The 57671-nt window shown below is 63.4% G+C and carries 48 protein-coding genes (1 of these 48 running past the window's edge); 30 read left to right on the forward strand and 18 right to left on the reverse strand.

Annotated elements, in window-relative coordinates:
- Window positions 1-394: the 5' portion of a BaiN/RdsA family NAD(P)/FAD-dependent oxidoreductase gene (locus tag ACT9T4_RS09220; protein ID WP_499116605.1), read on the reverse strand. The gene continues 791 nt to the left of window position 1, outside the view; only the first 394 of its 1185 coding nucleotides appear in the window; its start codon is at window positions 392-394; its stop codon lies beyond the left edge, outside the window.
- A gap of 355 nt (window positions 395-749) precedes the next feature.
- Here ACT9T4_RS09220 and ACT9T4_RS09225 point away from each other — a divergent pair, with 355 nt between their 5' ends.
- A complete protein-coding gene (locus ACT9T4_RS09225) occupies window positions 750-1481 on the forward strand; it encodes a substrate-binding periplasmic protein (RefSeq protein WP_499116607.1) in 732 nt (243 codons plus the stop codon).
- A 10-nt stretch (window positions 1482-1491) separates the two neighbouring features.
- Here the strand turns inward: ACT9T4_RS09225 and ACT9T4_RS09230 are convergent, their stop codons facing one another.
- The 3 genes from ACT9T4_RS09230 to mdtD form a co-directional block, all read right to left on the reverse strand.
- A complete protein-coding gene (locus ACT9T4_RS09230) occupies window positions 1492-2727 on the reverse strand; it encodes a diguanylate cyclase domain-containing protein (protein WP_499116609.1) in 1236 nt (411 codons plus the stop codon).
- Between the two features lie 36 nt (window positions 2728-2763).
- Entirely contained in the window at window positions 2764-4143 is a 1380-nt protein-coding gene (gene dbpA, locus ACT9T4_RS09235; RefSeq protein WP_082045807.1) for an ATP-dependent RNA helicase DbpA, read from the reverse strand.
- 77 nt (window positions 4144-4220) lie between these two features.
- Window positions 4221-5636: a multidrug transporter subunit MdtD gene (mdtD, locus tag ACT9T4_RS09240; RefSeq protein WP_042554428.1), complete on the reverse strand. Its 1416-nt coding sequence runs from the start codon at window positions 5634-5636 to the stop codon at window positions 4221-4223.
- A gap of 148 nt (window positions 5637-5784) precedes the next feature.
- On the opposite strand from mdtD, the gene torT reads away from it, so the two are divergent.
- Window positions 5785-6801, forward strand: a complete 1017-nt coding sequence (gene torT, locus ACT9T4_RS09245) for a TMAO reductase system periplasmic protein TorT (protein WP_042554429.1) — start codon at window positions 5785-5787, stop codon at window positions 6799-6801.
- On the opposite strand, the gene betA is transcribed toward torT, so the two are convergent.
- The 5 genes from betA to ACT9T4_RS09270 all read right to left on the reverse strand — a co-directional run bounded on the left by betA (window position 6798) and on the right by ACT9T4_RS09270 (window position 13771).
- On the reverse strand, window positions 6798-8507 hold the full coding sequence (gene betA, locus ACT9T4_RS09250; RefSeq protein WP_042554430.1) for a choline dehydrogenase: 1710 nt from the start codon (window positions 8505-8507) through the stop codon (window positions 6798-6800). The two genes, torT and betA, sit on opposite strands and share 4 nt — an antisense overlap.
- Window positions 8508-8626: 119 nt before the next feature.
- A complete protein-coding gene (gene betB / locus ACT9T4_RS09255) occupies window positions 8627-10099 on the reverse strand; it encodes a betaine-aldehyde dehydrogenase (protein ID WP_042554431.1) in 1473 nt (490 codons plus the stop codon).
- A 399-nt stretch (window positions 10100-10498) separates the two neighbouring features.
- Window positions 10499-11101 (reverse strand): transcriptional regulator BetI, encoded by a 603-nt coding sequence (gene betI / locus ACT9T4_RS09260; protein ID WP_042554432.1) that lies wholly within the window; start codon window positions 11099-11101, stop codon window positions 10499-10501.
- A gap of 59 nt (window positions 11102-11160) precedes the next feature.
- Window positions 11161-11853, reverse strand: a complete 693-nt coding sequence (locus ACT9T4_RS09265) for a response regulator (protein ID WP_042554433.1) — start codon at window positions 11851-11853, stop codon at window positions 11161-11163.
- The gene (locus ACT9T4_RS09270; RefSeq protein ID WP_499116612.1) at window positions 11846-13771 is read right to left on the reverse strand and encodes an ATP-binding protein; all 1926 of its coding nucleotides are present in this window, start codon (window positions 13769-13771) and stop codon (window positions 11846-11848) included. Before ACT9T4_RS09270 ends, ACT9T4_RS09265 begins: the two co-directional genes overlap by 8 nt.
- A 164-nt stretch (window positions 13772-13935) precedes the next feature.
- Between ACT9T4_RS09270 and ACT9T4_RS09275 the strand changes: the two genes are divergently transcribed.
- Window positions 13936-15813 (forward strand): potassium transporter Kup, encoded by a 1878-nt coding sequence (locus ACT9T4_RS09275; protein WP_156152719.1) that lies wholly within the window; start codon window positions 13936-13938, stop codon window positions 15811-15813.
- A 143-nt stretch (window positions 15814-15956) separates the two neighbouring features.
- Here the strand turns inward: ACT9T4_RS09275 and ACT9T4_RS09280 are convergent, their stop codons facing one another.
- Window positions 15957-16589: a class I SAM-dependent methyltransferase gene (locus tag ACT9T4_RS09280; RefSeq protein ID WP_499116614.1), complete on the reverse strand. Its 633-nt coding sequence runs from the start codon at window positions 16587-16589 to the stop codon at window positions 15957-15959.
- Window positions 16590-16691: 102 nt separating this feature from the next.
- Between ACT9T4_RS09280 and ACT9T4_RS09285 the strand changes: the two genes are divergently transcribed.
- From ACT9T4_RS09285 to ACT9T4_RS09335, 11 genes are all read left to right on the forward strand, one after another.
- Complete coding sequence (locus tag ACT9T4_RS09285) at window positions 16692-19049, forward strand: DNA polymerase II (RefSeq protein ID WP_499116616.1); 2358 nt, start codon at window positions 16692-16694, stop codon at window positions 19047-19049.
- 263 nt (window positions 19050-19312) lie between these two features.
- A complete protein-coding gene (locus ACT9T4_RS09290) occupies window positions 19313-20659 on the forward strand; it encodes an OprD family porin (RefSeq protein ID WP_499116619.1) in 1347 nt (448 codons plus the stop codon).
- 280 nt (window positions 20660-20939) lie between these two features.
- Window positions 20940-21584 carry a DMP19 family protein gene (locus ACT9T4_RS09295; RefSeq protein ID WP_179539282.1) on the forward strand — a complete coding sequence of 215 codons (645 nt, stop codon included), beginning with the start codon at window positions 20940-20942 and terminating at the stop codon, window positions 21582-21584.
- 63 nt (window positions 21585-21647) lie between these two features.
- Window positions 21648-22199: a sugar O-acetyltransferase gene (locus ACT9T4_RS09300; RefSeq protein WP_042554439.1), complete on the forward strand. Its 552-nt coding sequence runs from the start codon at window positions 21648-21650 to the stop codon at window positions 22197-22199.
- Window positions 22200-22360: 161 nt separating this feature from the next.
- Window positions 22361-22999 carry a peroxiredoxin gene (locus tag ACT9T4_RS09305; RefSeq protein WP_042554440.1) on the forward strand — a complete coding sequence of 213 codons (639 nt, stop codon included), beginning with the start codon at window positions 22361-22363 and terminating at the stop codon, window positions 22997-22999.
- Window positions 23000-23008: 9 nt separating this feature from the next.
- Complete coding sequence (gene ssuE / locus ACT9T4_RS09310) at window positions 23009-23596, forward strand: NADPH-dependent FMN reductase (RefSeq protein ID WP_042554441.1); 588 nt, start codon at window positions 23009-23011, stop codon at window positions 23594-23596.
- 112 nt (window positions 23597-23708) lie between these two features.
- Complete coding sequence (locus tag ACT9T4_RS09315; protein ID WP_042554442.1) at window positions 23709-24686, forward strand: sulfonate ABC transporter substrate-binding protein; 978 nt, start codon at window positions 23709-23711, stop codon at window positions 24684-24686.
- A 58-nt stretch (window positions 24687-24744) separates the two neighbouring features.
- Window positions 24745-25893, forward strand: coding sequence for an FMNH2-dependent alkanesulfonate monooxygenase (gene ssuD / locus ACT9T4_RS09320; RefSeq protein WP_042554443.1), 1149 nt, complete (start codon window positions 24745-24747; stop codon window positions 25891-25893).
- Between the two features lie 54 nt (window positions 25894-25947).
- Entirely contained in the window at window positions 25948-26742 is a 795-nt protein-coding gene (ssuC, locus tag ACT9T4_RS09325) for an aliphatic sulfonate ABC transporter permease SsuC (protein ID WP_042554444.1), read from the forward strand.
- Complete coding sequence (gene ssuB / locus ACT9T4_RS09330) at window positions 26739-27539, forward strand: aliphatic sulfonates ABC transporter ATP-binding protein (RefSeq protein ID WP_042554445.1); 801 nt, start codon at window positions 26739-26741, stop codon at window positions 27537-27539. The genes ssuC and ssuB overlap by 4 nt, the downstream gene beginning before the upstream one ends.
- A 108-nt stretch (window positions 27540-27647) precedes the next feature.
- Window positions 27648-27863, forward strand: coding sequence for a TOBE domain-containing protein (locus ACT9T4_RS09335; RefSeq protein WP_013793202.1), 216 nt, complete (start codon window positions 27648-27650; stop codon window positions 27861-27863).
- Window positions 27864-28070: 207 nt separating this feature from the next.
- Here ACT9T4_RS09335 and ACT9T4_RS09340 read toward each other — a convergent pair whose 3' ends face one another.
- A complete protein-coding gene (locus ACT9T4_RS09340) occupies window positions 28071-29603 on the reverse strand; it encodes an AhpA/YtjB family protein (RefSeq protein ID WP_042554446.1) in 1533 nt (510 codons plus the stop codon).
- 180 nt (window positions 29604-29783) lie between these two features.
- Here ACT9T4_RS09340 and serB point away from each other — a divergent pair, with 180 nt between their 5' ends.
- On the forward strand, window positions 29784-30998 hold the full coding sequence (serB, locus tag ACT9T4_RS09345) for a phosphoserine phosphatase SerB (RefSeq protein ID WP_042554447.1): 1215 nt from the start codon (window positions 29784-29786) through the stop codon (window positions 30996-30998).
- 43 nt (window positions 30999-31041) lie between these two features.
- Here the strand turns inward: serB and ACT9T4_RS09350 are convergent, their stop codons facing one another.
- The 5 genes from ACT9T4_RS09350 to ACT9T4_RS09370 form a co-directional block, all read right to left on the reverse strand.
- Window positions 31042-33105 (reverse strand): EAL domain-containing response regulator, encoded by a 2064-nt coding sequence (locus tag ACT9T4_RS09350; protein WP_042554448.1) that lies wholly within the window; start codon window positions 33103-33105, stop codon window positions 31042-31044.
- Window positions 33106-33162: 57 nt separating this feature from the next.
- Window positions 33163-34965, reverse strand: a complete 1803-nt coding sequence (locus ACT9T4_RS09355) for a cyclic-di-GMP receptor FimW-related protein (protein ID WP_042554449.1) — start codon at window positions 34963-34965, stop codon at window positions 33163-33165.
- A gap of 130 nt (window positions 34966-35095) precedes the next feature.
- Window positions 35096-35953, reverse strand: coding sequence for an archaetidylserine decarboxylase (asd, locus tag ACT9T4_RS09360; RefSeq protein ID WP_179540120.1), 858 nt, complete (start codon window positions 35951-35953; stop codon window positions 35096-35098).
- A 58-nt stretch (window positions 35954-36011) separates the two neighbouring features.
- Window positions 36012-36827: a rhodanese-like domain-containing protein gene (locus ACT9T4_RS09365; RefSeq protein WP_042554451.1), complete on the reverse strand. Its 816-nt coding sequence runs from the start codon at window positions 36825-36827 to the stop codon at window positions 36012-36014.
- Window positions 36828-36895: 68 nt separating this feature from the next.
- Window positions 36896-38407, reverse strand: coding sequence for an HDOD domain-containing protein (locus tag ACT9T4_RS09370; protein ID WP_042554452.1), 1512 nt, complete (start codon window positions 38405-38407; stop codon window positions 36896-36898).
- Window positions 38408-38527: 120 nt separating this feature from the next.
- On the opposite strand from ACT9T4_RS09370, the gene motA reads away from it, so the two are divergent.
- Window positions 38528-39379 carry a flagellar motor stator protein MotA gene (gene motA / locus ACT9T4_RS09375; RefSeq protein WP_042554453.1) on the forward strand — a complete coding sequence of 284 codons (852 nt, stop codon included), beginning with the start codon at window positions 38528-38530 and terminating at the stop codon, window positions 39377-39379.
- 5 nt (window positions 39380-39384) lie between these two features.
- A complete protein-coding gene (gene motB, locus ACT9T4_RS09380; protein WP_042554454.1) occupies window positions 39385-40413 on the forward strand; it encodes a flagellar motor protein MotB in 1029 nt (342 codons plus the stop codon).
- Between the two features lie 71 nt (window positions 40414-40484).
- Here motB and rsgA read toward each other — a convergent pair whose 3' ends face one another.
- Window positions 40485-41516 (reverse strand): small ribosomal subunit biogenesis GTPase RsgA, encoded by a 1032-nt coding sequence (gene rsgA / locus ACT9T4_RS09385; RefSeq protein WP_042554455.1) that lies wholly within the window; start codon window positions 41514-41516, stop codon window positions 40485-40487.
- A gap of 117 nt (window positions 41517-41633) precedes the next feature.
- On the opposite strand from rsgA, the gene ACT9T4_RS09390 reads away from it, so the two are divergent.
- Window positions 41634-42449, forward strand: coding sequence for a class I SAM-dependent methyltransferase (locus ACT9T4_RS09390; RefSeq protein ID WP_042554456.1), 816 nt, complete (start codon window positions 41634-41636; stop codon window positions 42447-42449).
- A 27-nt stretch (window positions 42450-42476) separates the two neighbouring features.
- Window positions 42477-43019, forward strand: coding sequence for an oligoribonuclease (gene orn, locus ACT9T4_RS09395; RefSeq protein ID WP_042554457.1), 543 nt, complete (start codon window positions 42477-42479; stop codon window positions 43017-43019).
- Window positions 43020-43081: 62 nt separating this feature from the next.
- Here the strand turns inward: orn and queG are convergent, their stop codons facing one another.
- A complete protein-coding gene (gene queG, locus ACT9T4_RS09400; RefSeq protein WP_179539279.1) occupies window positions 43082-44149 on the reverse strand; it encodes a tRNA epoxyqueuosine(34) reductase QueG in 1068 nt (355 codons plus the stop codon).
- Window positions 44150-44206: 57 nt separating this feature from the next.
- On the opposite strand from queG, the gene ACT9T4_RS09405 reads away from it, so the two are divergent.
- The 11 genes from ACT9T4_RS09405 to ACT9T4_RS09455 all read left to right on the forward strand — a co-directional run bounded on the left by ACT9T4_RS09405 (window position 44207) and on the right by ACT9T4_RS09455 (window position 57242).
- Window positions 44207-45697, forward strand: coding sequence for an NAD(P)H-hydrate dehydratase (locus ACT9T4_RS09405; RefSeq protein ID WP_499116627.1), 1491 nt, complete (start codon window positions 44207-44209; stop codon window positions 45695-45697).
- A complete protein-coding gene (gene tsaE, locus ACT9T4_RS09410) occupies window positions 45685-46152 on the forward strand; it encodes a tRNA (adenosine(37)-N6)-threonylcarbamoyltransferase complex ATPase subunit type 1 TsaE (RefSeq protein ID WP_042554460.1) in 468 nt (155 codons plus the stop codon). Before ACT9T4_RS09405 ends, tsaE begins: the two co-directional genes overlap by 13 nt.
- A gap of 8 nt (window positions 46153-46160) precedes the next feature.
- Entirely contained in the window at window positions 46161-47591 is a 1431-nt protein-coding gene (locus tag ACT9T4_RS09415; RefSeq protein ID WP_373565162.1) for an N-acetylmuramoyl-L-alanine amidase, read from the forward strand.
- Window positions 47588-49462, forward strand: a complete 1875-nt coding sequence (gene mutL, locus ACT9T4_RS09420; RefSeq protein WP_042554462.1) for a DNA mismatch repair endonuclease MutL — start codon at window positions 47588-47590, stop codon at window positions 49460-49462. The genes ACT9T4_RS09415 and mutL overlap by 4 nt, the downstream gene beginning before the upstream one ends.
- Before the next feature lie 70 nt (window positions 49463-49532).
- Window positions 49533-50489 (forward strand): tRNA (adenosine(37)-N6)-dimethylallyltransferase MiaA, encoded by a 957-nt coding sequence (gene miaA / locus ACT9T4_RS09425; RefSeq protein WP_042554463.1) that lies wholly within the window; start codon window positions 49533-49535, stop codon window positions 50487-50489.
- A 113-nt stretch (window positions 50490-50602) separates the two neighbouring features.
- Window positions 50603-50863, forward strand: a complete 261-nt coding sequence (hfq, locus tag ACT9T4_RS09430; protein WP_042554464.1) for an RNA chaperone Hfq — start codon at window positions 50603-50605, stop codon at window positions 50861-50863.
- 14 nt (window positions 50864-50877) lie between these two features.
- Window positions 50878-52179 carry a ribosome rescue GTPase HflX gene (gene hflX / locus ACT9T4_RS09435; RefSeq protein WP_179539276.1) on the forward strand — a complete coding sequence of 434 codons (1302 nt, stop codon included), beginning with the start codon at window positions 50878-50880 and terminating at the stop codon, window positions 52177-52179.
- 97 nt (window positions 52180-52276) lie between these two features.
- The gene (gene hflK / locus ACT9T4_RS09440) at window positions 52277-53470 is read left to right on the forward strand and encodes an FtsH protease activity modulator HflK (RefSeq protein WP_042554466.1); all 1194 of its coding nucleotides are present in this window, start codon (window positions 52277-52279) and stop codon (window positions 53468-53470) included.
- Window positions 53470-54339 (forward strand): protease modulator HflC, encoded by an 870-nt coding sequence (gene hflC / locus ACT9T4_RS09445; RefSeq protein WP_042554467.1) that lies wholly within the window; start codon window positions 53470-53472, stop codon window positions 54337-54339. The genes hflK and hflC overlap by 1 nt, the downstream gene beginning before the upstream one ends.
- A 346-nt stretch (window positions 54340-54685) precedes the next feature.
- A complete protein-coding gene (locus tag ACT9T4_RS09450) occupies window positions 54686-55870 on the forward strand; it encodes an ATP phosphoribosyltransferase regulatory subunit (protein ID WP_042554468.1) in 1185 nt (394 codons plus the stop codon).
- A 79-nt stretch (window positions 55871-55949) separates the two neighbouring features.
- A complete protein-coding gene (locus ACT9T4_RS09455; protein WP_042554469.1) occupies window positions 55950-57242 on the forward strand; it encodes an adenylosuccinate synthase in 1293 nt (430 codons plus the stop codon).
- The last annotated feature ends 429 nt before the right edge of the window (window positions 57243-57671 follow it).

The following is a 57671-nucleotide window of genomic DNA, read 5'->3' on the forward strand; positions in this document are numbered from 1 at the left end:
TCACCGAGGTATCCAGGCGCAGGTCGACGCCAGCCTGTTCGCATTCGTCCAGCAGCATGCCGAGGATGTCGCTGGACTTGTGGTCGCAGAACAGTTGGCCGAGTTTCTTCTCGTGGTAGGGCACGCCGTGCTTGGCCACCAGGGCGATGAAATCCCACTGGGTGAAGCGCGCCAGCGCGGATTTGCAGAAATGCGGGTTGTGCGACAGAAAGTTGCCCGGCTCGCAGTACAGGTTGGTGAAGTTGCAGCGCCCGCCGCCGGACATGAGGATCTTCTTGCCTGCCTTGTTGGCGTGGTCGAGCAACAGCACGCTGCGGCCACGCGCGGCGGCGCTCATGGCGCACATCAATCCGGCCGCACCGGCACCGATGATGACAACCTGGGGTGAAAGCACGGCAATGTCCTCGCATACGCTAGGCGTCAGGCATCGCTGCGGGCTGACGCGAAACGGCGCAGTTTACCTGAAGGCCGGGTTCCGCTGTCGCCCACGCAGGGTGATCGCATCAGGTTTGTCCGGCGCGGCGCGGGAGGGCCACAAGCGCGTGTTTGCGGATGGACGCGGGCAGCCCCGCCGGGTGCCATTCGGACTTTTTTGCGAACCGCGCATTGCCAGGGCTGGTCTAGCGATTATGCTCAATGGATAAAACGGGAATAGCTATTTGCCACTATCTTGTCTGCCGTTACCTCTGGCGCGCCGTCGGCATGTTTCATGCGGCGGGTTCACTCTTGGCTTTCGGGGCACATGAGCATTGAAAAGCTGGCGAGCGTGGTTGCTGTCGCTGTTCCTGCTGCCCGGCGCTGTGGCCGCCGAGCAGTTGCGCCTGGTCGCCGATACCTGGCCGCCGTTCACCGACCAGCGCCTACCGGGAAATGGAGTGGCAGCGGAGCTGGTCGCGACTGCGCTTGAGCGTGCCGGCTACACCAGCTATTACCGCGAAGTGCCTTGGGAACGAGCCATCCTGGGGTTGCAGCGGGGGGATTACGATGTGCTGATCAATGCCTGGTACAGCGACGAACGTGCCGGGTTCGGTCACTTTTCCGAGCCCTATCTGATCAACCGAATCCGTTTCGTACAGCGCAAGGGCGATGGCATCGCTTTCGCTCAACTCTCCGACCTGTACCCCTACCGAATCGCCGTGCTACGTGGCTATGCGTACTCCGCGCAGTTCGGTGCCGACAAGAATCTGCGCAAGGTCGGCGTCAGCAGTTTCGAAAGCGCCGCACACATGGTGCAGCACGGCCGGGTGAGCCTGGCGCTGGAGGATGAATACGTTGCGCGCTTTCAGTTCAACCACCAGCTCAAGGGCATTGCCGATCAGCTGGAATTCCTGCCGACGCCCCTGAGCGAAAACGGCCTGCACATTCTCATCCGTCTGACCCATGGCAACCACCTCGAGATTGCCAGGCGTTTCGACGCCGCGATTGCGGCCATGCGCGCCGATGGCAGCTATGCGGCGATCATGCAGCGTCATGGCCTGTAGGTCGCGAACGTCACTGCCAGAGCGTGCGTGCGCGACCCTGCCGCTTGGCCTGATAGAGCTGCTGGTCGGCGAGGTGCAGGAGGCTTTCCAGGTCATCCGGGGCGCCGTGATAGACGCCGGCACTGAATGACAGCGGCGGCGCGCCAATCGCGTACTTGAGCTGTGCGCACTGCTCACGCAGGCGGTCGAGAGCCTGGCTCAACTGCTCGGCGTTCTGCTGGCTGACCATGGCGAATTCTTCACCACCCAGGCGGCCGAGCAGGGCATCGGGAAACGCTGCGCTCAACGCCCGGGTAAAGGCGACCAGCGCCGCGTCGCCGCTGGCATGGCCATGTTCGTCGTTGATCTGCTTGAAGAAGTCCATGTCGAGCATCGCCACGCTGAGATCGCGACCACTGCGCTGGGCCAGCTGGAATTGCTGGATTCCCTGCTCGTAGAACGCCCGCCGGTTGTTCAACCCCGTCAGTGCGTCGAATTGCGCGGCCTGCTTGAGTGCGCGCATCAGATCACGGCGCTCCAGAGTGGAAATCACCCGACAGTTCAGTTCTTCCGGGCAGAACGGTTTGCGCAGGAAGTCGTCAGCGCCGTGCTTGATGAACATGGCGCTGAGCGAGCCCTTGGTATCGGCGGACAGGCCAAGGATGATCAGCTCGTTGCGCTTCATCTTCTGGCGCAGCAGCTTGACCAGTTCGAAGCCGCTGATGCCGGGCATGCTGTGGTCGACCACCAGCAGGTCGATATCCGGTTGTTCCTTGAGAATGCGCAGGGCTTCCTCGCCGTCGCTGGCGTCGATGATCTGGTAGCGATGCGGCGCCAGCACATGACGAATGAAGTGGCGCGTGGCCTCCGAGTCCTCGGCGACGAGAATCTTCACCTGGCTGTTGCTTTCCAGCCGGTGCAGCAGGCGGAAAGCGTACTCGTAGGAGTGCTGGCTTTCCTTGAGCACGTAATCGACCACGCCCTTGAGCAGCAGGTCATCGCGACGTTTTTCGTTGTACGAGCCGCTGAGCACGATGCACGGCAGGGCGTAGCGCATGACCAGATCGACGCTTTCGCCATCCGGCGCATCCGGCAGGTGCAGATCGACGATGGCAGCGAAGAACAGCTCCGCCGAGGTGTCCAGCATGACCTCGGCTTCAGCCAGAGAAGCGCAGAATACCGGTTGCAGATCCGTTTCCTGGCGGAACAGATGCTCGAGGATTTTCAGGACCAGCGGGCTGTCTTCGATAACCAGAATATTGCGCACGAAACCCCCTGTAGCGGATCTGCAATTTCCTTGAGTTTACAACGTGCGCACGCGTAATGAGCGGCCTTTGATCTTGCCTTCGCTGAGGCACTTGAGTGCTTGCACGGCCAGGCTGCGCTCGACGGCTACATAGGCCTGGAAGTCGAAAATGGCGATCTTGCCGACCTGCGCGCCAGGGATGCCGCCCTCGCCCGTGAGTGCACCGAGAATATCGCCGGGGCGCAGTTTGTCTTTGCGCCCAGCACCGATGCACAGCGTCATCATGAGCGGCTGCAGCGGCGCGCCCCCTTGGTGTTTCAAGCTGCTCAGCGGGTGCCAGTTGAGTGGCGACTTTTGCAGGTTTTCGATGGCTTGGGCACGATGACCTTCGGCCGGGGCAACCAGGCTCATGGCCAGGCCTTTCTCGCCTGCACGACCGGTGCGGCCAACACGGTGAATGTGAATTTCCGAGTCGCGCGCCAGTTCGACGTTGATCACCATGTCCAGTGCGTCGATGTCCAGGCCACGCGCCGCCACATCGGTGGCGACCAGAACGGACAGGCTGCGGTTGGCAAAGGTCGCCAATACCTGATCGCGGTCGCGTTGTTCGAGGTCTCCGTGCAGGGCGGCGGCCGAGATGCCCTTGGCGGTGAGGTGGTCGACGACTTCCTGGCATTGTTGCTTGGTGAAGCAGAAGGCCACGCAGGATGTCGGGCGGTAGCTGTTGAGCAGCTTGACCACGGCGTCCAGGCGCTCCTCAGGCGTGATCTCATAGAAACGCTGTTCGATCTGGCTGTCGTCATGCAGCGCTTCGACCTTGACCTGCTGCGGGTTGCGCATGAAGGTCGCGGACAACTGTTTGATGCCGGCCGGGTAGGTGGCCGAGAACAGCAGCGTCTGGCGGCGCTCCGGGGTCTGCCCGATGATCTCGGCGATGCTGTCGTAGAAGCCCATGTCGAGCATGCGATCGGCTTCGTCGAGCACCAGGGTATTGAGGCCGTCGAGTTTCAGCGTGCCTTTGGCCAGGTGCTGCTGCACCCGGCCGGGGGTGCCGACGATGATCTGCGCGCCATGCTCCAGAGAGCCGATTTGCGGGCCGAAGGGCACGCCACCGCACAGGGTGAGGATCTTGATGTTGTCTTCGCCCCGGGCCAGGCGGCGCAGTTCCTTGGCGACCTGATCGGCCAGCTCGCGAGTCGGGCACAGCACCAGCGCCTGGCAGCCGAAGTAGCGCGGGTTGAGGGGGGCCAGCAGGCCGATGCCAAAGGCGGCGGTCTTGCCACTGCCGGTCTTGGCCTGGGCGATCAGGTCCATGCCCTTGAGCATGACCGGCAGGCTCTGGGCCTGGATAGGCGTCATCTGCGCGTAACCGAGGGACTCGAGGTTCGCCAGCATGGCGGGCGACAGGGCAAGCGAGGAGAAAGCGGTGGCGGTCACGGTACAGGGCCTAGGGAGAGCGTTTAGAGGCGCCTAGTGTAGCAGGCGCCGTGCCCGGTTCCGTGGCGATCGCTGCGTTACTCGTCGACGTCCACCTCCACGCGTCGTGCGCTGCGCCCGTCTTCCGGCGACAGCTGCAGGAAGATGCCTGCCGCCAGTATCGACAGCAGGCCGACGCACAGGTAAGTGGCCTGGAAGGCGCCCAGTACGCCATCTGCAGCACCCTGATTGTCCAGGTTGAAACCGCCAAGCAGTGCCGCGGCGGCGGCGATCCCCATGCTCATCGACAGTTGCACCACCACGGACAGCAGGCCGTTGCCGCTGCTGGCCTCGCTATCGCGCAGGTCGATCAGGGTCACGGTGTTCATGGCGGTGAACTGCAAGGAGTTGATGGCGCCGATCAGCGTCAGCTGAATGGCCAGTTGCACGTGGGAGGTCTGCCCGTCGACCAGGGCCATGCTGGCGATCAGCAGGCCTAGCAGCACGGTGTTGCTGGTCAGGATGCGGCGGTAGCCGAGGCGGTCGATCAATGGCTTGGCCAGCGGCTTCATGGCCATGGCGGCCAGGGCCAGGGGAATCATGCTCATGCCCGCCTGGGCCGGTGAGTAACCCATGCCCAATTGCAGCAGCAGTGGCGTGAGGAACGGCAGGGCGCCGCTGCCCAGGCGGGCGAAGATATTGCCGAGAATGCCCACCGCGAAACTGCGGGTGTGGAACAGGCTGGGCGGGAACAGCGCATTGGGCGTGCGCCCGGCGCGCAGCCAGTACGCGGCCAGACACGCCAGGCCACCGAGCAACAGCAGCATCACCCGGACATGGGGCAAGTGCAGTTCGCCGAGGCCTTCGAGCGCCATGGTGATCAACAGCATGGCGGCGCCGAAGAGCAGGAAGCCGATCAGATCGAACCGCGTGCGTTCGGGGCCGCGCAAGTCCGGCATGAAGCGGAAGGCGGCCCAGCAGCCGATGGCGCCGACCGGCAGGTTGAGCAGGAAGATCCAGTGCCAGCTGGTGTACTCCACCAGCCAGCCGCCCAGGGTGGGGCCGATCAGCGGCCCGAGCAGGCCGGGCAGGGTGATGAAACTCATGATCCGTACCAGCTCGGTACGCGGATAGGCGCGCAGCACCACCAGACGACCTACCGGCATCATCAGCGCGCCGCCGAGACCCTGGATGATGCGTGCGATCACCAGCATGTTCAGCGACTGCGAGACGGCGCACAGCAGCGAGCCGAGGCTGAACAACAGGATGGCGCCAAAGAATATGTGCCGGGTGCCGAAGCGATCCGCCAGCCAGCCGGAGGCGGGGATCAGCAGTGCCACCGTGAGCATGTAGGCGATGACCACCGACTGCATGCGCAGCGGGTCTTCGGAGAGATCGGCGGCCATGCTCGGCAGAGCGGTGTTGAGGATGGTGCCGTCCAGCGTCTGCATGAAGAACGCGATGGCGACGATCCAGGGCAGCAGGCGGGCAGTGCGGGCGTCGAGCAAGGTCATGGTGGTCTCACTACGGGGTGTCATACTCTATCCATGCCGGTCATCCAGGCATGGGTGCTAGGATGAACCGTGGTCAGTGTACTAGGGTCTGTTGACGCTTCACGCACGGCTCGCGCTGAAAGGCCAACAGATACTAGGGAGGGTTCATATGCGCTGTCTGTTGTTGCTCGCTATGCTCTGGTCGAGCCTTTCGGCGGCGGCGTGGTTTTCTCAGCCTGTTCTTGTCGATGGTCAGTTGCATGTCTATCAGCCGACGAATGCAGCCAGTGAGCCCTGGCGTATTTGCGTGCTGATCCCGAATGCCAAGGATCGTTACTGGTGGGGCGTAGCCTGGGGGTTGCAGCAGGAAGCTCAGCGTCTGGGCGTACGGCTTGGCATCTACGAGGCCGGCGGCTACGACCATCCCGAGGTTCAGGTCAGGCAGTTCGACCATTGTGTCAGTAAAGGCGCCGATGGCTTCTTGATCGCTGGCATCAATCCTTCCGACCTGTGTTCACGCATCGCGGTTCAGCAAAGCGCCGGGCGCCCGGTGATCGACCTCATCAATGGCCTTGGCTGTGAAACGCTGAGCTCACGTTCTCGTGTCGACTTCGCCGATATGGCCAGCGCTACCGTGAATTATCTGACCACGCTCAGTGAAGGTCGGCCAATTCGTGTCGGCTGGTTGCCGGGGCCTGCCGATGCCGGCTGGATAAAGGACGCCGAGCGTGGCTTGCACGCCGCTTTGCAGGGAACCGCCATCACGTTGGTGCACGGCGGTTATGGCCCGCTGGATCGCAGTCGTCAGGCGCAGCTGGCGCGCGAGCTGTTCAAGAACGAGCCTGCGCTCGACTACGTGATCGGCAACGCCGAGGCGGCACTGTTCGCCACCGAACTGGTGAACAGCGCCCGTTCGCCCACTCGGGTGTTGTCGCTCTACGCCACGGATCGCGTGCTGCAGCAGGTGCGCGAAGGCGACATACTGGCCGCCCCGACCGACTCTCCAGTGATTCAGGCACGTATCGCCCTGGATCTCGCGGTACGCGGTCTGCAGGGCGAAGTGCTACCCGCCATCATCAGTCCGCAGGTCGAGATACTCGATGCCCGTGCCCTCAAGCGCTTCGATCTCGAGCGCCTGGCACCGCCGGAGCGCTATCGGATGACGACTCAGGAACTGCCGAACTAACTGGCCGTTCGCATCGCTTCGACCGCGCGCTGCGGGGTGCCGCGTACCGGTTTGCCATTGGCGGTGTAATAGGGCGCGGTGCTGCGCGGCAGTGCCTCATTGCCACGAATGCGGTCGGCGATCTTCTCGGCGATCATGATGGTGGTGGCATTGAGGTTGCCGGTGATGATCTCCGGCATGATCGACGCGTCCACCACGCGCAGGCCCTGTACACCATGCACGCGGCCCTGGCCATCGACTACCGCCATGGCGTCCTCGCCCATCTTGCACGAGCAGGATGGATGGAATGCCGTCTCTGCGTGTTCGCGGATGAAGGCATCCAGCTCGGCATCGCTCTGTACATGAGCACCGGGGCTCAGTTCACGGCCGCGGTACGGATCGAGAGCGGGTTGGTTGATGATCTCCCGGGTCAGGCGAATGCCGTCGCGGAACTCCTGCCAGTCCTGCTCATGGGACATGTAATTGAACAGGATGCTCGGGTGCTGGCGCGGGTCCTTCGACTTGACCTGCACGCGGCCGCGACTTGGCGAGCGCATCGAGCCCACGTGGGCCTGGAAACCGTGCTCTTTCACCGCATTGCTGCCGTTGTAATTGATCGCCACCGGCAGGAAGTGGTACTGCAGGTTCGGCCACTCGAACTCTTCGCGCGAGCGAATGAAACCACCAGCCTCGAACTGATTGCTGGCGCCGATACCGTCGCCGGCCAGCAGCCATTTTGCGCCGATCCCGGGCTGGTTGAGCATCTTCAGGGCCGGGTACAACGACACCGGCTGGGTGCAGGCGTACTGCACGTACACTTCCAGGTGATCCTGCAGATTGGCGCCCACGCCGGGTAGCTCGTGCACCACGTCGATGTCCAGGCTGCGCAGCAGCTCGCCAGGGCCAACGCCGGAGCGCTGCAGAATCTGTGGCGAGGCAATGGCACCTGCGCACAACAGCACTTCGCGGCGTGCCGTGGCGATGATCGGCGTATTGCCGTTGCCCTGCAGGTAGGCAACGCCGTTGGCGCGCTTGCCGTCGAACAGGATGCGGTCGGTGGTCGCGTGGGTGGCGATGGTCAGGTTGGCGCGCTCGCGGGCCTGATCCAGATAGCCACGTGCCGTGCTGGCGCGGCGGCCTTCCGGGGTCACGGTGCGATCCATCGGGCCGAAGCCTTCCTGCTGGTAACCGTTGAGGTCCTCGGTACGCGGGTAGCCCGCCTGCACGCCGGCCTCGACCATGGCGTGGAACAACGGGTTGTTGTCGGCCTTGGGCGTGGTCACGCTGACGGGGCCGCTGTCACCGTGATAATCGTTGGCACCGATGTCGCGGGTTTCCGCCTTGCGGAAATACGGCAGGCAATCCAGGTAGCTCCAGTCTTCGAGGCCGGGCTGCTTGGCCCAGTTGTCGAAGTCCATGGCGTTGCCGCGGATATAGCACATGCCGTTGATCAGCGACGAACCGCCCAGGCCCTTGCCGCGTCCGCACTCCATACGGCGGTTGTCCATGTACGGTTCCGGGTCGGTCTCGTAAGCCCAGTTGTAGCGGCGGCCCTGCAACGGAAAGGCCAGGGCGGCAGGCATCTGGGTACGGAAGTCGAGGCGATAATCCGGGCCGCCGGCTTCCAGCAGCAGCACGCTGACGCTGGCGTCTTCGGTCAGGCGGGTCGCCAGCACGTTACCGGCGGAGCCGGCGCCGATGATGATGTAATCGAATTCTTGGGACATGGTGGCCTCCTGGTAGGTGGCTGAGCCTTGGGCCAAGCGGATCGCAGGCCCGTGTCCGGCTCATGCAACAGGTTTGCAGCGCTGCCGGGACGCCGGTTGGCGCCGCCTGGCAAACGCAGTCAGAACACCGAGGCGTAATCGCCCAGTTCGACCTGCACGGATTTGATTCGGGTGTAATGAGCCAGCGTGGTCAGGCCGTTCTCGCGGCCGACGCCGGATTGCTTGTAGCCGCCCACCGGCATTTCGGCAGCGGATTCGCCCCAGGTATTGATCCAGCAGATGCCTGCTTCCAGCTTGTGGATAACCCGGTGCGCACGATTCAGGTCGCGGGTGACGATGCCGGCGGCCAGGCCGTAGTCGGTGTCGTTGGCGCGGCGGATGACTTCCTCTTCGCTGTCGTAGATGAGGATGCTCATCACCGGGCCGAAGATTTCCTCGCGCACGATGGTCATGTCGTCACGGCAATCGGTGAACACGGTCGGTGCCACGTAGGCGCCATTGGCATATTCACCCGTGGTCACCCGCTCACCGCCGATCAGCAGGCGAGCGCCTTGCTGGCGACCCGACTCGATGTAGCCGAGCACGCGCTCCATGTGGGCGAAGCTGACCAGCGGGCCGAAGTTGGTGTTGTCATCCTGTGGGCTGCCCAGGCGGATGCGCTTGACCCGCTCCAGCACCTTGCTCTCGAAACGAGCCTGCAGCGCGCGTGGCACGAAGACCCGCGTGCCGTTGGTGCACACCTGACCGGAGCTGTAGAAGTTGGCCATCAGCGCGATGTCGGCGGCGCGGTCCAGATCGGCGTCTTCGAAAATGATCAGCGGCGACTTGCCGCCCAGCTCCATAGTCACTTCCTTGAGCGATGAGCTGGAGGCACTGGCCATGACCTTCTTGCCGGTGACCGTGCCGCCGGTGAAGGAAATCTTCTCGATCCGCGGATGCTCGGTGAGCCACTGGCCCACTTCACTGCCGCTACCGGTCAGCACGTTGAACACGCCATCGGGCAGGCCAGCCTCGCTGTAGATTTCGGCCAGTTTGAGGGTGGTCAGCGAGGTGACTTCGCTGGGCTTGAAGATCATCGCGTTGCCAGCGGCGAGGGCTGGAGCGGATTTCCACAGGGCGATCTGGATCGGGTAGTTCCAGGCACCGATACCGGCGACCACACCCAGCGGCTCGCGGCGGGTATAGACGAAGCTGGTGTCGCGCAGCGGGATCTGTTCGCCCTCGATGGCCGGGATCAGGCCAGCGTAATACTCGAGTACATCGGCGCCGGTGACGATATCGACGTAGCGGGTTTCGCTCAGCGGCTTGCCAGTGTCGAGGGTTTCCAGCTCGGCCAGCTCGTCATTGCGCTCACGGAGAATATCCACGGCACGACGCAGGATGCGTGAGCGCTGCATGGCGGTCATCGCGGCCCAGACTTTCTGGCCCTGCTCGGCACTGACCACGGCACGTTCGACATCGTCCTGGCTGGCGCGCTGGATGTTGGCCAGCACCTCGCCGTTGGCTGGGTTGATGCTTTGCAAGGTGGCGCCGCTGCTTGAGTCGACGTACTGGCCGCCTATATAGAGCTTCTGGTCTGCGAATCGAGCCATGGGGCGTCTCCTGATCGGGCCAGGCACCGTTCGCGGCCTGGCGGATGGATCGGCGTGATCGAGATGAAAAGACATGTCAGCCGATTTGGTTAAAAAACAGCCTACTTTATTTTTATTGATCGATCAATCAATAAAAATCCTGCGGGCGACGAGAAACCAGCCGAATACGACGAGTCGGCGCCTTTTCAGGAGGAATCATTCGCTGCATCTCTGACACGCAGGCTGAAGATGCAGCCCAGTATTGAGGGCCGTCGTAGGAGCCGGCTTGCCGGCGATAGCAGTGGCAAGATCGACGCATGGGTTGCGGCTGCAACCGCTTCGCTGGCAAGCCAGCTCCTACCAGGAGGGTGCCTGTGCGCGGCAACTGGTGGATGATCGGCGGCTACCGCTTGCGGGCGATCAGCTGGGGTTGGTGTCGGCCTTGGCCAGTTGCAGGTCGAGGTAGTCGTAGGCGATCTGCGCCGCCTGGCGGGTATCGAAGCGTTCCCCGGACAATGCACCGCGCAGCCACAGACCGTCGATCAGCGCCGCCATGCCACGGGCGGCAGCACGGGCTTGCGGTTGCGGCAGCACACGGCGGAACTGGCCGCACAGGTTGGAGTACAGGCGCTGGTCGTTGACTCGCTGCAGGCGACGCAGGGAGGGGTGGTGCATGCTGCTGGCCCAGAATGCCAGCCAGGTCTTCATCGCCGGGCCGCTGACCTGCGTCTCGTCGAAGTTGCCGTCGATGATCGCGCGCAGGCGCGCCTGCGGGGTGTCTTCGCGCAGCAGCCGGTAGCGGGCATGGACGGCCTCGCTGAGCGCCTGCATCAGGTGGCGCATGGTCGCTTCCAGCAAGCCGTTCTTGTCCTGGAAGTAGTGGCTGATGATGCCGTTCGACACGCCGGCGAGGCGTGCGATATAGGCGATGCTGGCATCGCTCATGCCAACCTGGTCGACGGCTTCGAGGGTCGCCGCAATCAACTGCGAGCGGCGGATCGGCTGCATTCCGACCTTGGGCATCGTGTTCTCCGGTAGGGGCTGTGGCAGCAGTCTATCAGAGGCTCGCGCAGGCTGGCCGCTCAGCTATCCCTATCCACCAGCCGATAGCCGACCCCGGCTTCGGTGATGATCAGCCGCGGTGCGGCCGGGTCGTCGCCCAGTTTCTGCCGCAGGTGAGCGATGACGATGCGCAGGTAATGGCTGTGCTCGACATGGCTGGGTCCCCAGATGTCGCGCAGCAGCTGCTGTTGGGTGACGACCATGCCAGGGTGCCGGGCGAGCGTCTCCAGCACGGCGTATTCCTTGCGCGTCAGGCCGACATCCTGATCGTCCAGGGTGACCCGGCGAAAGGCGAAGTCGACCCGCAGTGGCCCGTTGACCAGTGCTGCCGCAGGCCTTTCGGCCGATGGTCGATTGCGTAGCAGGGCGCGTACGCGGGCGAGGAATTCCTGCACGCCGAAGGGTTTGCTGACGTAGTCGTTGGCACCCTGGTCGAGCGCCATTACCTTGTCCTTTTCACCGGCACGCACCGAAAGCACCAGCACCGGCACGCTCGACCATTCACGCAGTCGCGTCAGTACCTGCTGGCCGTCCAGATCCGGCAGGCCGAGGTCGAGCACCACCAGATCCGGTTGCTCCAGTGCCGCCAGTCGCAGGGCCACTTCGCCGCCGTCGGCTTCGATTACCCGATAGTTCTGGGCCTGCAGGCCGATGCGCAGAAACTTGCGGATGGCTGCCTCGTCGTCGACCAGCAGAATGGTCGCTTCACTCATGGGAAATGGCCTCGTTTTCGCCGGGTTCATCGTCAGGGGGCGCCGCCAGGGGCAGTTGCAGGGTCAGTGTGCTGCCCTGGCCGACGACCGAGGCGACGCTCACCTTGCCGCCGTGGGCATTGAGCATGCCCTGGCAGATCGCCAGGCCCAGGCCGGTGCCTCCGCCGCCACGGTCTCCCCGTGCGGCGGTGTAGAACATGTCGAAGATGCGTGCCTGCTCGTCCGCGGGAATGCCGGGGCCCTGGTCGCTCACGGCAATGTTCAGCCAGTCGCCGTCGTTACGGACGCGAATGCCGATTTCGCCGCCGGGTGGGGAGAAGCGGGCAGCGTTTTCCAGCACGTTGATCAGCGCCTGCTCGATCAACGCGCCCTGGATCCACAGCAGTGGCGTATCGGCCGGCACATCGTGGCTGACCTGCAGGGGCTGCAGCACCGGCTGCAAGCGTTGCAGGGCGGCGGCGATCAGATCGTCGGCACTCACCCAGTCGCGTTCCAGGCGCAGGCCTCCATGGCCGAGGCGGGTCATGTCCAGCAGGTTCTGGATATAGCGATCCAGTCGCGCGGCTTCGGTGCCGGTGTCCTGCAGCAACTCGTCGCGAACACCTGCGTCGAGGCTGTCGGCGAACAGTTGCAGGGTTTCGATATTGCCGCGCATGGCGGTCAACGGCGTGCGCAGGTCATGGGATACCGAGGCCAGCAGGGCACTGCGCAGCCGCTCGGTTTCGTGATGCAGGCGCGAATGGGCGAGGGCTTCAGCGATCTTCACCCGGGCCAGCGCGTTGCTCAGCAGTGGCAGCAGGGCGCTGATCAGGCGCCGCTGGTCGATGGGCGGCGCGTCGCCCTGCCCGGTGCGCACGCCAAGCAGCGCCAGCGGTCGATCGATTTCCAGCAATGGCCACCACCACCAGTGCGGGCGCGCCAGGCTGTGGCTGTCGTAGCCGCGTGGTTGCGCGTTGCGCCAGGCATGTTCGGCACTGATCCGCTCCAGCTCGCTGAGGTCGGTAGGGCTGCCATCCAGCGTTTGCCAGCGACCATTTTCATCCAGGCCCAGCAGACACAGTTGCGCAGCGGGGATATCCAACTGGCGGGCCATGGCCTGCAGCAGATCAGTGTGATCACGGGCGTTGCTCAGGCGCTCGGCGAACAGCAGCAATTGCTGGGTCTGCGTCTGAGCCTGCTGCAGGTCCCGGTACTGTCGCCGCTGGCGGGCGGCGAGGTTGCCGGTGAGCAGGGCCATCAGCATGAAGAACACCAGGGTGAGGATGTCCTGCTCGCGGTGGATCATCACCGACCAGGCCGGTGGCAGGAAGTAGAAGCCGTAGGCGCCGAACGACAGCAACGCGCACAGCAGTGCCGGGCCGGTGCTGCTGCGCACGGCCACCAGCAGCACGGCGGCGAGAAATATCAGGGAAATGTTCGGCAGGTCGAGCCAGCGCGAAACGCCCAGAGCCAGCAGTGCGCCGACCACCGCCGCAGCGATGGCCAGCAGGTATTCGCTGAACGGCGCCGTGGGCTGCAGCACCTTGCGTTCGGTGAGCCTGCCTGGCAGGTTCAGGACGCCGATCTCGAAACCGTCCCCCTTGCGTAATAGCGAGCCGCTCAGTGAGCGCCGCCCTGTGCCGGCGCACCACAGGCCCGCTGCCTGTCTGGCATGGGCGAAGTCGATGAGCAGGGCAGCGCAATCATTGCCCTGCAGTTGCACGTAACTGCCGCCCAGTTTTTCGCAAAGACGTTCCGGTGTGTGCAGCCGCTCATGCCGAGCACTGCCGCCCACCGCCACGGCGATCCAGGGTCTGCCACGTTGTCGCGCCAATTCGGCGACATGGCCGAGCAGGGCGTCTTCGTTCGCCTGGCCGCTCAGGCAGGCCAGTAGAGGCCCCTGTGGATAACGCAGGGTAGGAGGTACAGCGGTAGGCATGGCGATTTCCGGTCCAGGGCAGTGATGATCATGGCCCGCTGCAAGGTTGGCGTAAAGAACCGCGAGTGGGCGTAAAAATGCCGTAAAAGTTCGCCTGAAGACGCTGTTGGCAGCCGGGTTCAGAGGTATATCTGAAGCATCTGCAGTTCCCAGAGAAATCCAACGTGAGCACCACCACTACCCGCACCTCTCCCATTGCGTTGCTGATCGGCGCGGTCGGTATCGTTTATGGCGATATCGGCACCAGCCCGCTGTACAGCCTCAAGGAAATCTTTTCGCCGCATTACGGCGTCGATCTGTCCCAGGCCAGCGTGCTCGGTATCCTGTCGCTGATCTTCTGGTCGCTGACCCTGGTGGTCACCGTCAAGTACGTGATGTTCATCCTGCGCGCCGACAATGGCGGCGAGGGGGGCATCATGGCCCTCACCGCCCTGGCCCAGCGCGCCGCTGCCGGCCATCCACGTCTGCGTTCGGTACTGATCATGCTCGGCCTGTTCGGCGCCGCACTGTTCTATGGTGACAGCATGCTCACTCCGGCGGTTTCGGTGCTCTCCGCCGTGGAGGGTGTCGGTCTGGTGGTCGACGGCATCGATCACTGGGTGGTGCCGGTGGCGCTGCTGATCCTGGTGCCGCTGTTTCTGTTGCAGCGCCATGGTACGGCGCGCATCGGTTATCTGTTCGGGCCGGTGATGGTGGTCTGGTTCGTGGTGCTGGGTGCGCTGGGCGTACATGGCATCGTGCAGCAGCCGCAAGTGTTGCTGGCGCTGAATCCCTATTGGGCGCTGCACTTCTTCATCGCCAATCCGTTGCTTGGGGTGACGGTAATGGGCGCGGTGGTGCTGACCATCACCGGGGCTGAGGCGCTGTATGCCGACATGGGCCACTTCGGTCGCCGTCCCATCGTGCACGCCTGGCTGTTTCTGGCCTTTCCCGGTCTGATTCTCAACTATTTCGGCCAGGGCGCAGTGCTGCTCAGCGATCCCGAGGCGGTGCGTAACCCCTTTTATCTGCTGGCGCCGTCCTGGGCGCTGATTCCCCTGATCGGCCTGTCGACCCTGGCCACCATCATCGCCTCCCAGGCGGTGATCACCGGCGCCTTCTCGGTGACTCGCCAGGCGATCCAGCTCGGCTACGTGCCGCGCATGCAGATCCTGCACACCTCCAGTGCCGAACAGGGGCAGATCTACATTCCCCTGATCAACAGTTGCTTGCTGATCGGTGTGGTACTGCTGGTGCTCGGCTTCCAGTCGTCCAGTGGCCTGGCCGGCGCCTATGGTGTGGCCGTGACAGGCACCATGCTGTGCACCACGCTGCTGGTGTCGGCGGTGATCCTGCTGTTGTGGCGCTGGCCGAAAGTCCTGGCCGTGCCGCTGTTGGCGGTGTTCCTGCTGGTCGACGGCATCTTCTTCGCCGCCAACGTGCCGAAGATCGCCGGTGGCGGTGCAGTTCCAATGATCGTCGGCATCCTGCTGTTCGGCCTGATGACTACCTGGAAACGCGGTCGCCAACTGGTGCTCGAACGCCTCGACGAACATGCGCTGGTGCTGCGCGACTTCATCGCCAGCATTGCCCTGCAACCGCCCCATCGGGTCGCCGGTACTGCGGTGTTCCTGACCAGCCGGGTGGACGTGGTGCCCCATGCGCTGTTGCACAACCTGCTGCACAACCAGGTCCTGCACGAGCGGGTGATGCTGCTCACCGTACTTTACGAGGATCGTCCGCGGGTGCCATTGGCGGAGCGCTTCGAACTCGATGCCTATGACCAGGGGTTCTATCGCGTGCGCCTGCGCTTCGGCTTCCTCGAAGCACCGGACATTCCTCAGGCGCTGGCGCAACTGAGCGAAAAGGGACTCGATTGCCCGCCGATGCGCACCACCTACTTCCTCAGCCGGGAAACGGTGATTCCTTCCGAGCGTATCGGCATGGCCATGTGGCGCGAGCGGCTGTTCGCCGTGCTGCAGAAGAACGCCGGTAGCTCTCTGGGCTTCTTCCGGCTGCCGGTGAACCGGGTGATCGAGCTGGGCACGCAGGTGGAGATTTAGACTGTGAAATGGCGATAGCCGCCGTTCGTAGTCGGGCGCCAATTGGTGGGCTGAAGCCCACCCTACGGTTAGATGCGCGGCTGTAGGGTGGGCTTCAGCCCACCAAATCGAAGGTCCGCTATCGCCTTATAGCCGTCACCGAGTCAGGCATCGCAGCGACGCCATACACTGGCCAGCCAGGGTTGTTGCTCGCGTGGCAGGCCAGCTGGGCGGTAGTAATGTTCCAGCTCGTCGAAGCCGGCGGCGGTGAGCAGTTGGCGCCAGCTGTCCAGGTCATGCCAGGCACCATAGCGCTCGCCGCTCCAGCCTTCCTGGTTGTCGCCTCTTGGGTTGGAGCTGAACAGCACGCCGCCCGGCTTCAGGCTGGCACGAAGTTCCCTGAGCACCCGAGGCAGTTCCTGGCTGGGGATATGGAACAGCACGGCGTTGGCGAATATGCCGTCGAAGCGTTCTGCCGGCAGATTCAGGGCGAGAAAGTATTGGTGCCAGACCTCGCAGCCACTGTCTGCGCGGGCCATGGCGACGAACTGCGGGCAGCCGTCGAGACCTACCGGGCGATGGCCGAGCCTTGCGAAGGTGCGCAGGTCACGGCCGGGACCACAGCCGAAGTCGAGAATGCTCAGGGGGGCGGCCGCGTCGATATGGCGCAGCAGCGCGTCGATATTCTGGCTGACGTCATGGTCGCGGGTGCCCTCGCGAAAGCCTTCGGCATTGGCCTGGTAATGAGCCAGCGTGCGGCTGGTGATCTGTTGCAACTGATCGGGGTCGATGGGCATGGCGGGCCTGCGCAGTACGTGGACGCCTATTTAACCGCATTGCGCGCAGGCCGTGACGATGCGCGATAACATCGCACCCTGAACAGCATTCGAGGTGGCAGGGTGGATCTACAGCAGGGCTTCGTCCTGACCCGGCACTGGCGCGATACGCCAGCCGGTACCCAGGTGGAATTCTGGCTGTCGACCGACAGCGGCCCGCGTCTCGTCCGCCTGCCGCCGCAAACGTCGGTGGCCTTCATTCCTGTCGAGCAGCGCGCGCGCGCCGAGGCCTTGTTGGGCAAGGAGGCGGATGTCGAGCTGCGCCCGCTGCAGCTGCGCGACTTCCGTCAGCGGCCGGTACTTGGCCTGTACTGCCGCCAGCAGCGCCCGTTGATTCAGCTCGAGCAGGCCCTGCGGCAGGCCGGTGTGGATGTCTACGAGGCCGATATCCGTCCGCCCGAGCGTTACCTGATGGAGCGCTTCATTACCGCGCCTGTACTGTTCGGCGGTACGCCGACACAGGAGGGGGTGCTGATAGACGCGCAGTTGAAGCCGGCGCCGGACTATCGCCCGCAGCTCAAACTGGTTTCTCTGGATATCGAAACCACCGCCCGCGGCGAGCTGTATTCGATCGCTCTGGAGGGCTGCGGTCAACGCCAGGTGTACATGCTCGGGCCGCCGAACGGTGACGCCGACGTCGACTTCGATCTCGCTTATCTGGATAGCCGCGCCGAGTTGCTGGAGGCGCTCAATGGTTGGCTGGAGCGTTTCGATCCGGACGCCATCATCGGTTGGAACGTGGTGCAGTTCGACCTGCGTGTGCTGCACGAGCACGCGCAGCGTCTGCAAGTGCCGCTACGCCTTGGCCGTGGTGGCGAAGCGTTGAACTGGCGCGAGCATGGTTCCAAGCAGCATTTCTTCGCCAGTGCACCGGGCCGTCTGATCATCGATGGCATCGAAGCGCTGCGCTCGGCCACCTGGAGCTTCCAGTCCTTCAGCCTGGAAAGCGTCGCCCAGCAGTTGCTTGGCGAGGGCAAGGCGATCGACAACCCCTACCAGCGCATGGACGAAATCAACCGCATGTTCGCCGAGGACAAGCCGGCTCTGGCCCGCTACAACCTCAAGGACTGCGAGCTGGTGACGCGCATCTTCGCCAAGACCGAGCTGCTCACCTTCCTGCTCGAGCGAGCTACGGTCACCGGCCTGCCGGTGGATCGCAGCGGCGGTTCGGTCGCCGCCTTCAGCCACCTGTACATGCCGCTGATGCATCGACAGGGCTTCGTGGCGCCCAACCAGGGCGAGCGTCCGCCCGAAGCCAGCCCGGGCGGCTTCGTCATGGATTCGCGGCCTGGGCTTTACGAGTCGGTGCTGGTGCTGGATTACAAGAGCCTGTATCCGTCGCTGATCCGCACCTTTCTGATCGACCCGGTGGGGCTGGTCGAGGGGCTGCGTCAACCCGACGATGCCCACTCGGTTGCGGGCTTCCGCGGTGCGCGCTTTTCGCGCACTCGGCACTGCCTGCCGGCCATCGTCGAACGCGTGTGGCAGGGCCGGGAAGCCGCCAAACGGGCAGGCAACGCGCCTTTGTCGCAGGCGCTGAAAATCATCATGAACGCCTTCTACGGCGTGCTCGGCTCCAGTGGTTGCCGCTTCTTCGATACGCGCCTGGCGTCCTCGATCACCTTGCGTGGCCATGAGGTGATGCGCCGTACCCGCGAGCTGATCGAGGCCGAAGGGCATGCGGTGATTTATGGCGATACCGACTCCACCTTCGTCTGGCTGCGCAGCGCCCACCGCGAGGACGACGCCGAGCGTATCGGCCGCGGCCTGGTGCAGCGGGTCAACGCCTGGTGGCGCGAGCACCTGCAAACCGAGTTCGGCTTGCAGAGTGCTCTGGAGCTGCAGTTCGAAACCCACTTCAGCCGTTTTCTGATGCCGACCATTCGCGGTATGGAGGAGGGCAGCAAGAAGCGCTACGCCGGGCTGATTCGCCAGGCCGATGGCCGCGAGGAGATGGTCTTCAAGGGGCTGGAAACGGTGCGCAGCGACTGGTCGCCGCTGGCCCGGCAGTTCCAGCAGGAGCTGTACCTGCGCATCTTCAAGCGCCAGCCCTATCAGGATTACGTGCGTGACTACGTGCAGAGCACTCTGGACGGCGAGTTCGACGAACGACTGGTGTACCGCAAGCGACTGCGCCGCAGGCTCGATGACTATCAGCGTAACGTGCCGCCACACGTGCGGGCGGCACGCCTGGCCGATGCCCACAATGATGAGCAGGGACGCCCTCGCCAATACCAGAGCGGCGGCTGGATCAGTTACGTGATGAGCGTGGCGGGCCCTGAACCCCTCGAGCTACGCCGCGCGCCCATCGACTACGGCCACTACCTGAGCAAGCAGCTGCAGCCGGTGGCCGATGCCATCCTGCCGTTCGTGGACGATGACTTCAGCGCACTGATCGGCGGCCAGCTCGAGTTGTTCTGAGGCCCATGCCGGAACTTTCGAAACTTTTTGCAAACATTCTGCTTCCGCCACGTGACCCGCGCTTGAGCCGCGCGTCGAACAGAGCGGACTGCTGACAGAGAACCTTGTCAGGTCGGGCCGTATATTCAAAAAAGTAATTTATTAGTAATTATTGATTCTTTTTTGTTTTATTCGCCTTGGCTTAGCCTTGCACCTGCCAATAACTAGCGCTTATCGAGTCTGGCCGAGCCGGCTCGCGATCCATGCCCCGGAGCATCAAATCCATGAAAAAATCCACCCTGGCCCTGGCCGTCACCTTCGCCACGCTGGCGCAACAGGCCAGCGCTGCCGGCTTCGTCGAAGACAGCACCGCCAAACTCGACCTGCGCAATTTCTATTACGACCTGAACACCAAGAACACCGCCGACAACACGGGCGAAGCGAATGAGTGGGGGCAGGGTTTCATTTTCAACTACCAGTCCGGCTTCACCCAGGGCACCGTTGGTGTCGGCGTCGACGTGATCGGCCTGTATGGCCTGCGTCTGGATTCCGGCGGCAAGAACACCAAAGCCGGTCGTGATCGCACCCCGGGCCAGCTGTTCCCGCTGGAAACCGATGGCAGTGCCGTCAACGATTACAGCAAGGCTGGCGCTACCGCCAAGTTCCGCCTCTCGAAAACCGAGCTGCGCGTCGGCACCCTGCAGCCGAAGCTGCCGGTCGTGACCTTCAACGACGGCCGTCTGCTGCCACAGCTGTTCAACGGTGGCCAGGTCATCTCCAATGAGATCGATGGCCTGACCCTGACTGCTGGTCAACTGGAGCACACCAAGACCCGCTCTTCTACCGATGACATCGGTCTGCGCATCGGTGGCGCCGCTCGCCCGAATGGTACGGCTGTCGGCACGCCAATCGCCGATACCAACAAGTTCTATTTCGCCGGTGGCGACTACAAGATCACCAAGGACCTGACCGCCCAGTACTACTACGGCAACCTGGAAGACTTCTACAAGCAGCACTTCCTGGGCCTGGTCCATAACCTGGCTCTGCCGGCCGGTAATCTGAAAACCGATCTGCGCTATTTCAACAGCGGCTCCGATGGCAAGAACGGCAACCTGGCGGGCCGTAACGAAGGCTACCGCAGCAGCGGCTACTGGGCTGCTGGCGACACCAAGAGCGGCGAAGTCGACAACCAGACCTGGAGCGCCCTGTTCACCTACAGCCTGAGTGGCCATGCCCTGAGCGCGGGTTACCAGCAGGTTTCCGGCGACAGCGCTTTCCCGTTCCTCAACCAGGGTGACGGCTCCAGCTCCTACCTGATCACCGACCGTCAGATCGGCAAGTTCGCCAGTGCTGGCGAACGCACCTGGCTGGCCGAGTATGGCTATGACTTCGGTACCGTTGGCGTGCCTGGCCTGAAAGCTGTCGTCACTTACCTGAAAGGCGACAACATCGATGCCGCCGATGGCGAGCGCAAAGAGTGGGAGCGCGACTTCCGTCTGGATTACGCCGTTCAGCAGGGTTCGCTCAAAGGTCTGGGCTTCTCCTGGCGTAATGCTTCGCTGCGTGGCAACAACGCGACAGACGCCGACGAGAATCGTCTGATCGTCAGCTATAGCCTGCCGCTGCTCTAAGTTTTCCGGGTGGGGCGAAGCACCGCTTCCCTCGCCCTTTTTATTCGAGCCTGCCTGCGCCGGTCATGGGTTGCAGGCGCTCGGCGCGACAGCGGTTCGCCGCTTCGATCGCGAGCCTCCATTCCTCGTGGTGGAATCTTTACCGGGCGCAAGCCCGGTTTTTTATGCCTGCGATAAAGCTTACGGCCGCCGATGTGCAGGTGAACGCAGTTCTGCACGCTGTTCAGCGTCGCCAGGCTCTGGCATGGTCGGCTCCGACTTCATTCTGGTGACCAGGCCCATGCCCTATCATCGTTACCCCGAACTCGCCTTCCTGAAAATCGACCACCTGAGCTTCGATGAGCAGAAGGTGTTCTTTCATCTGCGCAATGGTCAGGTGTTTTCCCTGATCCAGGATGGCTATCTACGACTCGACCGTCTTTCACCCGCGCAGCGGCAGGACTATCGCCTGGAAAATCTGGGGTTCACCGCCAGCTGGCGACATCTGGGAGGCAGTTGCTGGGATGCTCCGGAACTGGCCTGGGAGGACCTGCAGAACCAGGCGTTGCGCCGTCTGGACGAAGCCGCTTGGGACCTCGAGGCGATCGAACTGCGAGATCGACAATTGGTGGCCTTATGGCGTCTCCAGGCCGACTACTACAACGGTGGCCTGCTGCAGTTCTTCGCCAACTGGGGCATGCCGACCTTCGAGTACGCCCAGGCCGCACTCGCCCTGCTGGGCCTGCAGCAGGCCCGTCAATTGTTGCAGGATTTCTACGGTGTATTCGCTCATCTGCAGGATGAGCCGACCGAAATCGCCCTGTGGGACATCCCGCAATGGCTGACCGAGGCGCAGAACGCACGACTCTGCGAGGTGGACGAGCGGTTGGGCGAGGCGATCGAGGAACTGCAGTGGGTGGCGCTTGGACATTTCCTGACGACCTGATTGGCGGAACCCCAGGGGGACTTCAGGTTCACTTACTGCACACCCCCAAAGGAAGCACCCGCCATGGCGCTCAGTGAAAAACACAAAATGCTCATCGGTGAGCTCTATCTGGCCAGCGATCCCGAACTGCAGGCCGAAAGCGCCGCCACCATCGCCTGGCTGGCGCGCTACAACGGCAACCTGGGGCTGTCACCTGCCGAGCGTACCCAAGTGCTGGGCGAGCGCCTGGCCAGCATTGGCCGGGGCGTGGTGGTGCGTTCGCCGTTTCACTGCGATTACGGCTTCAATCTCAGCCTGGGCGACGAGGTGTTCATCAACTTCAACTGCGTGATCCTCGACGTGGTGGCCGTGAGCATCGGCGACAAGACCCAGATCGGCCCCGGCGTGCAGATACTCACCGCGGATCATCCCCGTGCTCCTGCCGAGCGCGAGTCCGGCCTGGAATTCGGTCGGCCTGTGAGCATCGGTCGCAACGTATGGATCGGCGCTGGAGCGCTGATCCTTCCGGGAGTGACCGTCGGTGACGACGCGCTGATCGGCGCTGGCAGCGTGGTCACCCGCGATGTACCTGCTGGAGCGAAGGTCGCAGGTAATCCGGCGCGGCTGCTCGAATAGCGCCATGTCACTGGACAGGCCCGCCGTTGACGAGGTGCTGGCGCGTCTCGAGTCCATTAAGCTCATTTGGTTATAAATAAATCATTATTTATTCTTTTTAATATTCCGTGTTCCTGAGCATAGTGAGCGCCACGCAACGACTCACTTGAGGAGCACACAGCATGAGCATCCGCCTTGGCGACATCGCACCTGACTTCGAACAGGATTCCAGCGAAGGCCGTATCCGCTTCCACGAGTGGCTGGGTAGCCAGTGGGGCATCCTGTTCTCCCACCCTGCGGATTTCACGCCGGTGTGCACCACCGAGCTGGGTTTCACCGCCAAGCTGAAAGACGAGTTCGCCAAGCGCAACGTCAAGGCCATCGCCCTGTCCGTGGACCCGGTCGACTCCCACCTGAAGTGGATCGACGACATCAACGAGACCCAGAACACCGCGGTCAACTTCCCGATTCTGGCCGATGCCGACCGCAAGGTTTCCGAGCTCTACGACCTCATCCACCCGAATGCCAACGACACCCTGACCGTGCGTTCGCTGTTCGTCATCGACCCGAACAAGAAGGTCCGCCTGAGCATCACCTATCCGGCGAGCACGGGGCGCAACTTCAACGAAATCCTCCGTGTGGTCGACTCGCTGCAACTCACCGACAGCCACAAGGTGGCCACCCCGGCCAACTGGCAGGACGGTGACGATGTGGTGATCGTGCCTTCGCTGAAGGACGAAGACGAGATCAAGCAGCGCTTCCCCAAAGGCTATCGCGCCGTGAAGCCCTACCTGCGCCTCACCCCGCAACCGAACAAGTAAGGACATCCCATGTTGGTGGTTTTGCTGGGTGGCAGTCCGAGCCAGAAGTCACGCTCCAACGTACTGCTCGACAGGGCGCGGCAGTGGCTGCAGTCCCATGGTGTCGAGGTGGTGAGTTATCAGGTGCGTGACTTCGAGGCCGAGGATCTGCTCTTCGCCCGTTTCGACAGCCCGCGCATTCAGGGCTTGCAGGCCCACGTGGCTGCTGCCGATGGGTTGATCGTTGCGACGCCGGTATACAAGGCATCGTTTTCGGGCGCATTGAAGACCCTGCTCGACGTGCTGCCCGAGCGCGCGCTGCATCACAAGGTGGTGCTGCCAATCGCCACGGGTGGTAGCAGTGCCCACATGCTGGCGGTGGATTACGCCTTGAAGCCGGTACTGTCGGCGCTCAAGGCGCAGGAAGTACTGCACGGCGTTTTCGCCGATGACAGCCAGATTGCCTACACCGATACCGGTGGCGATCTGCTGCCGGTACTTGAACAGCGTCTGGATGACGCTTTGCAGCATCTGATCCAGGCACTCAACCGCCGGCCACAGCCGATCGAGCCGGGGCTGTTGAACGATCGCCTGATCAGTGGGCGCTGGAGCGCCTGAGTCAAGGATTCACACACATTTTCCACATGGGTGAAGGTTCACCCATCAACCACCTTACTAGCCCGCCAACGAGGCAGCAGGTGGCCAAACACTCAATGCAGAGGAGAGCGTCATGCGCACTATCACTTTGCGTCGGAGTCTGGTCGCCTTGTTTGCCGCGGCCATTTCCTTCGGCGCCATTACCCAAGCTCAAGCCGAGACACTGCGTATCGGCTATCAGAAATACGGCACCCTGGTGCTGCTCAAGGCCAAGGGGACGCTGGAGAAGCGTCTGGCCGACAAGGGCGTGGACGTCAAATGGACCGAGTTCCCCGGTGGCCCGCAGTTGCTCGAAGGGCTCAACGTAGGCTCCGTGGATTTCGGAGTGACCGGTGAAACGCCGCCGGTCTTCGCCCAGGCGGCCGGTGCCGATCTGCTCTACGTCGCCTACGAGCCGCCAGCCCCGCACAGCGAAGCGATTCTGGTACCCAAGGATTCACCGCTCAAGTCGGTGGCCGAGCTGAAAGGCAAGAAGGTCGCGCTGAACAAGGGCTCCAACGTGCATTACCTGCTGGTGCGTGCTCTGGAAGACGCGGGCCTGAAGTACAGCGATATCCAGCCCGTTTACCTGCCGCCGGCCGATGCCCGCGCTGCGTTCGAACGCGGCAGCGTCGACGCCTGGGTCATCTGGGACCCCTTCCAGGCGGCCGCCGAACAGCAACTGCAGGCACGCACCCTGCGTGACGGTGAAGGCCTGGTCGACAACCACCAGTTCTACCTCGCTACCAAACCCTACGCCGAGAAGAACCCGGAAATCCTTCAGGTGCTGATCGAAGAGGTCCGCGCCGTGGGCGAAGACTCCAAGGCCGACCCGGAAAAGGTTACCGACCAGGTCGCACCGCTGCTCGGCTTGCCACGGGACATCACCGCCATTGCCGTGAAGCGCCAGGGCTACGGCGCTGCAGCACTGACTCCGGAAGTGGTGACGGCGCAGCAGAAGATCGCCGACACCTTCACCGAGCTGAAACTGATCCCCAAGAAATTGAGCATCAAGGACGTGATCTGGACACCGCCGGCGTCCCTCGCAGCCGCTCAGAAAGCCCAGCAGTAAGGCATTCAGCTGCATGGTCACTGGCCATGCAGCGGCCCAATCCCAAGGAGACCACTCCATGAGTCTGAACATTTTCTGGTTTCTGCCGACCCACGGTGACGGCCATTATCTCGGTACCTCGCAAGGGGCCCGTGCCGTTGACCACGGTTATCTGCAGCAAATCGCCCAGGCTGCCGACCGCCTCGGTTTCGGCGGCGTACTGATTCCCACCGGCCGTTCCTGCGAGGATTCCTGGCTGGTCGCCGCGTCGCTGATCCCGGTGACCCAGCGCCTGAAATTCCTCGTGGCCCTGCGTCCGGGCATCATTTCTCCGACCGTGGCTGCACGCCAGGCGGCGACACTGGATCGTCTGTCCGGCGGTCGTGCGTTGTTCAATCTGGTCACCGGCGGTGATCCGGACGAACTGGCAGGCGATGGTCTGAACCTGTCCCACGCCGAACGCTACGAGGCGTCCGTCGAGTTCACCCGCATCTGGCGTCGCGTGCTGGAAGGCGAAGTGGTCGATTACGACGGCAAGCATATTCAGGTGAAGGGCGCCAAGCTGCTTTACCCGCCAGTCCAGCAACCGCGTCCGCCGCTGTACTTCGGTGGCTCCTCGGAAGCCGCGCAGGACCTCGCCGCCGAACAGGTCGAGCTGTACCTGACCTGGGGTGAACCACCGTCCGCGGTGGCCGAGAAGATCGCCGCCGTGCGTGAGAAGGCTGCGGCCCAGGGGCGCGAAGTGCGCTTTGGCATTCGTCTGCACGTGATCGTCCGGGAAACCAACGAAGAGGCCTGGAAGGCCGCTGACAAGCTGATTGCCCATGTCGACGATGACACCATCGCTCGCGCCCAGGCCTCTCTGGCGCGCTTCGACTCGGTCGGCCAACAGCGAATGGCTGCCCTGCACGGCGGCAGCAAGGACAACCTGGAGGTGTCACCCAACCTCTGGGCTGGTGTCGGCCTGGTGCGCGGTGGTGCCGGTACGGCGCTGGTCGGCGATGGTCCGACGGTGGCCGAGCGGGTCAAGGAATACGCCGCGCTGGGCATCGATACCTTCATCTTCTCCGGTTATCCACACCTCGAAGAGTCCTATCGGGTCGCCGAACTGCTGTTCCCACACCTGGACGTGAACCGCCCTGCGCTGCCGGAAGGCGCGAACTATGTCAGCCCGTTCGGTGAAATGGTCGCCAACGACATCCTGCCCAAGGCGGCGTCGGCCAGTTGAAACGCTGCCGGGCGTGGACGCCCGGCCATCCCGTGATGATTGTTGAGGTATGAAATGAGCAACACGTCTTTCCATAGCCTGGCCCTGCGCCTGGCGCCCTGGGCACTGCCCGTGGCGCTGCTGGTTGCCTGGCAGGGTTCGGTCGCCCTGGGGCTGCTGTCCACGCGCATTCTGCCGGCGCCCAGCGCGGTGTTCGAGGCCGGCTGGCAGCTGCTTTCCAGTGGCGAGATCTGGACCCACCTGGCGATCAGTGGCTGGCGCGCAGGGGTTGGTTTCGCCATTGGTGGGGGCATCGGTCTGGCCCTGGGCTTCATCACCGGCTTGTCGAAATGGGGCGAGCGCCTGATCGACAGCTCGGTTCAGATGATCCGCAACGTGCCGCACCTGGCGCTCATTCCGCTGGTTATTCTGTGGTTCGGCATCGACGAAAGCGCGAAGATCTTCCTGGTCGCTCTTGGCACGCTGTTCCCGATCTACCTGAACACCTACCACGGCATCCGCAACGTCGATCCGGCGCTGGTGGAAATGTCGCGCAGCTATGGTCTGTCCGGCTTCGCGCTGTTCCGTCAGGTGATCCTGCCCGGTGCGCTGCCATCGATTCTGGTCGGTGTGCGCTTCGCCCTCGGGCTGATGTGGCTGACCCTGATCGTCGCCGAAACCATTTCCGCCAGCAGCGGCATCGGTTACCTGGCGATGAACGCCCGTGAATTCCTGCAGACCGACGTGGTGGTGCTGGCGATTCTGCTGTATGCGGTGCTCGGCAAGCTGGCCGATGTCGCTGCCCGTGGCCTGGAGCGCGCCTGGCTGCGCTGGCATCCGGCCTATCAAACCAAGGCAGGTGCCAAATGACCGCTCTGCATAGCCTCAAGCGAGGCACGCCGCTGACCATTCGCGGCATTCAGAAATCCTTTGGCGAGCGCCAGGTACTCAAGGACATCGACCTGCGCATCCCTTCGGGCCAGTTCGTTGCCGTGGTCGGACGCAGTGGTTGCGGCAAGAGCACCTTGCTGCGTCTGCTCGCTGGCCTCGACCAGCCTACTGGCGGTGAGCTGCTGGCCGGTAACGGCACGTTGGCGGCGACCCGTGAAGATACCCGTCTGATGTTTCAGGAAGCGCGCCTGCTGCCGTGGAAGCGCGTGATCGACAACGTCGGCCTCGGGTTGACCGGTGACTGGCGACCCAAGGCCCAGCAGGTGCTGGAAGCTGTCGGTCTCGGCGAGCGTGCCAATGAGTGGCCGGCGGCGCTGTCCGGTGGCCAGAAGCAGCGCGTGGCCCTGGCCCGTGCATTGATTCACGAGCCGCGCCTGCTGCTGCTCGACGAGCCCCTGGGGGCTCTGGATGCCCTGACCCGTATCGAAATGCAGCAACTGATCGAGGGCCTCTGGCAGAAGCACGGTTTTACCGTACTGCTGGTCACCCACGACGTCAGCGAGGCCGTTGCCACCGCTGACCGGGTCATTCTGATCGAAGACGGTCAGGTTGGCCTGGATCTGGACGTGAATCTGCCGCGCCCCCGTAACAAGGGCTCGGCACGCCTGGCTTCGCTGGAAGCCGAGGTGCTCAATCGTGTTCTGCAACTGCCCGAGCTGCCACCGCAGCCCGATCCCGTTTCACCGCTCCCGACGCAACTGCGTTGGGCGCTTTAAAGCAGCGACAAGCTTCAAGCCACAAGCTGCAAGTAAAAAGCCCAGGCGCTCTGTTGTCGCTTGCAGCTTGAGACTTGCAGCTAAATTCGACCCTAGGAGAAATTCGACATGACCATTAAAGCCATCAACGTCCGTAACCAGTTCAAAGGCACCATCAAGGAAATCGTCGAGGGCGACGTGCTGTCGGAAATCGACGTGCAGACCGCAGCCGGCATCGTTACTTCGGTGATCACCACCCGTTCCGTGCGCGAGCTGGAACTGGGCGTGGGCAGCGAAGTGATCGCGTTCGTCAAGTCCACTGAGGTGTCCATCGCCAAGCTCTGATCGCTTCGCGCGGGAAAACGGCCGGCCTTGCGCCGGCCTTTTCGTGCCTGCTAGGTAATGCCCCATTCACAGTCCGAGCTGCGCGTTGCCTGCAGACTCCTCGTGTCAGTTGCGTAACGGGTATTGATGGGGAAGACGCCGCCCCCTTGTTCACCGCTTCGCTGGCGCGATGGTGGATGAGAAAGGCGCCATCCACCCCACGGGGGCCTAGCGCTCTTCGCGTAGCCTGGCCATCTGACGTTCGAGCAGCGCCGGATACGGATCGAGCAGGCGCTCGACGCAGCTGGCGCCCTCGGGGCTGGCGATGGCACGGATGCGGGCGCGCTGGCGCAGCGTGGCGTCTTCGCCTACGCGTCGTTCCACCAGCAGCAGGTTGCGGCTGTGCTGAGACAGGGCCAGGGCATCCTGTGCGGTTTCGCTCAACAGCAGGTCGCCTTGACTGAGACCCTGCAGGTCTTCACCCAGGGTCAGGCCGAGTTGCAGGTGCAGGGTGATGCCGCTGTCGGCAACTTCGATCTGCAGGGCGTGGCCCAGTGCGCGCAGCAGTTCACCGCAGCAGATGGCGTGAGTCAGGTAGTCGTCCTGGCTGTCCTGATGGTGGAAGAGCATCAGGCTGCTGCCATCGTTGAGGGTGTACAGCTGAGCCTTGTAAAGCGCCGCGGCCTTGTCCAGGCAGTTGCGGTAGCTTTCCAGAAGCTCCATCAGGCGGGTACGCGGCAAACGGCGCAGTTGCTCCTGAGCGCCCAGCTGGACCGCCAATACGGCACTCTTCTGCGGCGCAGCAGGTGCCGCCGGAGGGATGTGGGCAGGCGTCTCATCGCGGTCATACAGATCGGCGAAGGCATCGTCATCGGTGTCTTCACCGCGTCTGCGGCTTGGCGGATCGTAATCGTCGGTATCGAAGCGACTGTCGCGCAGGTCGCGAACTTCGAACTGCGGATCGTCGCGGCGATCCACTTCTTCGTCATCCTCGTCGTGCAGGAACTGCTCGTCCAGATCGTCGAGGTCGTCGAATTCCGGCTCTGGCTCCGGCTCGGGCTCCGGTTTTACCGGCGCGAGGCGAGCCTGCAGCTGCCGCGCCAGGTCGCCAATCTCGTCCTGGCGATTGGCGCCCGGGGCGTAATCATCAGGGTCACGCAGCCAGACCCGCATCTGCATCAGTGGCGTGGAGATCTGTCGGCCCAGGCGCAGGCTCAGCGACAGCGTCAGCGCCAGCAGGATGAGGCTGAGGATGCCCATGCTCTGCAGGCTGATGGTCATTGGCTGCTGGAATTGCTGCATGTCCAGGCTGATGCGCAACTGCCCGGCCATCACCTCCTGGAAAGTGATCGGCGTGGAGTACAGGCCCTCGGTCTCGCCGAGCATGCTCTTGCTGGGGCGGGTGCCGGCTTCCGCAAGGATGCGGTTGTCGACGCTGTAAATGGCCGCGTGCGCCACCAGCGGGTTCTTCACCAGGTTGTTGAGCAGCACGTTGAGGCTGAGGATGTCGTTGGACACCAGCAGTTCGGTGGCCGAGGCAGCCGTCTGCGTGATCAGGCTGCTGCCCAGTGCTTCGGCCTGCTGCTGCATGGCCTGCTTGAACTGCATGCCGATGACCCAGGCATAGATCACCAGCGCCATGGCCACCAGCAGCAAGCTGTGACTGACGACGCGCAATGCCAGCGGCACGCGACGTTGGCGCAGTGCACGGAAGAGCAGAAGGAAGAAGTTATCGGGTTTTACGGGGGCGGGCCGGTTCACAGAGCTCGGCTCTTGTCGACTGTAGATGCGGCGCAGTATAGCGAGCGACCCGCGCAGGGCAAAGCGCCGCGCGTGTCCGGAAGGCATTGAAAGTGGTTAGAATGTGCGTTTTTTCACCGGCCCTGCTGCACATCGCCGTTCGGCAGACCGTTCTTAGTCCTGCGAGCTCCGGAGTACGCCTTGCGCGAAATCGTCCTGATCAACATTACCGGTGAAGATCGGCCCGGCCTCACGGCTGCCATTACCGGCGTACTGGCCCAAGGTGGCGTGAACATTCTCGATATCGGCCAGGCGGTCATCCACGACACGCTGTCGTTCGGCATCCTGGTGGAAATTCCCGATACCGAGCGCGCGTCCTCGGTGCTCAAGGACATCCTCTTCACCGCCTACAAGCTCGACCAGCAGGTGCGGTTCACGCCGGTATCGGAAGACGATTACCAGAACTGGGTGGCCGGGCAGGGCAAGGCACGCCACAGCGTGACGCTGCTGACCCGCAAGGTCACCGCCGAGCAGTTGCAGCGCGTCAGTGCGATCACCGCCCGGTACGGGTTGAATATCGACCATATCGACCGACTGTCCGGGCGTATGCCGCTGGACATGCCGGTCGAGCAGGGCAAGGGTTGCATCGAGTTTTCGGTACGTGGCGAGCCGAGTGATCCGGCCGCTTTGCGGGCCGAATTTCTCAGCGTGGCCCAGGAGCTGAACGTCGATATCGCCTTTCAGGCCGATTCCCTGTTTCGCCGCAATCGTCGCCTGGCCGTGTTCGACATGGATTCCACCCTGATCGAGGCAGAAGTGATCGACGAACTGGCCAAGGCCGCCGGTGTCGGTGAGCAGGTATCGGAAATCACCGAGCGGGCCATGCGTGGCGAGCTGGACTTCCGCGCCAGCTTCAAGGAGCGCCTGGCCCTGCTGAAAGGCCTGGATGTCGGTGTGCTGGATGAAATCGGCGCGTCGCTGCGTCTGACCGAGGGTGCCGAGAACCTGTTCGCCGAGCTCAAGCGCCTGGGCTACAAGACCGCCATTCTGTCCGGCGGCTTCACCTACTTCGCCAAGCAACTGCAGGCCAAGCTGGGCATCGACTACGTGTTCGCCAACGAACTGGAAGTGGTCGATGGCAAGGTCACCGGTGTGGCCATCGAGCCGATCGTCGATGCGCAGCGCAAGGCTGACTTGTTGCGCGAGCTGGCGCACAAGGAGGGTTTGCGTCTGGAACAGACCATTGCCGTCGGCGATGGCGCCAATGACCTGCCGATGCTGGCCATTGCCGGGCTGGGTGTGGCATTCCGGGCCAAGCCGCTGGTCAAGCAATCGGCCAAGCAGGCGATCTCCACCCTGGGCCTGGACGGCCTTCTTTATCTGCTGGGTTTCCGCGACCGCGACGGTCAGCGGTAAGCGAGATGCAGCTGCAACGGGGCGGCCAGGCTGCCCCGTTGGCTCAATCGTCTGACGAGAAGTTGTAATCCATCGACTGACTCGGACCCTGCAGGTAGTAACCCTGAATGTAGTTCGTGCCGGCTTGCCACAGGGTGGCGAGGACGCTGGCGGACTCCACGAACGGCACGATGGTCAGCTTGGCCTGGCTATGCAGGCTGGCGAGCATGGTCTTCAGCGCTTCCTGATTGGCCGGATCGCTGAGGTCCTTGGCGAAGGAGCCATCCACCTTGACGAAGTCGACGGGCAGGTGCCTGAGCGTATTGAACGGGTTCAGCGCGCAGCCGAACTGACTCAGGGCGATATGGCAGTGCAGATCCTTGAGGCCGTGGGTCAGCGCTTTCACCTGTTTCAGGTAGGCAATGGCATCCGGTTCGCTGAACTGGAATACCAGGGCATCGGAAGGCAGGCGCGCGGCCTTCAGGGCGACACTGAGCCAGGGCAGCAGCGTCTGATCCTGCAGGCTGGCGCTGGACAGGTGCACGAACAGGCGTGTCGCGTGCCCTTTGGAACGGTGGTCGGCGAGTAGTTTGATCGAGCTGAGGATCACCCAGCGGTCGATCTTCTCACCCATTCCCGAGTCCCTGGCCACGGCCAGGAATTCCCCGGGCGGGACTTCCTGACCGGATGGGCTGAGCAGGCGCAGCAGCACTTCGTAGTGTTCGTGCTCATCGCCTCGCAGGCTGATGACCGGCTGGAACAACAGGCGGAAGCTGTTCTGTTCCAGCGCCTGCTGCACCATCGCCACGACACTGCCGCGGCTGGCTGCTGCGGCCAGTTCCTCGGCCGGGTCGAACAGTTTGAGGGTGCCCGGCTCGTCGATCTGATCGGCGCAGCGCTGCGCGCGGTCGATCACTTCACCTGCCTTGGGCGTGGTGTCGTTGAGGCCGGCAACGCCGATCGACAGGGTGGTTTGTGCGGTGCGTCCGTTGATGTCGAACAGGTGCGTCTCGGCCTTGCGCAGCAGGGCCTCGAGTTGCGGGCGCTGTTGCTGCGGTGTCATGCCCGCTTGCAGAACGGCGAACACATCGTCGCCGAAGCGCGCCAGATGGGCATCCTGCGGGAAATGCGTGCGCAGCATGCCGGCGAGGTCGGTCAGCAGCAGATCGATGGCGCCCAGGCCCATTTCGGCAAGCAGGGCGGCATAGCGATCGACGCGAATGTAGGCCAGGCTCGCCGGCTGTTCGTCGTTCACCGCGCGATGCGCTGCGGTATCCATCAGCTCGATGAAGTGGGCGCGGTTATACAGGCCGGTGACCAGATCCAGGCTGCTGATCTCCCGCAGCTTCTCTTCCAGTTCGGCGTTGCCGCTTTCGGCGCGGATCACTGCCTGGATGCAGGGCTCACCGTCGTAGGCTGCGGGGGAGAGGGTGACGCGCGCCGAGAACGTGCTTTCGTCGGTGCGCACACCTGCACAGGACAACTCGTGATCGTCCAGATGCTGATAGTTTTTCAGGAAGTCCTTGAAGGCACCCTGGTCGGCGCTGCCGATCAGGTCGATCATCGGCAGGCCTTCCAGTTCTTCGGCGTCGTCGAAGCCGAACAGCTCGAGGTAGGCGCGGTTGGCATAGATGTGCATGCCGTCGTGCACATAGGCGATGGCATCCACCGAGCTGTCCAGCAGCAGCTGGCAGCGCTTCTCCGCTTCGCGCAGGGCTACCTCGGCGGCGCGGCGGGCGCGGCGTTCCTCGAGGTTGACCAGCTCGCGACGGGCCACCAGCACCAGGCGCTCGTCCTCGCCCTGAGGCAACGCATCCTGAGCACCCAGCATCAGCGCCTCGGTGACGCTGTCGGGCTCGTTGTCGGCCAGCAGCAGAATGACCGGAATGTCCTTGCCCTGATGACGAATGCAGGAGAGCGCTTCGTGGGGCTCCAGGCATTCGCTGACGGGGGCGCAGATCAGCAGATCCCAATTGTGCTTGAGGGCTTCGAGCAGATCCTCGCTGGAGATCAGCCGATGTACACGGGTCGCGTTACCGGCATTACGGAACAGGCTGACGAGACGCTCTGCCTCATTCTGCGAATCTTCGAGAATCAGCAGGCGGATGGTTTTCTTTTCGATGGCCATTAGCGAGGTCGAATCTGCGATAAGACAGCAGAAGAATGCGGGAGGGTTTCCCGCAATCTACAGCGACTTCCAGAGTGAGTCAAAGTCTTCCTCCCCGGCCGGCCGGTGGGTTCCGGAGGCTGTGACGGAGGTCGCGTGATCGACGCTTTTCTGCTCGAGATCGTGATACTCGAACTGGCTGAAACTGCCGGTGCTGGCCTGTTTCTGGCTGAGCACGGCGCGGCGCTCCTTGCCACTGATGTTGATCAGCACCTTGCTACCTTCCTGGAAAGGCAGGCGTGGCGTGATCAGTGTGGCCGGGCGGGAAATGGCGGAGATTTCCGGGAGCAGCAGGGCGCGCAGGTACTGGCTGTTCTGTTCGGCCTTGCGTACCAGTTGCAGGCCGCAGGATTGCGCGTGTGGGGCGATCAGTTCGATGCCCATCTGCGTGCCGCCACCGCGTACCTGGCGAATCCAGCGTACTACGGCCACGCTCCAGCTCTGCTGCGGGTTGTCTCGGATGCCCAGCAGTTCACCGGCCTGCAGCTGGTTGGGCACTTCCTTCGGCCAGGACAGGCAATAGCCGCCAGGGCTGTGGTTGACGATCGACAGCGTGTAGCTCGGGAAGCCTTCGCCCGCCCCGGAGGCCGATTGTTCCTGGTCCTCGACGGGCTTGGGGTATTCGATTTCCTCGAACGGCAGACCATGTTCCCACTCGGTGCCGCGCCGTGCGTCCGGGGCGTTGGACCAGATATCCGGTTCGCTGCTGACCGGCTTGAACGAAGCGGTGGTTTCTATCGGCTGCTTGAGGATCTCGCTGAATGCCCGGCCGTTGGCCAGGTAGTAGTTCAAGGCGCTCATGCCGATGCACAGGGTCATGCTGCCAGTGCCCTGGGTGCGCTGGAAGGTGCGCTCGGAAATGTCGCCCCAGGCTGCAGCGGCATGCTGCAGCATGTCGATGGTGAAGCCATCCGGCACGGGCAGGCGCGACTGGCTTCTTTCCTCGGGCAGCAGATGCAGGTGGTCCTTGATGGCATTGACCAGCGGTGTCGGGTCGATACCCAGAGCGCCTTGCAACTCGCTTGGCTGGAACAGCGAGGTATAGCGCGGCGGCCCGTCCAGCTGGGGGGCGACGGCAAAGATGCTCGATGGATGGCCGCCAGCCTGCAGGTTGATCAGTGTGCTCCAGGCTTCCAGTGCTTCGGCCAGACGGGCGATGGCGCTCTGGCGCATCTGGTTGCAGCGTGAGCAGCCGATCAGCAGCGCCACGATATAACTCTGCTCGACGCTCAGCCCCTGGGTGTGGCGCGCCAGCGGGTCGCGGATCACCACCTTGTGGAGGTCCTGCTGATGAGCGATCAGGTAAAGCTGGTGCAGCTCCAGCCACAGCCCCTCGGGAACCGGACAGTACAGCTGGCTGGTACGAATCAGCGGGCCATTGAGGCTGTGAACGGCACGCTGCAGCGCGGTGCCGAGCAGTTGGTTGCGTTCGCGGTTCGGCTGGGCGGCGAGGCGTGAAATGATCAGCTTGTAGCCGATGGCCAGGTGGTTCTGCAGGGCCTGGCACAGATTGGCCACCTTGCGCGGGCGCTCGTCGAGGACGATGGCCTGGTTGAGGAAGTGGCGCTCCAGATGCTGACAGACGAAGTACACCTCGGGCCGCAACAGCTCGAGCAGCTGCAGACGGTTGTCCGAGGGGGTCAGCAACTGGTTGAGCTCGATCAGCGCCTGGTACAACTGGCGCGCGGTTTCACCGATGTTGGCCTTGGGCAGGCCGGCGATCCAGCGTTTCAGGTCACGTGGCGTGGCGTCGCAGAAAGTCAGGCCCTGCTTGGTCGGCGTCGGGACGCGGAGCAAAAGGTGGGGGCTCTGTTTATCCATCAAACTTTCTTACTCCAGCGCCAACATGCGAGCGAATCGTTCGGTAATCGTGAGGCGACTCTAGCAGCATCTGGCCATCGTCGCAGCCTTTGCACCAATCATGGCGAAGGCTGCAGGCCGTGCTGCCGGTTCACTGGCCGAGCAATTGGCCCATGCGCACGGGGCTATTGGCAGCCAGCTCCTCGGCCCATTTCACCTGTTCCGGGCCAAACAGCACGATGGCGGTAGAGCCGAGCTTGAAGCGGCCCAGCTCCGCACCCTTCTCGAGGCTGACCGGTGCCCGGGCGGCTTCGTCGTAGCGTACGGTCTTCAGTTCCCGCTTGGGCGGCGTGATCAGGCCGGCCCAGACGGTTTCGATGGAGGCGACGATCATCGCGCCAACCAGTACCACGGCCATGGGGCCGCGTTCGGTGTCGAACAGGCACACCACGCGCTCGTTGCGGGCGAACAGCTCGGGAACGTTTTCGGCGGTGGTCTGGTTCACCGAGAACAGGCGACCCGGCACGTAGATCATTTCCTTCAGGGTGCCGGCCAGCGGCATATGCACGCGGTGGTAGTCCTTGGGAGACAGATACACGGTGGCGAAATCGCCGCCCATGAAGGGCGCCGCGCGTTCGCTGTCACCGCCCAGCAGTTCGGTCACGCTGTAGCTGTGGCCCTTGGCCTGGAATACCCGGCCGTGCTCGATGCGGCCAAGCTGGCTGACGGCACCGTCCGCGGGGCAGAGTACCGCGCCAGGCAGATTGTCCAGCGGGCGGGCGCCTTCTTTCAGGGCGCGGGTGAAGAATGCGTTGAAGTGTTCGAATGCAGTCGGATCCTCGACCTGCGCCTCGCTCATGTCGACCTGATACTGCTTGGCGAACCAGGTGATCAGGCGATTCTTGAACCAGGGTGCCCGGCATTCGGCTGCGCAGCCGATCAGGCGCGACAGCAGGTGATGCGGAGTCAGGTACTGGCTGAGGATAAACAGGCGTTCTTTCATCTTTATTCCTTGGCAGCCCGGCATTTCTTGCCGGGCGAATTACAAGTGGACAATCAAGTCGCACTCACTGTTCGACAGGTGTATCGGAAAGATTGCCCCATTCGCTCCACGAGCCGGCGTAGGCCTTGACCCGTGGGTAGCCCAGGGCCTTGGCCACCAGATAGGTGAAGCCGGAGCGGCGATGGCTCTGGCAGTGGGTGATGATTTCCTTGTCGGCGCTCAGGCCCAACTGGTTCAACTGCTGGCCGATATCCTCGCGGATACGCAGGCCGCGGGCGGGATCCATGCCGGCCGTCCACTCGAAGTGGATGGCGCCGGGGATATGCCCCCCCCTGGCGGCCTGTACCTTTTCGCCGCGGTACTCCTCCAGCGAACGGGCATCCCAGATGGCCAGATCGTCGGCGCCCAGGCGCGACTTCAGGTAATCGAGGCTGGCCGTCGGCTCGTCGCTCAGCGACAGCCGCACCGGTGTGCTTTTCGGTTCGGGCACAGCCTGATCCAGCGGACGCTGCTCAGCCTCCCAGGCGGTCAGGCCACCGTTGAGAAAGTGATAGCGCGGGTGGCCGATTACATCCAGCAACCAGATGAAGCGCCCAGCCCAGCCGCCGCCCTCATCGTCGTAAACCACGTAGGTGGCGTGCGGGTGATGGCCAAGCTCGCTGAACAATTGCTCCAGTGCAGCCTGTTGAGGTAACAGGCCAGGTGCCGGCGGTCTGCCCAACTGAGTGCGTTTGCTGTCGACGAAACGGGCGCCGGGAATGTGCCCGGCCTCATAACGAGCACGGCTGCTCAGGTCGACCAGAATCAGGCTCGGTTCTTCCAGGCGCGTAGCGAGGTGCGCGGGCTCGATGACCAGCGGCAGTTCGTCGAAGGCAGTCATACGGGCCTCGTTGGCAGAAATGAGAACGGGATTGTAGCGCAGCCAGGGCCTGGGAAAAGAGCCGCGGTTCAGCGCTTACGTTTGCTGAACGTGTCCAGGGCGCGCTCTATGCATTGCGCGGTCTTGGCGAACGCCTGCAAAGCGGTATCGCTGATCGGTTTGCCGTGCAGATCGGCGAACAGGATCATCACCACCCGGTCGTTGCTGGCCAGGGAGCGGATCAGCAGGTGCTCACTGGGCAGCAGGGCCTTCAGATTGCCCGGCAGCAGCGCGGAAAACTGGGCGATATTGGCGGGCGTGAGACGCAATTGCGCAGGCGTCTGCAGCAGGCGACGCAGCACCTGGCTTTGCGCCGGGTCGACAGCCAGGCCGCTGGCGGTGGCGTCGACGCCAGCATGCTGTTGCACCTGCAGGCGGCTGTGGGTGCGGTCGGCGAGCAGCATGAGCAGGCGCGACAGGCCGGTCGCCTGCAAGGCCTGGCGGGCGCAGGTGGTGAGTTGCTGCACGTTGCTGAACGCCGTCGGCTGGGCGAGCAGTTGAGCGCACAGTTGTCGCCAGTCGGCGAGTGGCGACGTTGGCGCCGGCTTGGGCGGCTGGAAGTGCCGTACGTTCCAGGGCCAGAGCAGTGCCTCGGCCGGGTGCCAGAGGTCGGTGGTGTCCAGCTGCCGTGCGCTTTGCGCAGCATTCTGATGGATGTGCTGGTGCAGCTCCGGCAGTGGCATCTGCAGGTACAGGCTGTTGAGCCGCTGCCAGCGCCGGGTGTGACTGCCGGTCCAGGCGTTGTGCGCGGAAACGGCCAGCACGTTGGCCAGCAGGATGCTGTTGGCCGGCTGGGTCAGCCAACGCTGCAGCGTCGGGTCGGCGTCCAGTTCCTGCTGCTGACGCAGCGGGTCGTCGTGCTTGCGCGCCAGGCGCAGCGCCTTGGCCAGCAGGCGCCGGTCGTTGAGCAGCAGTTGATAGCCCTGAATGATCCACGCCGGCAGGCGCCAGTGTTCGGCCAGCGCCAGGCACAATTCGAACAGGGAAATGCCCAGCAACTCGCGTTCGACCCGCGCCGGCCGTTCGCCGTTGATCAGTACGCGCTGCTCCCAGGCCTCGAACAGATGAGGGTGAGCCGCCAGCAGTGCCCAGACCGGGGAGAGGAACAGCAGGCTGCCCCAGTGGATTTCCTGCCACAGCCTGGCGAGGCGTGCGGCGAACAGGCCGTTGGCCTGTTGCGCAGCATGCTGGCTGATCAACTGGATCTGCCGCAGCGGCTGGGGAATGTCGGCGACAGCCTTGGCCGGTATGCGCATCAAAAGCTCTTCGGCGCGTTTCAGGCCCAGGCGATTGAGGGCGGTTTCCAGGCTTTCTGCCGCTTCGCCAAGGCTGCTGCTCTTGCGATTGGCTTCGCGCAGCACGCAGAGCACCAGTGCCGGGCTATCCTGCATCAGGTCGGCGATCTCGCGCAGCGAGCGGCGGCTATCGCCCAGGGCGCGGCGAACCTGCTGGTGATAGTGGGTCGGGATGGGCAACACCTGACCGTCCAGCTGCTTGAGCCAGGCATCGAGGGTGCGCGGTAACGGCGTGCTTGCGACCATGGGGATATGCCAAAATGGCTTTTTTTAGACTTAACTGACTATAGTCTCGCGCATCTCTTCCGATAAGTAGAAGGGGTGTTTCGTGCATTCCCTTTCTTTTCACTTCAGTAAGTTTTCCTTATGGCCAAAATCATCGGCATCATCGTTGTCTTCGCTTGCGTCTTTGGCGGTTTTGTCGCGTCTGGCGGCAAACTCATGGCGCTGGTGCATCCCTTCGAGGTGTTGATCATCGGCGGTGCCGCGCTGGGCGCGTTTCTGCAGGCCAACCCGGGCAGCATGTTCATGACCGTCCTCAAGAAGTCGTTGAAGATGTTCAAGTCGCGCTTTACCCATGATTACTACCTGGAAGTGCTGCGCCTGCTCTACGAGATCCTCAACAAGGCGCGCCGCGAAGGGATGATGGCCATCGAGGCCGATCTCGAGGATCCCGCGGCCAGCCCGATCTTCAGCAAGTATCCGGCGGTGTTGGGTGATGAGCGCATGGTCGCCTTCATCTGCGATTACCTGCGCATCATGTCCTCGGGCAACATGGCGCCGCACGAACTGGAAGGCCTGTTCGACATGGAACTGGTTGGCCTGAAGGAGGAACTCGAGCATCCCGCCCATGCCGTGGCGAAGATCGCCGACGGCATGCCGGCCATGGGTATCGTGGCGGCTGTACTGGGTATCGTGATCACCATGTCGATCCTGGCCGAGGCGGACAACGCGCAGATTGGCGAGAAAGTCGGCACGGCACTGGTCGGTACCTTTCTCGGCATTCTCGCCTCCTATGGTTTTTTCGGTCCATTGGCCGCCGCCCTCGAACACGATGCCAAGGAAGAACTGAACGTCTACGAGGCCATCAAGGCAGGCCTGGTCGCCTCCGCCTCCGGAATGCCGCCGTCGCTGGCGGTGGAGTTCTCGCGCAAGACCCTCTACCCGGCGCACCGCCCAAGCTTCAGCGAGCTTGAACAGGCAATGCGCGGGAACTAAGCACCATGGAAAACAACCAGCCGATTATCGTCAAGCGGGTCAAGAAGGTCGCCGGGGGCCACCATGGTGGTGCCTGGAAGATCGCCTTCGCCGACTTCGCCACGGCGATGATGGCCTTCTTCATGGTGATGTGGCTGATGTCCTCGGCCACGCCCGAGCAGAAGAAGCTGATTTCCGGCTATTTCAAGGACCCTATCGGTTTTTCTGAAAGTGCCAGCCCCTACGTCATCGACCTGGGCGGCTCGCCGACCCCATCGCCGGATCGCACCCTCAACGAACAGCCCCAGGAGGCGCCGGGGGACGAAGCGGACACTGATCCCAAGGATCCTGCCGAACTGGACGCCGAGCAGGCCGAGGCCAAGGCCGAAGAGGTGGAGCGCGAGCGTCTGGAGTTGCTGCTGCAGGAACTGCAGAACAAGGTCGAGCAGGACCCGCAGTTGCAGCGTTTCAAGGATCAGATTCTTTTCGAGATTACCCAGGACGGTCTGCGCATTCAGATCGTCGATGCCGAGAACCGGCCCATGTTCGCCCTGGGCAGCGCCCAGTTGCAGCCCTATTTCGAGGACATCCTGTTCGCCCTGACCGACACCATCAAGGCGGTACCGAACAAGATCAGCGTCAGCGGTCATACCGATGCCAAGCCGTTCGCCGGCGCTGGTGGTTTCGGCAACTGGGAGCTGTCGGCCAACCGCGCCAACGCCGCGCGTCGGGTGTTGATCGCAGCAGGTTACGACGATGCTCAGGTGGCGCGGGTGGTCGGGTATGCATCTTCGGCGTTGTTCGACCGCAACGATCCGTTCAATCCGGTCAATCGCCGTATCGATATCGTGGTGCTGACCAAGAAGGCTCAGCGCAACATCGAAGGTGAGCAGGGTGGCGGCGAGCTGGCGCCCGATCCAGCACCGGATGCGCCCGCTGGTGGTGCTGGTGGTACTGGTGCACCGGCTGGTGCGCCGTTATCCAACGAGCAAGTGCGTGAACGGTTGAACATCTTCGAAGACGGCACGCTGCAGGTGGATCAGCCCGAGGAGTGATCGGGCTGCATGGCCAAAGCCCGCTGAGTGGGTACGCCCGGGCAGTGGTGCCTGGGCGCTGCTGCCCTCATTCAGTACTCGGCCTCCGGCAGGCTGGCGAGAATGTGCCGGTAGCTGTTCATCCGCTGCGGCTGAATGCGCCCATCCTCCAATGCCTTGAGCAGTGCACAGCCTGGCTCGCGGTCGTGCTTGCAGTCGCGGAAGCGGCAATGGCCGAGCAGCTCGGCGAACTCGATGAAGCCAGCCTCCACGTCGTCCCGGCTAACGTGCACCAGACCGAATTCCCGGATACCCGGTGAGTCGATCAGCTGGCCGCCACCGGGGAAATGGAACAGCCGTGCCGTGGTGGTGGTGTGTGTGCCCTTGCCGGTCAGTTCGGACAAGGGGCCGACTCGGGTGTCGACGCCCGGTAGCAGGCTGTTGACCAGCGACGACTTGCCCACACCGGACTGGCCGACGAATACGCTGATATTGCCATCGAGCTGCTGCTTGAGCTGCTCCATGCCATCACCTTCCAGGGCGGACACTTCCAGCAGCGGGTAACCCAACTGGCGGTACACGCCGAGCAATGCGTTCAGCGCCGTTTCATTCTGTGCATCGATCAGATCGGCCTTGTTGAGCAGCAGCAGTGGGCGGATGCCGGCATGCTCGGCTGCAACCAGGTAGCGGTCGATCAGGTTGGCATGGGGCTCGGGCAGTGGCGCGAAGACGATGACGATCAGATCGACGTTGGCCGCTACCGGCTTGAGCTGGCCACGGGTGTCCGGGCGACACAGCTCGGTGTCGCGTGGCAGTTGGGCGACGATCACGCCAATACCCTGGTTGCCGGGGCGCCACACCACCCGGTCGCCGGTAACCAGAGTCGGCAGGTTGGCGCGCAGGTGGCAGCGGAAAATCTGGCCTGACAGCTCGCCGTCCGTGGCCTCGACTTCCACTTGCACACCGAAGTGAGCGATCACCAGGCCGGTCTGTTCCGGGCCCAGATCGCCGCCTTCCAGGGTTTCCACCACGCGGGATTCGCGTTTGGCCGCACGTGCGGCACGTTCGCCCTGGATTTTTTCGATGCGCCAGTTTTGCCGGCGGTTGAGTTGGCGTTTGGCCATGGGGCTTCCGAGTGTGTGATGCGCTGAAAATGGAGGCGAGTCTAGCATGCCCCGAGGGCGGCAATTTGCGCATGCCAGCGCTAGACTGGCCATCCATCTTTCATTGAGCCTTGTGGCATGGCCGTCTTTTATCGCGCGCTGCATCGGTTGGGTGAGCGCTACCCAGCGTTGCTGGCATTGCTGATCCAGCTCGTCGTCACCCTGTGCATGGGGCTGGCCATCGTCGCTGTCGCGCAGTTGTCCAGCTGGCGGCCAAGTCCGCTGGCGGCCGGTCTGCTGCATGGCCTGCTGTCGGCCAGCCTGGCGCGCTGGTTCGGCCTGTCGCGCTGGTGGTGGTGGCTGAACCTGCTGTTCGCGCCCGCTCTGCTGCTGGCCAGTGGAGCACCGTTGCCGTCCTGGCTGTTTCTGCTCGGGTTCCTGCTGCTGTTGCTGTTCAACTGGAACAGTTTCTCCGAGCGGGTGCCGCTGTACCTCACCGGCGCTGGTAGCCGTCGCGAGCTGGCGCGGTTGCTGGAGGAGCGGGGTGAGCGCTTCGCTTTCGTCGATCTCGGCTGCGGCCCGGCGGGCACGCTGTTATGGCTGGCGCGGCGCTTTCCCCAGGCCCGCTTCACCGGCGTCGAGACTGCGCCGCTGTCCTATGCCATCGCCTGGCTGCGCAGCATCGGTCAACGCAATTGCCAGATTCGTTACCAGAACCTCTGGCGCAGCGACCTTGCCGCGATCGACGTGGCCTACTGCTTCCTGTCCCCGGCGCCCATGCCGGCGCTCTGGGACAAGGCCCGGCTCGAGCTGCCAGCAGGTGCCTGGCTGATCAGCAACACCTTCGACATTCCCGGTGTGGCGCCGCAGCGTGTGGTGCAGTTGAAGGACTGGCGCGATTCGCGCCTGCTGCTCTGGGAGATCGACGGCGCGCAGGGCGCGGCGATTAGCTAGAATGGCGGCACTACAGAGGAGCGCAGCATGCAGAATCCACAGAACCTGATCTGGATCGACCTGGAAATGACCGGTCTCGATCCCGAGACGGACGTCATCATCGAGATGGCCACCATCGTCACCGACACCGAGCTCAATGTGCTGGCCGAAGGCCCGGTGATCGCCGTGCACCAGAGCGATGAACGCCTGGCCGCCATGGACGAGTGGAACACGCGCACCCACGGTGAAAGCGGCCTCACCCAGCGGGTTCGCGAGAGCCGTGTCAGCCAGGCCGAAGCCGAAGCGCAGACCATCGCCTTCCTGGAAAAGTGGGTGCCGAAGGGCAAGTCGCCGATCTGCGGCAACAGCATCGGGCAGGACCGCCGCTTCCTCTACCGCTACATGCCGACACTGGAAGCCTACTTCCACTACCGCTACCTGGATGTCTCGACCCTGAAGATTCTCGCCGAGCGCTGGGCGCCTGGGGTTAAGGATGGCTTTCTGAAAAAAGGCAGCCATCAGGCGCTGGACGACATCCGCGAGTCGATCGCCGAGCTCAAGTACTACCGCCAGCACCTGCTCAAGGTCTGAGGGCGGCAGCGTCAAGCCGCAAGCCTAGAAGCCAGTAGCCTGGGTTGGCCGAAGGCGTAACCCTAGGCGCGTCTGGCGTGTTGATCCAGCGCCCACTGCACGTGCTCGCGCACCAGCTCAGACGGATACTCGCGGCGCGCTTGCAGCGCTTCCAGCACCGGGATGGTCGACGGTGCGTTGCCCAAACCGACGGCCAGGTTGCGCAGCCAGCGCTCGTAGCCGGCGCGGCGCAGCGGTGAGCCCTCGGTGCGGCTGAGAAACTCCTCCTCGCTCCAGCGAAACAGCTCGGCCAGCTCGGCGTTGTCCAGGCTGTGCCGTGGCTGGAAGTCGCCCTGCTCGGTGGCTTTGGCGAAGCGGTTCCAGGGGCAGACCATCTGGCAGTCGTCGCAGCCGAACACGCGGTTGCCAATGGGAGCTCGCAGATCCTCGGGTATCGGACCTTTCAGTTCGATGGTCAGGTAGGAGATGCAGCGCCGTGCATCGAGCACGTAAGGGCCGACGAAGGCCGCCGTCGGGCAGACGTCCAGGCAGGCGCTGCAGCGACCGCAGTGTTCGCTGCCGTGGGGCGGGTCTTCGGGCAGCGGGATGTCGACGAACAGCTCACCGAGAAAGAAGTAGCTGCCGGCCTTGCGGTTGAGTACCAGCGTGTTCTTGCCGATCCAGCCCAGGCCCGACTGTTCGGCAATAGCCTTTTCCAGCACCGGTGCGCTGTCGACGAAGGCGCGGTAGCCGAATGGCCCGATGGCCTGCTGAATGCGCTCGGCCAATTGTTGCAGGCGTTTGCGGATCAGTTTGTGGTAATCACGGCCCAGGGCGTAGCGCGAGACGTAGGCCTTTTCAGGTTCCTGCAGGCGTTGCGCCATCTGTGTGTCGCCGGGCAGGTAGTCCATGCGCAGCGAGACCACCCGCAGGGTGCCGGGTACCAGTTCGTCCGGATGTGAACGTTTGCGGCCATGTGCGGCCATATAGTCCATCTCGCCCTGGTAGCCGGCATCCAGCCAGCGCTGCAGGTGCGCCTCGTGTTCGCCCAGCTCCAGGCCGCTGATGCCAACCTGCTGGAAGCCCAGTTCGCGCCCCCAGTCCTTGATGGACTGGGCGAGGCTGGTGAGGTCGGGGGTGGCGTCAGTCATGCTGGGCGGGAATCTGGATAGTCGACGTATAATTCTGCCAGACATCGGAGCACAGGCATGCGGCATTCATCAGACGATCTTCCCGTTGCGCTCTACAGCGCCGCTCAGGTGCGCGCGCTGGACGCCGAGCTGATCGCTGCCGGCACGCCCGGTTTCGCGCTCATGCAGCGTGCTGCGCACGCCATTTGGCGGGCCCTGCGCCGCAGCTGGCCGGATGCCGGTGCGGTCACCGTGCTGGCCGGTCACGGTAATAATGCCGGTGATGGGTATCTGCTGGCCGTGCTGGCAGTGCGTGCCGGGTGGCAGGTTCGTGTGCTGGCGGTGGCCGAGCCGCAGCGTCTGCAGGGCGACGCGGCGCTGGCCCGCGATGAGGCCCTGGCCGCCGGTGTCGAAGTGCTTGCCTGGGAGGCAGGCCACGAAGCACGGGGCGTGCTCGTCGACGCATTGCTTGGCACCGGTCTGGCAGGCGCCGTGCGCGAGCCTTACGCGGCGGCCATCGAATGGATGAATCATAGCGCTCGCCCCGTGTTGGCGGTGGATATCCCTTCGGGTATCTGCGCCGATACCGGCCAGGTGCTGGGCGTGGCGGTGGCCGCCCAGCTCACCGTGACCCTGATCGGCTTGAAGGTGGGCCTGTTTGTAGGCCAGGCGCTCGACCATGTCGGCCGCCTGCTGTTCGACGACCTGCAGTCGAATGTCGCGAACCAGTCGTGGGTGGCGCAGCGTCTGGCCGGCGATGTTCTGCCGCACCTGCCCGCGCGGGCACCAACCGCTCACAAGGGCCAGCTTGGGCATGTACTGGTGGTCGGCGGCGATCACGGCACGGGTGGTGCTGCGCTGCTGTCGGCGCACAGTGCCCTGCGCAGCGGTGCCGGTAGGGTCTCCCTGGCGACCCGCGGCGAGCATCTCGCGGCAGCGCAGAGTCGTCTGCCGGAAGTCATGAGCCTGGCGGTCGCCTCGGCCAATCAGTTGCATGGGCTTGGTGGCAACATCACGGTGTGGGTGGTCGGGCCCGGGCTTGGCCAGAGCGCCTGGGGACGCAGCCTGCTGTCGGTCGCAGTGACGGCGCCGGCCGCGCAGGTCTGGGACGCCGATGCGCTCAATCTGCTGGCCGAGGGGGTGGTGAGTATTCCTCCGGGCAGCGTGGTGACCCCGCATCCGGGAGAGGCTGCGCGTCTGCTGGGCATCTCGACTCGGGCGTTGCAGGCAGATCGTCCGGCTGCTGCCAGGGCGCTGGCCCAGCGTTATCAGGTGATTTGCGTGCTCAAGGGTGCCGGTACGCTGATCGCCGACCCGATGGGCTGCTTGCTGGTCTGCGACCGAGGCGACCCGGTGATGGCCGGTGCAGGCCTGGGGGATGTGCTGGCCGGGCTGATCGGCGCCCTGATCGCTCAGGGTTGCACGCCCTGGCAGGCTGCAGGCCTGGGCGTCTGGCTGCACGCCGGGGCGGGTGAGTATCTGGCAGGAAAAGGAAATGGTCTGGCGGCGAGCGATCTGTGCGACGCTATCCGCCATTTGTTACAGGAGCGAGCCGCTTGTCGGAAATAGAACTGTTCGCCGCCGATGAGGACGCCATGCTGGCGCTCGGCGCGCGTATCGCCAATGTCACCGAAGGACGTGGGGTGATCTACCTCGAAGGCGACCTCGGAGCGGGCAAGACCACGCTCTCGCGTGGCATTTTGCAAGGCCTGGGCCACAGGGGCGCGGTCAAGAGCCCCACCTTCACACTGGTCGAGCCTTATGAAATCGGCACGGTCCGCGCTTTCCATTTCGACCTGTACCGGCTGGTCGATCCCGAGGAACTGGAGTTTCTGGGGATTCGTGACTACTTCGAGGGCGACGCCCTGTGCCTGATCGAGTGGCCACAGCGCGGTGTAGGCGTTTTGCCAAAGGCCGACATGGACATTACCATTACCCCGCGAGCGGGTGGCCGGTCGCTGCTACTTCGCAGCCATGGCGCGAAGGGTGATAGCTGGTGCGCCGAATTGGCTGCCAGAGCATGAACAAGAAAGTGGGGGCGGGTATGCGCATAGGCGCGCGATTGATCGCGGTCGGGCTGATGTTGACGGTCATGGCGGTCGACGTGTGGGCCGCGTCGGATGTGCGCAGCGTTCGCCTCTGGCGCGCGCCGGACAACACGCGTCTGGTTTTCGACCTTTCCGGGCCGGTGCAGCACAGCGTCTTTACCCTGTCTGCCCCGGATCGCATCGTTATCGATATCAGCGGTGCCAAACTGGTGACGCCGCTGGACAAGCTCGCGCTGAGCAATACACCGATCACGTCCGTGCGCTCTGCGCAGCGGACCCCTGACGATCTGCGCGTGGTCATCGACCTGTCATCTCAGGTTACGCCGAAGAGTTTCACGCTGGCACCGAATCAGCAATATGGCCATCGCCTGGTGGTCGATCTGTTCGACCAAGCCTCGGACGCCGCGCCAAGCCTGCCGTCGACCACCACGGCCAGTGCGCCGCCAGTGCCGGTCACGCCGACCCAGGCGCCGCCCAAGCTGGCGCCGGTGCCAGGCGGCAAGCGCGATATCGTGATCGCCATCGACGCTGGGCACGGTGGCGAGGACCCCGGGGCTCTGGGGCCGGTCAAGGGGCAGCTCGAGAAGCACGTGACCCTGTCCATCGCCAAGGAGTTGCAGCGCCAGATCAATGCCCAGAAAGGTTTCCGTGCCGAACTGGTGCGTACCGGCGACTATTTCATCCCGCTGCGCAAGCGCACCGAGATCGCCCGCAAGAAGGGCGCCGATCTGTTCGTGTCCATTCATGCCGATGCCGCGCCCCGGGCTGCGGCGTTCGGTGCCTCGGTATATGCGCTGTCGGATCGTGGTGCCACCTCCGAAACCGCCCGCTGGTTGGCGGATGCGGAAAACCAGTCCGACCTGATCGGTGGGGCCGGCAACGTCAGCCTCGAAGACAAGGACAGGATGCTCGCCGGCGTGCTGCTCGATCTGTCGATGACGGCGTCGCTGTCGTCCAGCCTGAACGTTGGCCAGAAGGTTCTCGGGCAGATGGGCCAAGTCACGCCGCTGCACAAGCGCCGGGTCGAACAGGCGGGTTTCATGGTGCTGAAATCGCCGGACATTCCGTCGATCCTGGTGGAAACCGGCTTCATCTCCAACCCCAGCGAGGCGCGCAAGCTGCATTCCGCCAGCCACCAGCAGAGCCTGTCGCGCTCGATCGTCACCGGCGTGAAGCAGTTCTTCGAGCAGAACCCGCCACCTGGTACCTATATCGCCTGGCTGCGTGACAACGGCAAGATCGCCCAGGGGCCACGCGAGCATCGGGTCAGTTCCGGCGAAAGCCTGGCGTTGATCGCCCAGCGCTACCAGATCAGCCTGGCCACGTTGCGCAGCGCCAACTCCCTCAAGTCCGATGTGATCAAGGTTGGCCAGACCCTGCAGATTCCCGCCACTTCGCTGGCTGCCCAGCCATGAGTGAAGCGATGCGCATCCAGCTGCTGAGCCCGCGGCTGGCCAACCAGATCGCCGCCGGCGAGGTGGTCGAACGCCCGGCCTCGGTGATCAAGGAACTGCTGGAAAACAGCCTGGACTCGGGCGCCAAGCGGATCGAGGTGGATGTCGAGCAGGGTGGCGTCAAGCTGCTGCGGGTGCGTGACGATGGTCGTGGCATCGCCGCCGATGACCTGCCGCTGGCTCTGGCTCGCCACGCCACCAGCAAGATTCGCGAGCTCGAGGATCTCGAACAGGTCATGAGCATGGGCTTTCGCGGTGAGGCCCTGGCATCGATCAGTTCGGTCGCACGGCTGACCCTCACCTCGCGCACTGCCGATGCCGATCAGGCCTGGCAGGTGGAGACCGAAGGCCGTGACATGCAGCCTCGCGTGCAGCCCGCCGCGCACCCGGTCGGCACGTCGGTGGAAGTGCGTGACCTGTTCTTCAATACCCCGGCACGGCGCAAGTTCCTGAAGGCCGAGAAGACCGAGTTCGATCACCTGCAGGAAGTGATCAAGCGCCTGGCGCTGGCGCGCTTCGACGTGGCCTTTCACCTGCGCCACAACGGCAAGAACATTCTCTCGCTGCACGAGGCCAACGACGACGCCAGTCGCGCCCGGCGGGTCGCGTCGGTCTGCAGTTCGGGTTTCCTCGAGCAGGCGCTGCCCATCGACATCGAACGCAACGGCCTGCACCTGTGGGGCTGGGTCGGCTTGCCGACCTTCTCCCGTAGTCAGGCGGATCTGCAGTACTTCTATGTCAACGGTCGCATGGTGCGCGACAAGCTGGTCGCCCATGCGGTGCGCCAGGCTTATCGCGATGTGCTGTTCAATGGTCGCCACCCGACCTTCGTGCTGTTTCTGGAGATCGATCCGACGGCGGTGGATGTGAACGTGCATCCCACCAAGCACGAGGTGCGCTTCCGTGAGGGGCGCACGGTTCATGACTTCCTCTACGGCACCCTGCACCGGGCGCTGGGCGAAGTGCGGCCTGAAGATCAACTGGCCACGCCGGCGGCCGTCGAAACCATGCTGCGGCCTACCGGCCAGGCTGCTGGCGAATTCGGCCCCCAGGGCGAGATGGGCCTGGCAGCCAGCGTGCTGGAGCGCCCTGCGGAGTCCGTCTGGCGTTCTCCGGGCGCCGGCTATCAGGGGCAGCGCAGCGAGGCGTCGCTACCTGCGGCCGAAGCCCAGGGTGTGTATCGGGAGTTCTTCGCACCGATGCCCGCGGGCAGTGCTCCTGTCTCACTGCCGGACGCACAGGGTGATATTCCGCCTCTCGGCTACGCCATCGCTCAACTCAAGGGCATCTACATTCTTGCCGAAAGCGCTCATGGCCTGGTGGTCGTGGATATGCACGCCGCCCACGAGCGCATCATGTACGAGCGTCTCAAGGTGGCGATGGCCAGCGAAGGGCTGCGCGGCCAGCCACTGCTGGTGCCGGAGTCCATCGCGGTGAGCCAGCGCGAGGCCGATTGTGCGGAGGAACATGGCCAGTGGTTCCAGAAGCTGGGCTTCGAGCTGCAGCGTCTGGGCCCGGAAACCCTGGCGATCCGTCAGATCCCGGCGCTGCTCAAGCAGGCCGAGGCGACGCGTCTGGTCAGCGATGTGCTCTCCGATCTGCTCGAATACGGTACCAGCGATCGTATTCAGGCTCACCTCAATGAACTGCTGGGCACCATGGCCTGCCATGGTGCGGTGCGTGCCAATCGCCGGCTCACCCTGCCGGAGATGAATGGCTTGCTGCGCGACATGGAGCAGACCGAGCGCAGTGGTCAATGCAATCACGGCCGGCCGACTTGGACGCAGATGAGCATGGACCAGCTGGACAAATTGTTCATGCGCGGCCAGTAACCGGCGGGTCGTGCTTGCGAGTGACGGCCCGTGCCCTGAAAATGGGCCGCCGTTTATCCGAGTCCTGTCGATGTCCTGCCTTCCTCCCGCCATCTTTCTGATGGGCCCGACCGCTGCCGGCAAGACCGACCTGGCCCTGGCGCTGGCGCGCGTGCTGCCCTGCGAGCTGGTCAGCGTGGATTCCGCGCTGGTCTACCGGGGGATGGATATCGGTACCGCCAAGCCCGACAGGGCCACGCTGGAGGCGTTTCCTCACCATCTGGTGGACATTCGTGATCCGGCCGATGCGTATTCGGCTGCCGAGTTTCGTCGCGATGCGCTGGCGGTCATGGCCGAAATCACCGCGCGGGGGCGCATTCCCCTGCTGGTGGGCGGCACCATGCTCTACTTCAAGACCCTGCTCGATGGCCTGGCCGACATGCCCGGAGCCGACGCCGAGGTCCGAGCCGGGCTAGAGGCGCGTGGTCAGCGCGACGGCTGGCATGTGCTGCACGAGCAATTGCATGCCGTGGACCCGCAATCGGCGGCGCGCATCCACCCCAATGACCCGCAGCGTCTGGTGCGCGCCCTGGAAGTCTTCAAGGTCAGCGGCATGACCATGAGCGAATTGCGTCTGCGTCAGAACGAAGACAGCTCAGGAGCGGGGCGTTTCCCCTATACTGTCGCGCAACTGGCGATCGCGCCGGCCCAGCGACAGACGCTGCACGAACGAATCGCGCAACGATTTGATCTGATGCTGGAACAGGGCTTCGTCGCCGAGGTCGAACGCCTGCATCGGCGAGGTGACCTGCACGCCGAGTTGCCGTCCATAAGGGCCGTGGGTTACCGGCAAGTGTGGGAACATCTGGAAGGGCGTCTGAGCGCGCCGTTGATGCGTGAGCGGGGTATCATCGCCACTCGTCAACTGGCCAAGCGGCAGTTCACCTGGTTGCGTAGTTGGGAAAATGTGCACTGGTTGGACAGTCTCGATTGCGACAATCTGCCACGTGCCTTGAAATACTTGGCGACGGTCTCCATATTGACCTGAGACCTCGCCGCGGGCCGTCTATCCTTGGGGGAAGACGTGCCAAAGCCGTTTTACTGGTTAAAGAAAACCGTTCAAAAACTATTCAATTATCGACCCATTTAGGAGTGCGGCACATGTCAAAAGGGCATTCGCTACAAGACCCTTACCTGAACACCCTGCGTAAGGAACGCGTCCCTGTTTCCATCTATCTGGTCAACGGCATCAAGCTGCAGGGCCAGATCGAGTCCTTCGATCAGTTCGTCATCCTGCTGAAGAACACCGTCAGCCAGATGGTCTATAAGCATGCTATCTCCACTGTGGTACCGAGCCGTCCGGTTCGTCTGCCGAGTGCTTCCGAGTCCGAACAGGCTGAGTCCGAGCCAGGCAACGCTTAATCCAGGGGGCTGCATTGTTCTTCGAGCGCCATGAAGGGGGTGAACGGGCCATCCTGGTTCATCTGGATAGCCAGAACACCGAGGCGAGCGAGGATCCCCAGGAGTTTCAGGAACTGGCGCTTTCCGCTGGTGCCGACGCCGTGGCGTTTTTCAGTGTGCCGAACAGTCGGCCCACTGCGAAATTCCTGATCGGTAGCGGCAAGGTGGAAGAGCTGCGTGATCAGGTCAAGGCCCACGAGGCCGACCTGGTCATCTTCAACCACGTCCTTACGCCCAGTCAGGAACGTAACCTCGAGCGTGTCTTCGAGTGTCGCGTGCTCGATCGTACCGGACTGATTCTCGATATTTTCGCCCAGCGCGCCCGTACTCACGAAGGCAAGTTGCAGGTTGAGCTGGCTCAGCTCGACCACATGAGCACGCGCCTGGTGCGTGGCTGGACTCACCTCGAGCGACAAAAAGGTGGTATCGGTCTGCGCGGCCCGGGTGAAACTCAGCTGGAAACCGACCGGCGCCTGTTGCGCGTGCGCATCCGTCAGATCAAGCAGAAGCTGGAGAAGGTGCGCAGTCAGCGCGAGCAGGCTCGCCGCGGGCGCAAGCGCGCGGACATCCCCTCCGTTTCGCTGGTCGGCTACACCAACGCCGGCAAGTCCACGCTGTTCAACGCGTTGACCGAGTCGGACGTCTACGCGGCCGACCAGCTGTTCGCCACCCTCGACCCAACCCTGCGTCGCCTGCAGCTCGACGATCTTGGGCCGGTGGTGCTGGCCGATACCGTGGGCTTCATTCGTCATTTGCCGCACAAGCTGGTCGAAGCCTTCCGCGCCACGCTCGAGGAGTCGAGCAACTCCGATCTGCTGCTGCACGTGATCGACGCTCACGAGCCGGAGCGCAATGCGCAGATCGAGCAGGTGCTGGCGGTGCTGGGTGAAATCGGCGCACAGGATCTGCCGGTGCTCGAGGTTTACAACAAGCTCGATCTGCTGGAAGGTGTCGAACCGCAGATTCAACGCAATGCCGATGGTCGGCCTGAACGTGTTTGGCTGTCTGCCCGTGACGGGCGCGGCCTGCCGCTGCTCAAGCAGGCCGTGGCCGAGCTGCTGGGCGATGACCTGTTCGTGGCGACCTTGCAGTTGCCTCAGCGACTGGCGCGTCTGCGGGCGCAGTTCTTCGAGCTGGGTGCGGTGCAGCAGGAGTCGTATGCCGATGACGGCAGCAGTCTTCTGCAGGTGCGCATTCCCCGCGTCGAGTTGAACCGATTGGTCAGCCGCGAAGGCCTGCAGCCGCTAGAATTCATCGAGCAACACACTTTGCAATAAAGCCTGCAGCGGTGATTTTGCCGCTGCAAGCGGGCATTCTGTAGCATTGGTGGGCGCGCCGTTGGCGCGTCTTTGCTTTATCAGTATGGAGAGCGCTATGGCTTGGAATGAGCCGGGTGGCAATTCGAACAATCAGGATCCCTGGGGTGGCGGCGGTCGTCGTGGTAACGGCGGCGGTGGCGGCGGTGACCGCAAGGGACCACCGGATCTCGACGAAGCCTTCCGCAAGCTGCAGGACAAACTCAATGGTTTGTTCGGTGGCGGCAAGAAACGCGGCAGTGACAACAATGGTTCCAGAGGCAAGGGTGGCGGTTTCGGCCTGCTGTTCGTTGCGCTGGCCGTCGTGGGCGCCTTTTGGCTGTACAACGCTATCTATGTGGTCGATGAGCAGGAACAGGCCGTCGTGCTGCGTTTCGGTAAATACCACGAGACCGTCGGTCCGGGTCTGAACATCTACTTCCCGCCGATCGATCGCAAGTTTCAGGAAAACGTCACCCGTGAGCGTGCTTATAGCAAGCAAGGGCAGATGTTGACCGAAGACGAGAACATCATCGAAGTACCGCTGACCGTGCAGTACAAGATCAGCAACCTGCAGGACTTCGTACTCAACGTCGACATGCCGGAGACCAGTCTGCAGCATGCCACCGACAGTGCCGTGCGCCACGTTGTCGGTTCCACCGAGATGGATCAGGTGCTGACCGAAGGCCGTGAGCAGATGGCTGGTGACGTGCGTGAGCGTCTGCAGCGTTTCCTCGACACCTACCGCACCGGTATCACCGTGACTCAGGTGAACCTGCAGAGCGCTGCGGCGCCGCGTGAAGTGCAGGAAGCCTTCGATGACGTGATTCGTGCCCGTGAAGACGAGCAGCGCGAGAAGAACCAGGCCGAAACCTACGCCAATGGCGTGGTACCGGAGGCCCGTGGTCAGGCCCAGCGTCTGATCGAGGATGCCAGTGGTTATCGCGATGAAGTGATCTCCCGCGCCCAGGGTGAGGCGGATCGTTTCACTGCGCTGGTCGCCGAGTACCGCAAGGCTCCCGAGGTGACTCGCGAGCGTCTGTATCTGGACACCATGCAACAGATGATGAGCAATACCAGCAAGGTGCTGGTGACTGGCGACAAGGGGCAGAACAACCTGCTTTACCTGCCGCTGGACAAGATGATCGACAGCCGTGGTGGTAGCGGTGCTTCCAGCAATGCTGCCGGTGCTGGCGCTGGTGCGGCCGATCTGGGCGCACGGGTAGGCAATAACGTTGGGCAGACCGATTTGCGCACAAGGGAGGGCCGTTGATGAGCAATAAATCACTGGTGACTCTGATCGTAGGCGTTGTGCTGGCGCTGGTCGCCTGGAGCAGCTTCTACATCGTCGCGCAAACCGAGCGAGCGGTACTTCTGCAGTTCGGTCGTATCGTCCAGCCTGACGTGCAGCCTGGCCTGCACGTGAAGATTCCTTACGTCAACCAGGTGCGCAAGTTCGATGCGCGCCTGCTGACGCTGGATACCGTCAACTCGCGCTTCCTGACGCTCGAGAAGAAGGCGCTGATGGTCGATGCCTACGCCAAATGGCGTGTGCTCGATGCCGAGCGTTACTACACCGCAACATCGGGCATGAAGCAGATCGCCGACGAGCGTCTGTCGCGTCGTCTCGAGGCATCGCTGCGTGACCAGTTCGGTAAGCGCACGCTGCACGAGTCGGTGTCCGGCGAGCGTGATGCTCTGATGGCTGACGTGACTGCTTCGCTCAACCGGGCGGCGCAGCGTGAGTTGGGTATCGAAGTGGTGGACGTTCGCGTCAAGGCCATCGACCTGCCCAAGGAAGTCAACCGCAGCGTATTCGATCGTATGAGTTCGGAGCGTGAGCGTGAGGCTCGTGAGCATCGTGCCAAGGGTAAGGAGCTGGCTGAAGGTATTCGTGCCGACGCCGATCGTCAGCAGCGTGTACTGCTCGCTGAAGCCTATCGCCAGGCCGAGGAGCTGCGCGGTGAGGGTGATGCCCAGGCTGCTGCCATCTACTCCAAGGCGTATGGCCAGGATCAGGAGTTCTACTCCTTCTACCGCAGCCTGAACGCCTATCGCGAGAGCTTCTCCGACAAGCGTGACGTGCTGGTGCTGGATCCGAGCAGCGACTTCTTCCGTTATCTGGAAAAGTCCAAGCCTTGATAAGGCTGTAAGTCGCGGGCTACAAGCTGCAGGTCGATGCCATGTGCTCGCCTGTCGCTTGAAGCTTGTGGCTTGAGGCTTTTGGCGTGGTATGATGCGGCAGCCGGGAAAATCCCGGCTTTTTTACGCCTGTGGGAATCATGCGGCACGAACTGAGCGTTACGTTCTGTCTTTCAAGGCTTTTGACCTTGTCCCTTTCCGCGCCCCTGGCGTGGGGGCTTCGTGCAATCAATTCACTGATCGTCTCGATGCCCGTTCCTGGAGCTGACCGGCCTGTTGCCGCGTTCGGCCTTCCATCCGCTCCACTGAAGGCTTGTGCCGCCCGAATCAAGAGGGAAATGGCGAAATGGCGACCGTAGACCGCTGGCTGCTGCCAGATGGGATCGAAGAAGTATTGCCTCCGGAAGCGGCGCGCATCGAAGTTGCGCGTCGTCAGGTGCTGGATCTGTTCCAGCGCTGGGGCTATGAATTCGTGGTAACCCCTCATATCGAATACCTGGAATCGCTGCTGACCGGCGCCGGGCAGGACCTAGATCTGCGCACCTTCAAGGTGACCGATCCGCTGTCCGGCCGGCAGATGGGCTTTCGTGCCGACATCACGCCGCAGGTGGCGCGCATCGACGCGCATACGCTGCGTCGTGAAGGCCCGAGCAGGCTGTGCTATGCCGGTAGCGTGCTGCATGCGCAGCCGCGCGCGCTCACCACATCGCGCAGCCCGATTCAGTTGGGCGCCGAGCTGTATGGCGACGCCAGCCCGGCCAGTGACGTCGAGGTGATCAGCCTGCTGGTCGATACCCTCGAGCTGGCCGAGGTACCGGACGTGCATATGGACCTTGGGCATGTCGGTATCTACCGGGGCCTGGCGCGTGCCGCCGAGTTGTCTGGGGAGGTCGAGCAACAGCTGTTCGACGCCCTGCAGCGCAAGGCCATGGACGAGATCGATGCCTTGACCGACGCGCTGCCGGACGCCTTGCGACGCATGCTGCGTTCGCTCGGCGAGCTGTGCGGCGGGCGTGATGTGCTGGATCTGGCCCAGGCCTGTCTGGTCGAGGCGCCGGACGACGTGCACGCCGCGCTGGATGATTTGCTGGCCATCGCCGATGCCCTGGAGTTGCGCTATCCAGAGCTGCCGCTGTACTTCGATCTGGGTGAGCTGCGTGGCTATCACTATCACACCGGTGTGGTATTCGCCGCGTTCGTGCCGGCCGTCGGCCAGGCGATCGCCCAGGGCGGCCGTTACGACGATATCGGTGCCGACTTCGGTCGCGCCCGTCCGGCAACCGGCTTCTCTACCGACCTGAAGACGCTGGTCACCCTGGGGCGTATGCCGCTCGGCGAAGAGCCGGCTGGCATCTGGGCTCCGGACAGTCATGACGTTTACCTGTGGCAGGCGGTTCGTCGTCTGCGCGCCGACGGTGAGCGCGTGGTGCAGGCATTGCCGGGTCAGGAACTGAGCGAGGCCGAGCAGGCCCGCTGTGATCGCCAACTGTTATTGCGGGACGGTCGCTGGCAAGTGCTGGCGCTGGGCTGAGCGACCGCTGTGGTCGTCTATTCTGAATTACTTTCGCCGGCCGTGACCGGCTCAAGCTTGCGCGAAGAGGACAAGTGTTATGGGTAAGAATGTCGTCGTCCTGGGCACCCAGTGGGGTGATGAGGGCAAAGGCAAGATCGTCGATCTGCTGACCGAGCATGCGGCCGCCGTAGTGCGTTATCAGGGTGGCCACAATGCCGGTCACACCCTGGTGATCGACGGTGAGAAAACCGTGCTGCACCTGATTCCGTCGGGCGTGCTGCGTGAAGGCGTGCAATGCCTGATCGGCAACGGCGTGGTGGTTGCGCCTGACGCTCTGCTGCGCGAGATCAACAAGCTGGAAGAGAAGGGTGTGCCGGTGCGCGAGCGTCTGCGTATCAGCCCGTCCTGCCCGTTGATCCTGTCCTACCATGTTGCCCTGGATCAGGCGCGCGAGAAGGCCCGTGGCGAGCTGAAGATCGGCACCACCGGTCGCGGTATCGGCCCGGCCTACGAAGACAAGGTCGCCCGTCGCGGTCTGCGTATCGGTGACCTGTTCCACCGTGAGCGTTTCGCCGCCAAGCTCGGCGAGTTGCTGGACTACCACAACTTCCAGTTGGTGAATTACTACAAGGAGCCGGCCATCGACTTCCAGACCACTCTCGACGAGTGCATGGAATACGCCGAGCTGCTCAAGCCGATGATGCTCGACGTCACTGCCGAACTGCACAACCTGCGTCGTGCCGGCAAGGACATCATGTTCGAAGGTGCCCAGGGTTCGCTGTTGGATATCGACCACGGTACCTACCCGTACGTGACCAGCTCGAACACCACTGCAGGTGGCATCGCCACCGGTTCCGGCGTTGGCCCGATGTACCTGGATTACATCCTGGGTATCACCAAGGCCTACACCACTCGGGTGGGCTCCGGTCCGTTCCCGACCGAGCTGTTCGACGACGTCGGTGCGTTCCTGGCCAAGCGTGGCCATGAGTTCGGTGCGACCACTGGCCGCGCCCGTCGCTGCGGCTGGTTCGATGCGGTGATCCTGCGTCGTGCCATCGACGTCAACAGCATCTCGGGCCTGTGCCTGACCAAGCTGGACGTGCTCGACGGTCTGGAAACCATCCGCATCTGCGTGGGTTACAAGAACGAGAACGGTGCTGTCATCGACGCCCCGACCGACGCCGACAGCTACATCGGTCTCGAGCCGGTGTACGAAGAGATGCCGGGCTGGAGCGAATCGACCCTGGGCGCCAAGACCCTGGAAGAGTTGCCGGCCAACGCGCGTGCCTACATCAAGCGCGTGGAAGAGTTGGTCGGTGCGCCGATCGACATCATCTCCACCGGGCCGGATCGCAACGAGACCATCGTGCTGCGTCATCCCTTCGCCTGAGCGCTGGCGGCTCCCCCTGGAGTCGTGAGCAGGTAACCGGAACGGGCCGCACTTGTGCGGCCCGTTTTCATTTGACGGGCACTCGTGCTCGGGCGCAATCTGGCAATGTGCCGTCATTCGGCACGCGCTTTGCTTCGTCTTGATCCTACCTTGAAGTTGCCGCTCCTCTGGCGGTCGGAGGATTTGCCCGTGGTCGCTGTTCTGTCCCTGTTTCGCAGCCGTCTGTTGCTGCCCGTATTCATTGCGCTGGGTATCGCGCTGTTCGTTCAGGTGCTGCTGGTGCTGGCGTTGACCCGCAGTACGGTCGATGGCCTGGTCAGTGATCTGGAGCGGCAGTTGGGCAGTGATGCCGGGCGCCTTTCCAGCGAGCTGGAGCAGGCCAATCAAGAGGTTTCTGCCAGCCTGGGTGGTCTTTCGGTTCGTACCCGG

The organism is Pseudomonas sp. SZ40 (assembly GCF_052958135.1).

Bases quoted from the DNA above. Each gene is read 5' to 3' on its own strand.
- mdtD (WP_042554428.1), bottom strand. From the start codon at position 5,636: ATGACCTTGCTCGACGCCCGCACTGCCCGCCTGCTGCCCTGGATCGTC.
- torT (WP_042554429.1), top strand. From the start codon at position 5,785: ATGCGCTGTCTGTTGTTGCTCGCTATGCTCTGGTCGAGCCTTTCGGCG.
- betA (WP_042554430.1), bottom strand. From the start codon at position 8,507: ATGTCCCAAGAATTCGATTACATCATCATCGGCGCCGGCTCCGCCGGT.
- betB (WP_042554431.1), bottom strand. From the start codon at position 10,099: ATGGCTCGATTCGCAGACCAGAAGCTCTATATAGGCGGCCAGTACGTC.
- betI (WP_042554432.1), bottom strand. From the start codon at position 11,101: ATGCCCAAGGTCGGAATGCAGCCGATCCGCCGCTCGCAGTTGATTGCG.
- ACT9T4_RS09265 (WP_042554433.1), bottom strand. From the start codon at position 11,853: ATGAGTGAAGCGACCATTCTGCTGGTCGACGACGAGGCAGCCATCCGC.
- ACT9T4_RS09270 (WP_499116612.1), bottom strand. From the start codon at position 13,771: ATGCCTACCGCTGTACCTCCTACCCTGCGTTATCCACAGGGGCCTCTA.
- ACT9T4_RS09280 (WP_499116614.1), bottom strand. From the start codon at position 16,589: ATGCCCATCGACCCCGATCAGTTGCAACAGATCACCAGCCGCACGCTG.
- ACT9T4_RS09290 (WP_499116619.1), top strand. From the start codon at position 19,313: ATGAAAAAATCCACCCTGGCCCTGGCCGTCACCTTCGCCACGCTGGCG.
- ACT9T4_RS09295 (WP_179539282.1), top strand. From the start codon at position 20,940: ATGCCCTATCATCGTTACCCCGAACTCGCCTTCCTGAAAATCGACCAC.
- ACT9T4_RS09300 (WP_042554439.1), top strand. From the start codon at position 21,648: ATGGCGCTCAGTGAAAAACACAAAATGCTCATCGGTGAGCTCTATCTG.
- ACT9T4_RS09305 (WP_042554440.1), top strand. From the start codon at position 22,361: ATGAGCATCCGCCTTGGCGACATCGCACCTGACTTCGAACAGGATTCC.
- ssuE (WP_042554441.1), top strand. From the start codon at position 23,009: ATGTTGGTGGTTTTGCTGGGTGGCAGTCCGAGCCAGAAGTCACGCTCC.
- ACT9T4_RS09315 (WP_042554442.1), top strand. From the start codon at position 23,709: ATGCGCACTATCACTTTGCGTCGGAGTCTGGTCGCCTTGTTTGCCGCG.
- ssuD (WP_042554443.1), top strand. From the start codon at position 24,745: ATGAGTCTGAACATTTTCTGGTTTCTGCCGACCCACGGTGACGGCCAT.
- ssuC (WP_042554444.1), top strand. From the start codon at position 25,948: ATGAGCAACACGTCTTTCCATAGCCTGGCCCTGCGCCTGGCGCCCTGG.
- ssuB (WP_042554445.1), top strand. From the start codon at position 26,739: ATGACCGCTCTGCATAGCCTCAAGCGAGGCACGCCGCTGACCATTCGC.
- ACT9T4_RS09335 (WP_013793202.1), top strand. From the start codon at position 27,648: ATGACCATTAAAGCCATCAACGTCCGTAACCAGTTCAAAGGCACCATC.
- ACT9T4_RS09350 (WP_042554448.1), bottom strand. From the start codon at position 33,105: ATGGCCATCGAAAAGAAAACCATCCGCCTGCTGATTCTCGAAGATTCG.
- ACT9T4_RS09355 (WP_042554449.1), bottom strand. From the start codon at position 34,965: ATGGATAAACAGAGCCCCCACCTTTTGCTCCGCGTCCCGACGCCGACC.
- ACT9T4_RS09365 (WP_042554451.1), bottom strand. From the start codon at position 36,827: ATGACTGCCTTCGACGAACTGCCGCTGGTCATCGAGCCCGCGCACCTC.
- ACT9T4_RS09370 (WP_042554452.1), bottom strand. From the start codon at position 38,407: ATGGTCGCAAGCACGCCGTTACCGCGCACCCTCGATGCCTGGCTCAAG.
- motA (WP_042554453.1), top strand. From the start codon at position 38,528: ATGGCCAAAATCATCGGCATCATCGTTGTCTTCGCTTGCGTCTTTGGC.
- motB (WP_042554454.1), top strand. From the start codon at position 39,385: ATGGAAAACAACCAGCCGATTATCGTCAAGCGGGTCAAGAAGGTCGCC.
- rsgA (WP_042554455.1), bottom strand. From the start codon at position 41,516: ATGGCCAAACGCCAACTCAACCGCCGGCAAAACTGGCGCATCGAAAAA.
- ACT9T4_RS09390 (WP_042554456.1), top strand. From the start codon at position 41,634: ATGGCCGTCTTTTATCGCGCGCTGCATCGGTTGGGTGAGCGCTACCCA.
- orn (WP_042554457.1), top strand. From the start codon at position 42,477: ATGCAGAATCCACAGAACCTGATCTGGATCGACCTGGAAATGACCGGT.
- queG (WP_179539279.1), bottom strand. From the start codon at position 44,149: ATGACTGACGCCACCCCCGACCTCACCAGCCTCGCCCAGTCCATCAAG.
- ACT9T4_RS09405 (WP_499116627.1), top strand. From the start codon at position 44,207: ATGCGGCATTCATCAGACGATCTTCCCGTTGCGCTCTACAGCGCCGCT.
- mutL (WP_042554462.1), top strand. From the start codon at position 47,588: ATGAGTGAAGCGATGCGCATCCAGCTGCTGAGCCCGCGGCTGGCCAAC.
- miaA (WP_042554463.1), top strand. From the start codon at position 49,533: ATGTCCTGCCTTCCTCCCGCCATCTTTCTGATGGGCCCGACCGCTGCC.
- hfq (WP_042554464.1), top strand. From the start codon at position 50,603: ATGTCAAAAGGGCATTCGCTACAAGACCCTTACCTGAACACCCTGCGT.
- hflK (WP_042554466.1), top strand. From the start codon at position 52,277: ATGGCTTGGAATGAGCCGGGTGGCAATTCGAACAATCAGGATCCCTGG.
- hflC (WP_042554467.1), top strand. From the start codon at position 53,470: ATGAGCAATAAATCACTGGTGACTCTGATCGTAGGCGTTGTGCTGGCG.
- ACT9T4_RS09450 (WP_042554468.1), top strand. From the start codon at position 54,686: ATGGCGACCGTAGACCGCTGGCTGCTGCCAGATGGGATCGAAGAAGTA.
- ACT9T4_RS09455 (WP_042554469.1), top strand. From the start codon at position 55,950: ATGGGTAAGAATGTCGTCGTCCTGGGCACCCAGTGGGGTGATGAGGGC.